Source organism: uncultured Roseobacter sp., assembly GCF_947493125.1.
Classification (GTDB): Bacteria; Pseudomonadota; Alphaproteobacteria; order Rhodobacterales; family Rhodobacteraceae; genus Roseobacter.
Genome location: NZ_CANLQB010000007.1, coordinates 227,148 through 283,903, shown reverse-complemented (window position 1 = coordinate 283,903; position 56,756 = coordinate 227,148). Strand labels below are relative to the sequence as shown.

Here is a 56,756-nt window from a genome sequence, read left to right as displayed (position 1 = left end):
CTGGCCCTTGCCGACGAAGATCGCCTGATCACGGTTACGGGTGTGGGGTCGGTCGAAACGGTGCCTGATATGGCGATGCTGCGGCTTGGTGTGACCCATCAGGCCGAACAGGCCGCCGATGCCATGGCGGCCACGACCGAAGGGGTCGCGGCGGTATTGGCCCGCCTCGAAGAAGCCGGGGTCGCCGCGCGCGATGTGCAGACCGACCAGCTGTCGCTGCAGCCCGTCTGGTCGGATTACACCTCGAACAACCGCCGGATCACGGGGTTCGCGGCGACCAATATGTTGATGGTGCGCGTGCGCGATCTCGACGGGCTTGGCCGGGTGCTGGATCTGGTGATCACCGATGGGGCAAATTCTTTCAACGGGCTATCGTTTGGTCTGCAGGACCCGAAACCGGCGCAGGATGCGGCCCGGGCAGCGGCCGTCGCGGATGCCGTGGATCGTGCTGAGCAGCTGGCCGCGGCGGCGGGAGTCCCGCTGGGCGCCATTCAGACGATCAGTGAGCATGGAGGCGGCGCCCGGCCCGAGATGCTCAATATGCCGATGGCGCGCTCGGCTGCGGATGTGCCGATTGCTCAGGGCGAAGTGTCGGTGATGTCGCAGGTCAACATCGTTTTTGCGATTGCCGAGTGACACTGGCTTGCCGGGCCGAACGAAGGGCGCTCCTCTGAGCGCCCTATTTTGTCGGCAAGAGGTGTCTTAGCTCGTTGCCTTTGAGAGCGCCTGATCGAGATCCGCGATGAGATCCTCGGCGTTTTCTGTCCCGATGGAGATCCGCACCACGCCCGGCCCGGCCCCCGCAGCCTCCTGTTGCTCCGCCGTCAGCTGCCGGTGCGTTGTCGAGGCCGAGTGGATGACGAGGCTGCGCGTGTCGCCGAGGTTCGCCACATGGCTGAAGATTTCCAGTGCATTCACGAACTTGACGCAGGCCTCATAGCCGCCCTTGATCGCGAAGGTGAAGAGCCCGCCGGCGCCGCGCGGGCAGATCTTCTTGACCCGGTCGAAATAGGGCGAGGATTTCAGGCCTGCATAGGTCACATATTCGACCCTGGGGTCCTTTTCGAGCCAGCCTGCCACGGTCTCGGCGTTCTCCACATGTTTGTCCATGCGCAGGCTCAGTGTCTCGGTCCCCATCAGCGTATAATGCGCCGCCTGCGGGTTCATGGTCATACCAAGATCGCGCAGCCCGATGGCGATGGAGTGGAAAGTGAAGGCCAGCGGCCCGAAGGTTTCGTGGAACTTCAGACCGTGATAGGCGGGCTCGGGCTGGCTCAGCGACGGGAACTTGTCATTCGCCGACCAGTCGAACTTCCCTGAATCCACCACGCAACCGCCCGTCACTGTGCCGTTGCCGGTGAGGTACTTCGTCGTCGAATGCACCACCAGTGTCGCGCCGTGCTCGATGGGGCGGCAAAGATAGGGGGTGGCGGAGGTGTTGTCGACGATCAGCGGGATGCCCGCCGCGTCGGAGATCTTCGCAATCGCGTCGAGATCCGTGATATAGCCACCGGGGTTCGCAATGGCCTCGCAGAAGACGGCGCGCGTGTCGTCGTCAATCGCGGCTTTCACCGCATCGAGATCATCGAAATCGACGAAGGTACAGGACCAGCCGAAGCGCTTGATGGTGTGGCTGAACTGCGTGACTGTGCCGCCATAAAGGCGCGTCGAGGCGACGATGTTCTTGCCGGGCCCCATTAGCGGGAAGAGCGCCATGATCTGTGCCGCGTGTCCCGAAGAGCAGCACGCCGCGCCAACACCGCCCTCAAGCGTCGCGATCCGCTCCTGCAGAACCGCGACGGTCGGGTTGGTCAGGCGTGAGTAGATGAAGCCCACTTCCTGCAGATTGAAGAGCGCCGCGGCATGATCTGCATCGCGGAACACGTAAGCCGTGGTCTGGTAGATTGGCGTCTGCCGGGCGCCCGTGGCCGGGTCGGGCCGCGCGCCTGCGTGGATCTGCAGCGTGTCAAAGCCGTAATCGGGGCCGTCTGTCATGGGGTTCCTCCTCGTGGACGTGTTTTGCCGGTATCGTTAGGCCAAGCCCGGCGGGCATACAAGGGCGGCGGCCTCAGCGCATCCAGAAGCCGTTGGATTTGATGCGGTTTCTGATGGCCTGCTCCCGTCTGGGGAGATGGTTCTGGTCAAAGAGCGCGCGCACTTTGGGGCCACGTCCCTGATAGACCATCCGCTTGATTGGCTCATGCGTCTTCAGCACCTTCTTGAGCTTGTTGGGGGCGGCCACCTCTTCCAGCACCTTGATCACGTGATCGCTCTCCCGTGCATAGAGCAGCGGGAACAGGCGGTAGTGGCAACTGATCGACCCGTCGAGCAATCCGGCGGGCAGCGTATCGCGCCCGCCGCCGAAGCTGTGAATGACCAGAGGCAGGGCGATCTGATCGAGCCAGGGGTACAGGTCCTGCGCACAGAGCGCCGTCGGCGGATCGTCTCGGATCGCGACCGCATACTCCTGAAAGCGGGCACCGAACGCCCGGGGACAGCGATAGAAGAAATAGCCGGCGTTGAAATAGAGATAGCGCTTCCAGTACTCATCCGGCTCGGTCAGATCGAGTGAGCTGTCGAACTCCAGCCCGAACCTGTCGTAGAGCGACTTCCAGAGGGCTGTGTACCCCGGCCCGTAGAGCTCCGGCTTCGGCCAGGTGCCCTCGCGCCGCAGCGAGGCCGAGGGCCGGTCGAAATCGAAAGGTACCGTTGTCAGGTCGCCGGTGATCAGCGTGTCGGTGTCGAAAAAGACAAAGGGCTCCTCCTCGGGCAGCGCGTGCAGCATCTCGATCTTGTTGCCATAGGGGTAGTCTGCGCCGAAGTGATGACACGCGAAGGGGATGATCTCTGCGCCGAGGGATTGCAGCAGGTCCAGAGCGGCGCGGTCGGTGATGCGCGGGTCCTTCGGCCACCGCGGACCGGGCTGCGGCTCGGCGATCAGCAGACGGCCTGTGAATGCGGGGCTCATATGCCGTAGCGAGGCGGCGAAGAGCAGCGCTTCATAGGTCAGCCGGCCCTTCTGCGCGACCACGACAACGTTGAACTCGGTTCGGGATGTCTCAGCCGTCTCGGCCATATGTGCCTGTCTGCTCCGGGGTTTTTGCAACTATAGGAACAACAACAGCGGTGCAAAAGTGGTTTGAGAGATCGCGTTGCCGGATTGAACTGACTTATGACAGCCGCCGCGCGGCAGTTTGCAAAGCCGGAGAAAGAGTAAAAAGATCGACAAGTGTGCCTTTTGGCTAAGGGGCGGCTTTTGATTGGTTCCGGCGCCGTCACGGTGGGTAGGGTCGCGGCGTCAAGGAGATTAGAAGGATCCGACCGATGCTCACACGACTGTCCCCATCCACTGTCCGCCCTGTACCGCCCCAGTTCGCGGGGATCTACACGCATGGCACCCGGCTAGAAGCGCCCAGCCGCCTCATCGCTCTGTCGGGACAGATCGGTATCCCGCTCGAGGGTCCGACACCGCCTGATTTCGCTGGGCAGTGTCATCAGGCGATGGACCATGTGGAGGCGCTGCTGAATGCGAGCGACATGGGGCTCGCGGATATCTTGCGGGTGACCTACTATCTGACGCGCCCGGACGATCTGCCGGAGCTCTCGGCGATCCGTCAAAGCCGCTGGCGCACCGACACCCCACCGGCAGTGACGACACTGGTTGTGGCGGGCCTGGCCAGTCCCGAGTTACTGGTCGAGATCGAAGTCCTCGCCGGCGTGTGACGGGCGCCTGCTGGCTCGGCTGATCTGGAATGTCCGCGACCGCAATCCGTTGTCGCGAATATGCTGCAAGCCAAGGGTATGAGGTTGCGGCAACGTTTCCTGACGATGTGTCGGGTGGTGGCGACTTCATGGACAGACCGGGCATGGTCGCATCGCTTGCGTTCCTCCGAGCTCAGCCGGACGAGAATTTTGTGGTCATTTTTGACAATCTCAAGCGATTTTCGCGTGACACTGAATTTCATATCAAGCTGCGACGGACTTTAAGCGATGTGGGCGCGACGCCCGAGTGTCTGAATTTCAGATTTGAGGATACGCCAGAGGGCGAGTTTATCGAGACTATCATGGCTGCGAAGGGGGAGCTTGAGCGCAGACAAAATCGTCGTCAGGTCATTCAGAAAATGAGCGCGCGGGTGAAGCAAGGATACTATCTCTTCGCACCTGTCTAAGGATATCAGTATCAAAAGGTTCCCGGGCACGAGAGGATGCGTGTGCCGGATGAGCCAGCCGCTTCTATGGTCCGCGAAGCTTTCTCAGGGATGACACATGAAAGATTTCGGTCAATCGGTGAAGTGAAGCGGTTTCTCGATGAGAACTCAGATATCAGATGCTGCTCCAACGGCGGTGTGCATCGGTCTGTTGTTTCAGACATTCTCAGACGAAAGCTCTATACCGGACTGATCACTGTCAAGAACTGGGGGATTATTGATCAAAGAGGAGTCCACGAACCGCTTTTTTCGCTTGAGGATTGGCTCCGCGTGCAGGATGTCCTCGATGGAAAGGCCATGGCTCCTCGTTGTAAAGACATAAACGAAGACTTTCCTCTTCGCGGATTTGTCTGTTGCGCTGATTGTGGAGCGCCAATGACGGCTTGCTGGTCGCGTAGTCGAAATGGTGTCAAGCACCCTTACGACCTGTGCGCACAGAAGTCGTGTCCTTCGCATAGAAAGTCTGTCCGCAGAGATGATGTGGAGAGCGCGGTAGCTGATGTTTTAAGGCGACTTGTGCCTAGTCAAGCACTGCTCAAGCTTGCTGCGAAGATGTTCAAGGATGTATGGGACGGTCGGGTTTCAAAGTCGGGTGCGGCAGTCAACAGCTTGAAGGCTGAAGCAGCAAAGCTGCAAAAACAGATCGACAAGTTGCTTGATCGCTTAATCGAAGCCGATAGCTGCAGTGTGGTTAGAGCCTATAAGAAACGTATCGAGATGATGGAGCAGGATAACCGGCTGATAGAGGAGCGTATCGTTTTTGTCGGCTCCAAACCTGACACCTTCAGAAAGTCGTTCGAACACGCCATACGATTCCTCGCAAACCCTTATGAAATATGAGAAAAAGGGAACCTCGACCTTATACGGAATGTGATAGCTTTGGCCTTTTCAGAGCCTTTGGTCTACGGTCGAAATAAGGGTCTTCGAACCGCTGAAATGATCCCGCCTTTCAAGCTGTTAGGGGGGTGTTGTGATGGAAATTTGCAGATGGTGGGCGACCCTGGAATCGAACCAGGCGTGCGTCTCCGCGAGGGAGTTACAGTCCCCTGCCACACCTTGCGGCCTGTCGCCCACGCCGCGAGGTCAGTTGCACCCGCGGTGAAGGCGTGATTACAAGCGGTGCTGAGAAGCGTCAAGGCGAAATCACCGCCTTTTTCGACGGGGCCAACCATGGGGCGGGCGTGATGAAAAAACCCAAGTGGGTTGTGCAGAAAGAGCAGGAGAAGAAGGCGCAGGGACGGGAGACTGTCTGGCTCTTCGGCCTGTATGCGGTGCGCGATGCGCTGCTGAACCCCGCGCGGCGAAAGCTGCGGCTTGTGGTGACGTTGAACGCGCAGGCCAAGCTCGCCGAGGCCATTTTTGAGAGTGGGATCACGCCTGAGGTGGTCGATCCGCGAAAATTCTCCGCACCGCTTGATCCCGGCTCGGTGCATCAGGGCGCGGCTCTGGAGGTCAAGCCGCTGGATTGGGGGTCTCTGGAGCAGGTCTGTATCGGGCCCGCGGCGCCGCGCGTGGTGATGCTGGACCGGGTGACCGATCCACATAACGTGGGCGCAATCCTCCGCTCGGCAGAGGTGCTGGGTGCCTCGGCTGTGATTGGTACCCGGCATCACTCGGCGCCGGAGACCGGCGCGTTGGCGAAAACGGCCAGTGGTGCGCTGGAGCGGCAGCCCTATCTGCGCGTGCGCAACCTCGCTGACGCCATCACCGAATTGCAGCGTATGGGGTATGTGGTTCTGGGCCTCGACGGCGAGGCCGATCAGACCATCGAAGCAGCCCTGGAGGGCAAGCGGGACAGGCCCGTGGCGCTCGTGCTTGGCGCCGAGGGTCCGGGCCTGCGCGCCAAGACCAAGGAGACCGTGGATGCGCTGGTGCGGATCGACGCGAGGAGCGGATTTGGCTCGCTCAACGTCTCGAATGCGGCGGCCATCGCCTTATATGCAAGTAAACCCCCGGCCTGACGCGCGGCGGGTAAGGGGAACGCCATGGGTCATTCGACAAAAATCGCAACATGCTGTTATTGCGGCACCCGTGCGGCGCTGGTACTGGGGCGCAACCGGCATGAGCTGGCCTGTTCCAGTTGCGGTGCGCCCTTGCATGAGTTGAAACGGCTGCCGCAGGAACACCCCGGCAAGACGGAACTGGTGCGCCCATCAGCCGTTCGCAGGCACGGTGACGAGCGGGCGTATCACACCTACAAGAGCCCGAAGAAACGAAAGAAGGTCCATAAGCGTCGCAAGGGACTCATGCGGCATCTGATCGAAGAGGCGTTCGATGTGATCGAAGATATCTTCGATTAGAAGATCGGCAGCATTTGGCTTATAAAATTAACCCTTCGTTCACAGATTTGCGAGACAGTCTGGTTAAGCGCTGCGATGCGCTTATCTAAGTGTCATGTCAAAGGGCTCGGAACGCCTTTTGATTTCATGACTGTCCCTCGTTCCGTACCTTTTCGCGCCCCTTGCTTTTTGCATCGGGCGCTTTTTTTCGGCCTACGGCTTCGCTAGGAGGGACAGGTGGCTTATTCGGACGATCTCCTGCGCGCGATTCTCAATCGCACCCGCCGCATCGCGGTGGTTGGTGTCTCGATGAACCCCGTGCGGCCGAGTTATTACGTGGCGCGCTACCTGGATCTGAAGGGTTATGAGGTGGTGCCGGTGAACCCCGGCCATGCAGGCCAGCGACTGTTCGGGCGCGAGGTGCGCGCGTCGCTCTCGGACATCGATGGTGCGGTGGATATGGTGGATATTTTTCGTCGGTCCGAGGCGGTGCCGCCGATTGTGGACGAGGCTTTGACGTGTTTTCCGGAATTGCAGACGATCTGGATGCAGATCGGCGTCTCTCACCCTGAGGCCGCGGCGACGGCGGAGGCGCGCGGAGTGACAGTTGTGCAGGATCGTTGCCCTAAGATCGAGTATCAGCGGCTCTTTGGCGAGTTGCGCATGGGCGGGTTTGCGACGGGGGTGATTTCAAGCAAGCTTTGAGGGTCTTGGGCGGCTCTGTTTGGCCTTGCGGCCAAAGGCGCCCGCCCGCCGACCCTCAGGGGGTACGCGCGGCTTTTTCCGAAAGACCTGATTGGCCTTGGCGGCGTTGCAGTTCGGCCAGAACGTCCTCGAGGCGGACATCGGAGGCGGCGAGCATCACCAGGAGGTGATAGAGCACGTCGGCGGCCTCGGCGGTGAGCCTGGCCTTATCGCCCCGCGTGGCCTCGATGATGGCCTCGATGGCTTCTTCGCCGAATTTCTCCGCACATTTCTCCGGGCCTTTGGCGAGCAACTGGGCGGTCCAGCTGGTCTCGGGGTCGGCGGTCTTGCGCGCTTCGATGGTGGTGAAGAGATCCTGCAGGGTCATATGAGCCTCATCGGGATGCCGGCGGCGGCCATATGCCGTTTGGCCTCGGCAATGGTATAGTCGCCGAAGTGGAAGATGGATGCGGCAAGCACCGCCGAGGCACCGCCTTGCGTGACCCCTTCGACCAGGTGGTCGAGCGTGCCGACGCCGCCTGATGCGATAACCGGCACGGACACGGCCTCGGAAATGGCGCGCGTGAGCGGGAGGTTGAACCCCGCGCGTGTGCCGTCCCGGTCCATCGAGGTGAGCAGGATTTCCCCGGCACCCTTTGCGGTGACGGTTCGTGCGAAGTCCACCGCTTCGATGCCGGTGGGTTTGCGCCCGCCGTGGGTGAAAATCTCCCATTTTCCTGGGCTTACGGTCTTGGCATCTAAAGCCACCACGATGCACTGACTGCCGAACTGATCCGCGGCGTCCGCCACCACATCGGGGTTGGCCACGGCCGCGGAGTTGAAGGAGACCTTGTCGGCTCCCGCCAGCAGCAGCGCGCGGACATCCGCAGCGGTGCGCACGCCGCCTCCCACGGTCAGCGGGATGTAGCAGTGCTCGGCGGTGCGGGTGACCACGTCGAACATGGTGGCGCGGTTCTCATGGGTGGCGGTGATGTCGAGAAAGCAGAGCTCGTCCGCGCCGGCGGCGTCATAGGCGATGGCCGCATCCACCGGGTCGCCTGCGTCGCGCAGATCCACGAAGTTCACGCCTTTCACGACGCGGCCCTCGGCCACATCGAGGCAGGGGATGATCCGGGTCTTCAGCATGCTCAGGCGACCCCGGCGAGGCCGTCGGCACGTGCTACGCGGGCCAGCGCGTTGCGGGCAATGACGATATGGAAGGGCAGGATGGCCGTGAGATAGGCGCGTCCGCCGATGTTGTGCGGATGCACCCAGGTGGCCAGAGAGACGTGGCCACTTGCGCTGTAGACGCTCACCCGGAAGTCGAGGTGCTTGTCGTTGAAGCCGGCGATGACTTCGCGGTCGCTGGTGTGTTCGACCGGGAAGGGGCCCAGCTTGTCGCTTTCACCCGGCCCGTCGTTCATCAGGCCGAAGGGCGCCACCAGGATGCCACGCAGCGCGACGAGCGCCTTGGCCCAGCCGGGGAAGGCCACGATAACCTCGGCGGCGTCACCTGCGGTCAGGGCGCTTTCCACTTGATAACAATCGAGAAAATCGTCCGGGCGGATATAGCTGTGCAGGCGGCTGTCGCGCGGCAGGTTGGTCTTGGTCACGGACTGGGACATGGATCACTCTTTCAATGCGGCGAGGGCGTCGGCAAGATCGATAGCGCCATCATAGAGCGCCCGGCCCGAGATTGCGCCGTTCAAATCTGCGCCACAATCGCGCAGGGCGATGAGATCGGCGAGCGCGGATACGCCGCCCGATGCGATGACCGGGATCGAGATGGCCTGTGCCAGGGCCGCGGTCGCTGCGATGTTGGGCCCGCCCATCGCGCCGTCGCGCAGGATGTCGGTGTAGATGATCGCCGCCACGCCCGCGTCTTCGAAAGATTTTGCAAGATCAGTCACTTGCACGTCGGTTTCCTCCGCCCAGCCCTTGGTGGCGACAAAGCCGTTGCGGGCGTCGATGCCCACGGCGACCTGGCCGGGGAAGCGCCGCGCCGCCGTGCGCACGAGGTCCGGGTTCTCGACCGCCACAGTGCCCAGGATGACACGGCGCAGGCCCTTTTCCAGCCACATCTCGATGGTGGCCATGTCCCGGATGCCGCCGCCGAGTTGCACCGGCACGCCGCAGTTCCGCAGGATGGCCTCGACCGGGGTCGCGTTGACCGGGGCGCCTTCGAAGGCGCCGTTCAGATCGACCAGATGCAGCCACTCGCAGCCCGCCGCAACGAAGCTGCGCGCCTGGGCGGCGGGGTCGTCGTTGAAGACGGTTGAGCGGTCCATGTCGCCATGCACCAGACGCACGGCCTGCCCGTCCTTGAGGTCGATGGCGGGGTAGAGGATCATCGGCAATTATCCCTGTCGGTGGCCTGTCTGTATCGCGTCGGTATAACGTCGGTATCACGTCGGTGCGCAGCGCGCGCTTCATGCACCTTTTGTCAGCCATTTGCAACGCGACGCGGGGTCATGCTTGCGCGGGGCTGCCGCGCGCGCCAAGCCTGTGGCCACTCAGGGAGGAGACGATGATGAACCGGATGATGATGGCGGCTGTGCTGGTGATCGCGGCTGGGGTGGCGCAGGCCGATCCGATCGAGGGAACCTGGCAGACCGAAGCCGATGACGGGGCCTATGCGCTGGTGAAGATGGCGCCGTGCGGGGCCAATTTCTGCGGCACCATCGACCGCACATTCAATGCGCAGGGCGAATACCCCTCGCAGAACATCGGCAAGGCGCTGGTGATCGACATGGCGCCCGAGGGCGGGGGCAAATACCGCGGCAAGGTCTGGCGCCCGTCGAACGACAAGATCTATCTTGGCAAGATCGACCTGAACGGCGACAGCATGCGCCTTTCGGGCTGCGTGGCCGGTGGGCTGATCTGTTCGAAACAGACCTGGTCGCGGGTCAGGTAGACCGCCGAGTGACGGCCGGACATCCGCCGTTTCCGGTGCCGGGTTCAACGCTTCCTTAACGGATCATGGCGTAGGAACACGCGAGTGCTTCGCGCATCCGGCCGGGTGAGCGGAGGTTGTTGAGGGTGAAGTTTACTGGGCCAGGGCATGCCACATCGTCGTAGACCAGCTTCAGAAGTGACGCCTGAGTATGAGGACTCCGGGCTGTTCAAGAACAAGGTTGGCCAGCTTCAGGTCGAGCTGGTGCCTCAGAGCATGTACAATGGGCGCAACGATCTTGTGGTGCGAGGGTTCGTGAACCGCACCATCGAGATCGAGGTGGCCTTTGCCGGGCGCCGGGTGAAGGAGGTCGGCCCGCTCGAGGCGCGGCTGCGCCAGGTGCGGGCGAAGGCGCTGAAAGAGGCCGCCGAGAAAGGCCTGCCGCCGCCCGATACGGATCACATGCGCCTGCCAGTTCTGATCGAAGGGGCGTGGCGGCCACGGTTCCAGCGGGATCAGGCCGGTTGGGAGACGCGCAGCTATTACCTGTTTGCGGCGCGCTGGTCGCTGCTCGATGACGAGGGCAATACGCTGTCGTTCGGGTCCCGCCCGCTGGTCGTCGCACGACAGAGCCAGGACTAGCGCTGTCCCTGGACCTGCCGGTTTTGCAGTCCAGGAATGCAGGGCCGTGACGCGCAGCCGGCTGGTGGCAGTGGCCGCAGTGCCCCTCGGGTGTCATCACGCGGGGGGCTGATGTCTGTTCTGGAGGTGCCGTGGGGCCGCTTGCGTGGTGGCGTGCGTGCTCCGACCCTGCGCGGATCTGGGGTCGGATCGACTTGAGGCCGGTTGTGCGGGCCCGGCGCGGTGGCGCGGTCTGCTGAGCGTGTCCGCGTTACGTGCAGCGCGCCGGGTATGTGGAGCGTTGCACCGGCGGCGGCCACTGGGACAGCGACCCCTCTTCTGTGGCGAAAACTGTCGGATCAGGACGCGCCCTGCGGTGTGTGGTTGTGTTGCCGACAGATCGGCAAGCGCGTGGCCGCGTTGCCCGCTTGTTGATCCCGCCGGGTGCGACCGGCCTCGGTATGGCGTGTCAGGGTAATGATCTTGATGTCGGGCGGTCAGGAGCGGAGCGAGCCGCAGCGCAACGGGCTGCTCAGGGCGACCAGCGCAGGAAGTTCCCGATCATGCGCAGCCCGGTGGCCTGGCTCTTCTCGGGATGAAACTGCAGCCCGATCATGGTGCCCGTCCCGATCACGGCGGTGACCTCCCCGCCATAATCCACATGGGCGAGCCGTTGGCCGGGGTCGGCGACCTGCATGTGATAGCTGTGCACGAAATAGGCGTGCTCGCCCGTCTGCACGCCGTCGAACACCGGGTGCGCACCGCCCAGGACCAGATCGTTCCAGCCCATATGCGGCACCTTCAGGGCCGGATCGGCGGGCACGATCCTGCGCACCTCGCCGCCCACCCAGTCGAGCCCGGGCGTGTCGGTGTACTCGCGCCCCCAGCTCGCCATGAGCTGCATGCCGACGCAGATGCCCATGAACGGGCGGCCCTTGACCTCGACCGCCTCGACCATCGCGTCATAGAGGCCAGAGTGGCCCTTGAGCGCGGCCATGCAGGCCGGAAAGGCGCCATCGCCCGGCAGCACCAGGCGGTCGGCGCGCGCGACCACATCGGCGTCGCCCGTCACGACGATGTCTCCGCCGCCGGTCTCCGCCGCCATCCGCTCGAACGCCTTCTGGGCGGAGTGCAGATTGCCGCTCTCATAGTCGATGATGGCTGTCAGCACGTCAGAGCGCGCCCTTGGTCGAGGGGATCGCGTCGGATTTGCGCGGGTCCACCTCCACCGCGTCGCGCAGGGCACGCGCCACGGATTTGAACGCGGCTTCGGCGATGTGGTGGCTGTTGAGCCCGTGCAGCATGTCCACATGCAGCGTGATGCCGCCATGGGTGCTGAGCGCCTGGAAGAACTCGCGCAGCAGCTCGCTGTCGAAGCTGCCGATCTTTGGGGTGGGCAGGTCGACGTTCCAGATCAGGAACGGGCGCGCGGAGAGATCCAGCGCGCAGCGCACCAGCGCGTCATCCATCGGCAGCAGGCAGGACCCATAGCGGCGGATGCCGCGCTTGTCGCCAAGGGCTGCGGCCAGCGCCTGGCCGATGGCGATGCCGGTGTCTTCCACGGTGTGGTGGTCGTCGATATGCAGATCGCCCGTGGCGCGCACGGTCAGGTCGATGAGCGCGTGGCGCGCCAGCTGGTCCAGCATATGGTCGAAGAACCCCACGCCGGTCTCGTTGTCGTAAGCGCCCGTGCCGTCGAGATCGAGGGTCACGGTGATCTCGGTTTCCGCGGTGGCGCGGGTGATCGTGTGGCTGCGCATGGGCTCTCCGGGCCAAGGACTGTGCGCGCCCTTATAACAGCCTGTTTCGGCAGGCCAAGATGCGACATTCGGGATTGCGGCGGGCGTGCCGGATATGCCAGCTTGGGCCGAGGGCGATGCGCCCCCGCAAAGGAGCGTTCATGGCCACATGTGTCTTTATCCAGATCCGCTGTACGCCGGGTACGACCTACAGCGTGGCGGAGGAGATCGCGTTGCGCGAGATCCACTCAGAGCTTTATTCGACCAGTGGCGATTATGATCTGCTGATGAAGCTCTACATTCCGAAAGAGGCGGATGTGGGCAAATACATCAATGAAAATCTTCTCGACATCACAGGGATTGAGCGGTCGCTGACGACGATGACGTTCAAGGTCTTTTGAGCTTGCGCGGTGCTCTTTGTGCGCTGGTGCTGGTGCTTTCGGCGGGGCCCGTGCTGGCGGGGCAGAAGACCTATTCCGGCGAGGAGGCGGCGGCCTTGCGCTGTGCCAATACGCTGGCCTTCACCGCAGTGGCGCTGGAATCATCGGGTGGGATTTCGTCCTTGGAGAAGGACGTGATGCTGGACATCACCGTGCGCATCCTGGCCGAGCATGTCAGCGGCACCTGGCGGCAGAAGAAGGATGCCTTGCGGGTGGTGCGCGACCGGCGGGATGTGCTGGAGACGCTGGACGATTTCCGGCGCTTCGCCAACCAGTGCTTGCTGCAGTTTCCGATCAACTGAGCGCCTGGGTCGGCGCCTTTTCGGGGGGACGGGCTTGTCGGTGGGCAGGCCGATGGGAGCGCCTGCGATCATCGCTGCGCTCCTGTCGAGACCGCGCGGCGGTTCCGGGAGCGAGGCCGGAAATGTAAATCCGTTCTGACGGTTAAATGGGCTTTTTGCGGGGTTGCGGTGCGGGCGCCTGGCAAAATGATCATCCGCGCTTGACTCGGATATGCGGACCAATAGATGATTGGTGCAGGACCAATGACAGAATGTTACGTCTTCAGGGTGGGGCTGACTGTGAACTACGCGCCGGAATCGACCGACAACGCTGCCGCGGCGCTCGCCACGATCCGACAGATGATCGAAACCGGAAAGCTGCCCGCGAATGGCCGTCTTCCGACCGAGCGCGAACTGGCGGCCGAACTGGGCTGCGGGCGTCGCACGGTGCGGCGCGCCCTCGACACGCTGGAGACCGAGGGGCTGATCTGGCGCAAGCAGGGCAGCGGGACCTTCGCGGGGCAGCCGCCCGACCCGGCGGGCGCGCTGGCAGCGGAGATTGCACCGGATGCGGATCCGCTCGTGGTGATGGAGGCCCGTCTTTGTATTGAGCCCGCGCTGGCGGATCTCTGCGCCAAGCGGGCCACGGGCGAGGATGTGGAGAAGCTGCGGAAGCTCGCGCGTCGCGCGTCGCAGCCGCTCGATGCCGACACGGCGGAGCTGTGGGACGGCGCGCTGCACCGGGCGATCGCGCGGATCGCCGGGAACCGCGTGATGCTGACCGCCTTTGCGCTGCTGGATGAGGTGAGGATGGGCGCGGAGTGGCAGGAGAAGCGGCACCGCGCCCGCACCGCCGAGACCATGACGCTTTATGATCGTCAGCATCGCGACATCATCGACGCCATAGAGCGCCGGGACGGGCAGGCGGCTGCAGCCGCGATGCGGGCCCATTTGGAGGCGCTGTCGGAAAACCTCAAGGCGTCCATGGAGCGGTCAGAGACATGACACACCCGGCGCCGCCTGTTCTTGTGGTCGAGGATCTCGAACTTCGCATAGGGCGCGCGCCGGAACCGATTGTCGACCGGGTCTCTTTTACGCTGAACGCGGGCGAGACGCTGTGCATCGTGGGCGAGTCCGGTTGCGGCAAGAGCCTGACCGCGCTGGCGCTGATGGGTCTTCTGTCGACGCCGCCCCTGCAGCAGTCCGGCGGGCGCGCCGAATTTCAGGGCGAGGACCTCTTCACCATGTCGCAGGAGGATTTGCGGCAGGTGCGCGGGGGCCGGATGGCGATGATCTTCCAGGAGCCCATGTCCTCGTTGAACCCGGCGCTGAAGATCGGCGAGCAGATCGCGGAATCGGTGCGCGAGCATCAGGGTCTCGGGCTGGAGGCGGCGCGGCAGCGGGCGTTGCAGATGCTGGAGCGCGTGCGCATTCCCGCCGCGGAGAAGCGGCTCAATGAATACCCGCATCAGCTGTCGGGGGGCATGCGGCAGCGCGCGATGATCGCGATGGCGCTGGCCAATGACCCCTCGCTGCTGATCGCGGATGAGCCGACGACCGCGCTGGATGTGACGATCCAGGCGCAGATCCTCGATCTGATGCGCTCGCTGTCGCGGGAGAGCGGTGCGGCGCTGATCATGATCACCCATGATCTGGGCGTTGTGGCGGAAATGGCCGACAAGGTGGCTGTGATGTACGCGGGCCGGATTGCGGAGGCCGGATCGGCCGCGCAGATCTTCGATGATCCGCAGCATCCCTATACGCTGGGGCTGATGAGGTCGATGCCGTCGCTTGGTGGCAGCCGCGACCGTCTGGTCACGATCCCCGGCTCTGTGCCGAGCCCCGTGGACATGCCGCAGGGCTGTCGCTTTGCGGCGCGCTGTCCGTTTGCGGGCGAGGACTGCGCGCAGGCGCCCGCGGCCCGTGACATCGCGCCCGGGCACAGCGTGTCCTGCTGGCGCGCGCCGCTGGAAGGGGCCACCGCCGAGACGGAGGCGCGGATCGCATGAGCGGCACACCGATCCTCGAGGCCCGCGCGCTGAAGCGGCATTTCGTGACCAGGAAACCGCTGTTCGGTGCGCCCACAGTGGTGCGGGCCGTCGATGGCGTGGACCTGGCGATTGCCGAGGGAGAAACCTTTGCCATCGTGGGTGAGTCGGGGTGTGGCAAATCCACCCTGGCGCGGCTGCTGGTGCGGCTGATCGAGCCCAGCGACGGGCGGGTGGCCTATCAGGGCAAGGATATTGGCGATCTGTCGGAGCAGGCGCTGCGCGCTCTGCGAGCCGAATTGCAGTTCATCTTTCAGGATCCGTTTTCATCGCTGAACCCGCGCATGACGGTGGGCGCGCTGATCGAGGAGCCGCTGCGGACCCATGAGATCGGCACCGCCGAGGAACGTCGCAGCGCCGTTGCGCGCATTCTGACGCGGGTCGGTTTGCGGCCCGAACACGCGGACCGTTACCCGCATGAGTTTTCCGGCGGCCAGCGGCAGCGGATCGGGATTGCGCGGGCGCTGGTCTCCGGCCCGAAGGTGGTGATCGGCGATGAGCCGGTCAGCGCGCTTGATGTTTCGATCCAGGCGCAGGTGATCAATATTCTCGAGGATCTGAAGGAGGCGTTTGGCCTGACGCTGATCGTCATTGCCCATGATCTGGCGGTGATCCGGCATATGTCTGACCGTGTGGCCGTGATGTATCTGGGCAGGATTGTCGAGATCGGCACGGCGGACCGGCTGTTTCAGGCCCCTGCGCATCCCTATACCGAGGCGCTGCTCGAAGCCATTCCGATCCCGTCGGTGGGCGCGCGCAAGGCGCATGTGGCCATCGAAGGCGACCCGCCGAACCCGATTGCGCCGCCGTCGGGATGCCGGTTCCACACCCGCTGTCCCTATGCCGCCGATATCTGCCGCACTGAGGCGCCGACGCTGCGCGATGTGGGCGACGGCCATCAGGCGGCCTGCCACTTCTCGGGCGATCTGGCGCTCAAGGGCATCCAGCCGGACGACGTGCAGCGCACCCCCGCGGCCACGCGGCGCTTCGAGATCTACAGCGCCGCACGCGCCCAGGCCGACCCCATCACCCATCAAGACCCATCCAACAGAGAGGAAACACCCCATGCGTATCGGTAGAACACTGACCGCCGCCGCGCTGCTGGCGCTTGGCACGAGCCTTGCGCAGGCGCAGGACTTCAAGATCGGACTTCAGGAAGACCCGGACGTGCTCGACCCGGATCAGTCGCGCACCTTCGTGGGCCGGATTGTCTATGCGTCGCTCTGCGACAAGCTGGTCGATATCACACCGGACCTCGAGATCATCCCGGCGCTGGCCACGGGGTGGGAGTGGAACGCGGATGGCACCGAACTGACCATGACGCTGCGCGAAGATGTCGTCTTCCACGATGGCACGCCCTTCAATGCGGAGGCTGTCGCGGCCAACATCGACCGCTCGAAGAACCTCGAGACCTCGCGCCGCAAGTCGGAAGTGCGCTCCATCGAGAGCTGGGAGGTCGTGGACGAGTTCACAATCAAGATGGCCCTGGCGGCACCGGATGCGACGCTGATTGCGCAGTTCGCGGACCGCTCCGGCATGATGCTGTCGCCGACGGCCTTTGAGGCGGCGGGCGATGATTTCGGTCTGGCCCCCGTCTGTGCGGGGCCGTTCAGGTTCGTGGAGCGCATTCAGCAGGACCGCATCGTTCTGGAGAAATTCGCGGAGTACTACCGCGCGGATGAGATCAACTTCGATACGGTGACCTTCCTGCCGATCCCGGATACGACCGTGCGTCTGGCGAACCTGCGGGCAGGGGATCTGCATATGCTGGAGCGTCTGGCGGCCACGGACGTGTCTTCGGTGGAGGGCGATGACGGGCTGCAGCTCGAGCGCGCCACCTCACTGGGGTATCAGGGGATGACGATCAACGTGGGCAATGGCGAACGCGCTCAAAACCCGCTGGGCCAGTCCAACCTGGTGCGCCAGGCGCTGTCGCTGTCGATTGATCGGGCGGCGTTGAACCAGGTGGTGTTCGAAGGGGCGTTTGCGCCCGGAAACCAGCCGTTCTCGCCTGCGTCTCCCTGGTACAACGCGGAGTTCCCCGTGCCGGAGCGAGATGTGGAGGCCGCCAAGGCGCTGCTGGCCGAGGCCGGACATGCGGATGGGCTGACCATCGAGATCCAGGTCGCCAATAACCCGGTGCAGACCCAGGTGATGCAGGTCATTCAGGCGATGGCCGGAGAAGCCGGGATCACCATCGAGCTGGCGGCCAAGGAGTTCGCGACGCTGCTGGCGGATCAGTCGGCGGGCGACTACACGGCGAGCCAGATCGGCTGGTCCGGGCGCGTCGACCCCGATGGCAACATCCATCAGTTCATGACCACGGGTGGCGGGATCAACGATTCCAAATATTCCAACCCGGAGATGGACACCCTCCTGAACGAGGCGCGCCTGTCGACCGACCCGGCTGTGCGAAAGGAGAGCTACGACGCGGCGGTGGCGATACAGCAGGAAGATATGCCGGTCATCTATCTGTATCATCCGGTTTGGATCTGGGCGCTGGACGACAGTGTCTCGGGCTTCCAGGCCTATCCTGACGGGATGATCCGCCTGCATGGTGTGAGCCAGAACTAGCCCCTGCAACGGCCCGGCCGGACGGCCGGGCCCTCACCCGGAGCCCTGTGAGCCATGCTCGGTTTTCTTGCCCGTCGCGTTCTGATCGCGATCCCCACGATCATTCTGATCTCCATCTTCGTCTTTTCTCTGCAGAAGCTGCTGCCCGGGGATCCGGTGCTGGTGATGGCAGGCGAGGAGCGCGATCCGGAGGTGATCGCGGCGTTGCGCGAGAAGTACCGGCTCAACGATCCGCTGCCGATGCAGTACATTGCCTGGGCGGGCAACGCGCTGCAGGGCGATCTGGGGATTTCGCTGCGCACCAACCAGCCGGTTCTGGAGCTGATTGGAGAGAAGCTGCCCGTGACCATCCAGCTGGCGGTGATGGCCCTGATCATCGCGATGCTGATCGGTATCCCGGCCGGTGTGCTCTCGGCCTACAAGAAGGGCACGTGGATTGACTGGCTGGCGAACCTAATCGCCCTGTCGGGGCTGTCGGTGCCGAACTTCTGGCTGGGGATCATGCTGATCCTGCTGGTCTCTGTGAAACTGGGCTGGCTGCCTGCTTCGGGCTATCAGCCGCTCTCGGAGGATCCGCTGCAATCCATCCGCACCATGCTGATGCCCGCCTTCGTCCTCGGGACGGCCATCGCCGCGACGCTGATGCGGCATACGCGCTCGGCGATGCTGAGCGTGCTGCAGTCCGATTATGTGCGCACGGCGCGGGCCAAGGGGCTGCGGGAGCGCACGGTGCTCGTCAAACATGCCTTGCGGAACGCGCTTGTGCCGGTGGTGACGGTCACCACGCTGCTGTTTGGCGAGCTGCTTGCCGGGGCGGTTCTGACCGAGCAGATCTTCACCATTCCGGGCTTCGGGAAGCTGGTCGTCGATGCGGTTTTCAACCGGGACTATGCGGTGGTGCAAGGCATCGTGCTCTGCACCGGCATTGCCTTTATTTTCATGAATATTCTGGCGGATGCGGCCTACCGCGTTCTGAACCCACGCATGAGGGACACATGAGCGCTGTTGCCGATCCCGTTCTGCCCAAGCGTCAGAGCCGCGCCTGGGTCAAGTTCCGCAAAAGCCCCTCGGCGCTTCTGGGCGGGGCCATCGTTGTCTTCTTCGTCCTGATCGCCCTTCTGGCGCCGCTGCTGCCGGTGCCGGGGCCGGCGGAGACCGACTGGTCCGCCGTGCGCAAGACCCCAAGTGCTGCGCACCCTTTCGGCACCGATGAGATCGGCCGGGATGTGCTGTCGCGGATGATCTGGGGGGCGCAGGCCTCGCTTCTGGCGGGGGTGGTCTCGGTCATGATCGCGGTGGCGCTCGGGGTGCCTCTGGGGGTGCTGGCCGGGTATCGGCGCGGCTGGACCGATGCGGTGATCAGCCGGGTCACCGAAGCGCTGCTGGCGGCACCGTTTCTGATCCTTGCCATTGCGCTTGCGGCGTTTCTCGGGCCATCGCTGACCAACGCGATGATCGCCATCGGTGTCTCGGCGATGCCGATCTTCATCCGGCTGGCGCGCGGACAGACGCTTGCGGTCATGACCGAAGACTACGTGGAAAGTGCCCGGGCCATCGGCGTGGGGCACCTCGCGCTGATCTGGCGCTATATCCTGCCGAATATCTTTCCGCCCATCATCGTTCAGGGCACGCTCACGATTGCCACGGCGATCATTGCCGAGGCATCGCTGAGCTTCCTCGGGCTGGGCCAGCAGCCGCCCGCGCCGTCGTGGGGCTCGATGCTGAACATCGCCAAGAACTTCCTCGAACAGGCGCCGTGGATGGCGCTCTATCCCGGCATTGCGATCTTCCTCGTGGTGCTCGGGTTCAACCTTCTGGGGGACGGGCTGCGCGATGCGCTCGACCCTCGTGACACATAGAGATCAGGACCTGCCATGACTTTCACAACCCGCCCCGAGATCAAGGGAACCTTCGGCGTCTGCACCTCGACACATTGGATCGCCTCGGCGGTGGGCATGAAGCTGCTGGAGCAGGGGGGCTCGGCCTTTGATGCGGCGGCGGCCATGGGGTTCGTGCTGCATGTGGTTGAGCCGCATCTGAACGGGCCGCTGGGGGATATGCCTGCGCTGATCCGGCTTGCGGGGGATGCCGCGCCCACGGTGGTCTGCGGGCAGGGGGTGGCCCCGGCGGGGGCGACGATTGAGCACTACCGCGCCGAGGGGCTGGATCTCATTCCGGGCTCGGGCCTGCTGGCGACCGTGGTGCCGGGGGCCTTCGATGCCTGGATGCTGATGCTGCGCGATCACGGGCGGTTGTCGCTGCGCGAAATTCTTGAGCCTGCGATCTATTATGCGCGCCATGGTCATCCCGTCCTGCCACGGGTGGCGGGGACGATCGCGGGGCTTGCGGAGTTCTTCCGCGACGAATGGTCCACGTCCTATGAGACATGGATGCCGGGCGGGGCGGCCCCTGTTGCCGGCGCGCTCTTTCGAAACCCGGCGCTGGCCGACACCTGGGAGCGGCTGCTGGCCGAGTCCGAGGGCGCCAGCGGGCGGGAGGCGCAGATCGAGGCGGCGCGGCGCACGTTCCGCGAAGGCTTCATCGCCGAGGCCATCGACAGCTGGATGCGCGATGCCTGCGTGATGGATGCCGCCGGGGGCCGCCGGAAAGGCGTGCTGACCGGGCAGGACATGGCCGCCTGGGAAGCGACCTATGAGCCGCCGCTCGATGTCGACTATGAGGGGTGGACGGTCTGGAAAGGCGGGGTCTGGACCCAGGGGCCGACCCTGCTGCAGTCGCTCCGGATTCTGGAGGGCAGTGGCATTGGCGCAATGGATGCAACGAGCGCCGAGTTCGTGCACCGGGTCATCGAGGCGATGAAGCTGTCCTTTGCGGACAGGGAAGCCTATTACGGGGATCCGCTGCACAGCGATATCCCGACAGCGTCGCTGCTGTCGCGTGCCTATGCCGAAGGCCGCCGCGATCTGATCGGTGCGACCAGCTCTCAGGAGCAGCGGCCCGGTCGCGTGGAGGGCTATGACGCCTGGGCCGATGCGGCCGTCGCCCGGGCCGCCGCCCCGCAGGCCGCGGGCCCCGGGGTGGGCGCGGGTGAGCCGACCATGGCGCATCTGACGGAACGGCGCGGCGACACGGTGCATATCGACGTGATCGACCAATGGGGCAACGCGGTCTCTGCCACGCCGTCGGGCGGCTGGTTGCAGTCGTCGCCGGTGGTGCCCGGGCTTGGCATGCCGCTCAACTCCCGAGCGCAGATGTTCTGGCTGGACGAGGGGCTGCCCACGTCCCTCGCACCGGGTCGGCGGCCGCGCACGACGCTCTCGCCGTCGATGGCACAGGAGCCCGACGGCACGCGGCACGCCTTTGGCACACCCGGCGGCGACCAGCAGGACCAGTGGCAGCTGATCCTGCTGCTGCGCCTTGTGCACGGGGGGCTGAACCTGCAGGAAGCGATCGACGGGCCGCTGTTTCACACGGGGCATTTCCAGTCGTCCTTCTATCCGCGCGGCACTAGGCCCGGGCATCTGATGCTGGAGCCGGCCTTTGGCGAGGCGGTGATCAGCGATCTCAGGGCGCGGGGGCATGATGTGGAGGTGGCGGAGCCCTGGACCGTCGGGCGGCTGACCGCGGCAAGCCGCGGGCCGGATGGGATGCTGAAGGCCGCTGCGACGCCCCGCATGATGCAAGCCTACGCCGCCGGACGATAAGAGGAGCAGACCGATGACCTATTCGATTGTTGCGCGCGACCCGTCAACTGGTGATCTGGGGATTGCCGTGGCCTCCCGGTTTTTTGCCGTGGGCGCCCTGGTGCCGCATATTCGCGGCGGCAGATGCGCCGTTGCAACGCAGGCCTTCGTGAACCCGCTCTGGGGCATCGAGGCGGCAGATCGGATGGCCGTGGGCGAAGCGGCTTCCGCTGTTCTGGCCGATCTGGTCGCGCGGGACGGCGGAGAGGCGCAGCGGCAGGCGCATATGATCGATGCGGCAGGTGACATCGCCGCGCACACCGGTGAGGACTGCATAGACTGGTGCGGGCATGTCTCCGGCGAGGACGTGTCGGTCGCCGGGAACATGCTGGCCGGAGAGGCGGTGATCGTCGAGACGCTGGCGGCGTATCAGTCGGCGGCTGACCTTCCCTTTGCGGAGCGTCTGCTGACGGCCATGGAGGCCGGAGAGCTTGCGGGCGGAGACAAGCGCGGCAAGCAGTCCGCGGCGCTGCGCATCCACCGCGGCGAGGATTATCCCTGGCTTGATCTGCGCGCCGATGATCACGCGGATCCCTTGCCGGAGCTGCGCCGTCTTTACGATGTGGCGCAGGAGCGTTTCCTGCATGTGGCGCATGTGATGCCGCGCCGCGATGATTTCTCGGGTCTGACGGACCGGGCGCCGCTCGATGCCGCGATTGCGGAGGAGGACCGGCGGCGTGCGCAAGAGGGACGCGGCTCGAGGTCCTTTGCGACGCCCTTGTAGGGGCTGGTGGAGCCTGCGCCGGGTTTGAAGGCCGCCAAGCAGCCTAGTGCGCGTCGAGCCTGCGCAGCTGTGCCCGTGTGCGATGCAGCAGCATCCAGTCGAGCGGCATGAAGAGCGTGGCGGCCAGCGCCATCGCCTCTTGCAGGGTCTGATCGGTCGTCTCCTTGCTCTGCGCGCGCTGCTCTTTGACATCTGCGGGCGCGGCAAGCTTCAGTTCGGCGGTGACGGACATCGCGTATTCGGCGAGCATCGCCATATACGCCGCTTCCTCAGCGGCGCTGGTCCGGTCGGTGCGTCTGCTGTCGCTGGTCTGCAGCGCCTTTTGCGCGCGCAGGCGGCTGGCCTGGAGCGTGGCCGGGTCGGCGGACCGGCGCTCTTCCAGCTCCCGCTCCGCGCCGAAGGCGTGGGTGCGATAGCGATAGCTCACCGCGCGCGGCAGGCCTTCGACGCCACTGGCCCGGCGGTGCAGGGCTGCGGCTTCCGCCAAGGCGTCGACAGCTGCGGCGGAGGTGGAGACATGGGCCTCGATCCGCAGACCGAAGGCCTGCGCGTCGAGCGCTTCGGCCAGGGCGAGCGGCACATCGCTGCGCCCGGCGAGGCTGGCCGCCGCCAGATCCATGGCAAAGCGGGCGTCGGTGCAGGCCTCGGCCTGGGCTTGGCCGGTCAGCGCGTCATCTGTTGTTTTCAGCAGATGCGCCATGCCGCGCCGCAGGATGGCATAGGCCCGGCCTGGCTCGCCCTCGATCAGCGCGACATCTTCAAGGAGGCCATAGAGGTCTTCGGCGTCGGCGTAGCAATCAAGCGCAGGGTCAAGCTGTGTGAAATCGAGATCGGGGGCGGAGATGAGCGCGCGCAGGTGGGCGTCACCCTCGGCCAGCCGGGCCTGCGCGCGGCTCAGCGCCTCGGTGCGGGCGGCGTCCAGCGTCGGGGATGCGTCCGCGTCTGCGGGGGGCGGATCCGGGGCCTGTTGCAGCGCGTCGAGGTCGGTCAGGCAGCGCTGCGCTTCGATCCAGTCGAGGTAGGACGCGGACCGCATGGCCGTGATGAGCGTGTCGCGGATGTCCTCGCGCGCCTTGGTGCCGAGCGGTTGGCGGGTCATCTGGGCCAGGGTGAGACGATGGGCGCTGTGTTCGATCTGCGCCGCTGCGGCGATGGCTGCGGGGACGGGACCAGTCACCGGCGACCAGATCCGCTCCAGCTCTTTGATGTGAACGCTGAGGATCGCGTGGTCGGCGCTGTTGGTGGTTCCACCCCGGAGGAAGATTTCGCGAAAGACGCCCATCTTGCGGATCTCAGACCGCGCCGATGCCTCATGCTCGGTCATGGCGTCGAAACAGGTTTGCGCGCGGGTGAGGGTGTCTATTGCCGCGACGTCCTCTTGCGTCCGCGATTTGAGGCGCAGCGCCATGCCCTGCGCGTCATGATACCGCGCCAGTCGGTCGGTGTCATCCGAGGCTTCCCGCAACGTTTTGGCGTGGCGCAACTCGTATTCCGCGGTGTCGATGGCATCCTTGACGTGGTCGGCGGAGGCATAGGCACGCAGCAGCAGGGCTTCGGCCAATCTGTAGCGGGCCTCGGCCTCCCCGGCGGTCTCGGAGAGCGACTGATGGGCGTCGACGGCAAGTCTGAACGCCGCAAGCGCGTTGGCGAGAGGCGCTTCGTAGTGTGGCCAATCTGCGAGGACGCGGTCCAAGGCTTTCAGTCCGCGAACCAGGTGGTCATGGGCCACCGCTTTGGGGTTGTCCGCGAGATTCGGGCTGCCAGGCGCGGGCTCAGAGGCCGCCTGCGCGGTTGGCGGGAGGATCGCGGCGGAGATATCCAGCCCACTGAGATCCTGGCCTGACAGATCTGCCTGCCGGAAGTTTGCATCGCGCCAGAAGGTAGTCGGATCGTGCCCGACCATGCGCGCCAGCGCCCGCAGATCGGAGGTCTCGGCGAGCATCACCTGCACGACCTTCTCCTGCCAGCCGGGCACTACCAGTCCTCGGAGACGATGACATCGGCGATGACGACATCCGCATGTTTTTCGTTCAGATCGGCGACCTGCAGGAAGCCCGCCGACAGCAGCTCTTCCTTGATCACCTGCTCGGCGGCGGCGAGGTTGACATCGCGGTTGGAGCGTCGGGCGAACCAGCCCTGTTTTTCCGGGTCCTTGAGTTCGAGGTCGGAGATCTCGATGTCTTCCCGCCGGCAGCGCATCTCGAAGCGCATCGTCGGCTTGTCGCCGTCGGCGTTGCGCTCGGCCTGCCTCTTGACCTTGAGCCGCGGGGCGCCGGCCGCGTCCCAGGGGGAGCCGTCCAGACAGTCGCGACCGATGGCGCGCACCTCCCACGCCGGGTGCCCTTCGAGGGTCGTGAAATGCTGTTCGACGTGCCCGGCGACCTTCTCGGTCAACTCCTGCCGCGTGGTCAGCGAGCGATGCGCTTCGGCCCCGAGGGCGAGGTCGGCCCCGGGGGTCAGAGCGCTGGAGAGGGACAGCCCCGCCTTGCCATGGGCTTGCGCCGTGGTCTGATGGGTGACCAGCCGGGTCTGCTCTTCGCGGGCGGGGGTGCGTTCCACGGATGAACGGATCACGCGCAGGGGTTCGGTGTCGGGCGCGATCACCACGATTTCAGCCCGCCTGAGCGACAGGCGGAAGCGCACCTTGTCGTCCTGCTCGGCGCCGAACCGGCCTTCGCGGAAAACCACATCGGCATGCACGGTTGCGGTGTCGTCTGCGTCAAATGTGGCGATCCAGCCATCGAGCGACACGACCTGCCGCAGGGCTCTGCTTGAATTCGACATGCTCAAGATCCAAAAAGAATGCTGCAAATCTGCCAGATCGCGACACAAAAAGCCATCTCGGTTCTCATCCCGCCAGCAACCGGGCCGGGGTGGGGTGGCGCTCTGCGAGGTGCAGATCGGGCTCTGACCTTGGGTGTGTGCCCGGCCGTCTGGGGATCTGCTCCAGGCATGGGGCTGTGGGCAAAGGCGCGACAGTTTTAAGAAAGATCGTTTGAATACAAGGTTTCATGCCTGTGCCTTTAAACGAATCCTACACCAAGGCAGTGGTAGGACAGTGCCCAGTTTTGAAGGAGATGGACGTTGGCGCAGCACCACCATGCCGCGGATGATCTGAATTCGCCCCCTATCGGATCGCCCCTGATGGGGGATCCGGCGGATATTCTCATGGGGCTGCGCAATGTGGACGTCGGGGTCGTCGCGATTTCGGCGACCTGTGCCGTGTCCTTTGTCAATGACGCGTTCCTGAGCGCGGTGAGTGCGGCGGAGACGGACCCCGACGCCGTTCTGGGGCGCCACTATCCTGAGGTGTTCAAGGCCTGTTCGCTCCCGGCGGAGGCCCGGCCGCCCGCGTGCGATGTCCCTGCCGTGGCTGCGGAGACGTCGCAGATGCGGGCCGACATTGCCTGGTCGCCCAACCCGGCGGGAGGATGGATCGGCATTGCGGGCAATGCGCAAGGCCAGTCTCAGGGGGCCGCGCCGCAGTTCGAAGCGGACGAGCTCACGGGGTTGGGCAACAGGAAATATCTCAAGACCTGCTTTGAGCAGATGGTCCGGGAAGACCAGGGAGAGAGGGACGGCGTCGTTGCGCTGTTTCTCGATCTGGACCACTTCAAGCAGGTCAACGACACCCTGGGGCATACGGTTGGGGATGGTCTGCTGCGCAAAGTGGCAGAGCGGCTGAAGAGGGCGATCCGGCGGGAAGACGTCGTTGCCCGGGTTGGTGGCGACGAGTTTGCCATTCTGCTGGCCGACAACCCGCTGTCCTGCGCCGAAGATATTGCCGCACGCATCATCAAGATGGTCAGCAGGCCCTTCCTGATCGACGGTCACCAGCTGACAATCGGCGTGAGCATCGGCTTGGCGGCGCGGCGGCCGGAGGAGCGTGATCCGGAGAAACTGCTGCAGAGAGCCGATATCGCGCTTTACGAGAGCAAACGGTCCGGCCGCAACCAGTTCAGCTGGTTCAAAGACGAGATGTTTGCCGAGTTGGAGCGGCGGCGCGACATTGAAATGGATCTGCGCAAGGCGCTCCTCCTGCAGCAGTTCGAGATCGTCTTCCAGCCGCAGGTGGATTTTCAGGAGCACCGGGTCACCGGGTTTGAGGCCCTGATCCGCTGGAACCATCCGGACATGGGCCAGATCCTGCCGTCCGACTTCATCCGGATCGCCGAAGACACGGGGCTGATCATCGATATCGGGGCCTGGGTTCTGGCCGAAGCCTGCAAGGCGGCGTCAGCCTGGCCCGAGGACATCGCGGTGGCGGTCAATGTCTCGTCCATGCAGTTCGAGGACAGCGGTTTCGTGAACGCGGTCAGCACGGCGCTCGCGACATCCGGTCTGGCGCCGCACCGGCTTGAACTGGAGATCACCGAGACCACGCTTCTGAAGAAGGAAGAGGTCGTGCTGCAGCGGATGAACGATCTGCGATCCCTCGGGATCAGGATCTCGCTCGACGATTTCGGCATTGGCTATTCGTCGCTGAATTATCTGCGCAAATACCCGTTCGACAAGGTGAAGATCGATCAGTCCTTTGTGCGGGAGCCCTTCGCTGACGACAACGCGCACCAGATCGTCGAGGCGGTTGCGCAGCTCGGCGCGGCATTTGGCATGAACGTGCTTGCCGAAGGTGTCGAAACCGTTGAGCAACTGGCGCGTATCCGGGCCAACGGCTGTGCGTCAATTCAGGGCTTCCTGATCGGCCGACCGATCAAGCCGACCGAAATCGGGTCCTTCCTGACGGCGCCGCTGCCGACCATGGATCAGGACCAGCCGCCATGCGCGAAAGAAGGAGACCAAGGATGATCACCGCCGATACGGACCTGCTGCGCGTCATCTATTTCAGCTATCAAAGCGCCATCACCAATCGTGAAATGATGGCCGGTGAAATTGACGAGATCCTGAAAACGTCTCAGCGAAACAACGAGGCTGCCGGGGTGACCGGCGCGCTGATCTTCAATGCGGGTGTCTTTGGGCAGGTGCTTGAAGGTCCAATCGATGCCGTGGAAGAGACGTTCGAGCGCATCCAGATGGACGAGCGTCACGATCATATCACGGTCCTCGAGACCAGCCGCATCACGACGAGAGCCTTTCCCAGTTGGTCGATGGGCTTTGTCGGCAGTGATCGCGTCTATGCAGAGCTCTTCGGAGGGATCGGGTCGCAAACCAATTTCGATATTTCCCGGCTGACTGGCCAACAGATCTTTGAGACGCTTCACGCTCTGACGCTTAAGAACGAGATCTCCGACCGGGCCGCCTGACCCGAAGGCGGAACTCTCGCGGTGAGCGCGCCGGGCGGAGGATGTGAAGGCTTGACATCCAGGGGTGCGCTGCGGCTCTCGCGACAGGCGCTGGGCGCGGCCGCTCCAGAGCCCTGCGCGGCAGACATCGGCATGCTCTTCGGAGCATAGTGGAGGGTCAAACGAGTATCGCGGGTCGGGCCGGGGCACCCGGGTACTGGCAAGCTCACGATAGCAAGCGGTGATGCGTCTGGCGCCGTGCAGCGTACGATCACCACGGCTCTGAGGTTGTGGCTGTGTTACATGACTGCGGACAGTCTTTCCTGCGGCTGCAGGATCAGATGTCCGCGCCGGGGGCGCAGGGATGTTGCCCGGTGCGCGGGGACGGCTGGCGCTACAGAAGCCCGCCAGACAGATCAAGCCTATCGGTCGCCTTCTTTGCCCGGTGGGGTCTTGATCTGGTGTAGGCCGATGAGACGCGCGGGATCGAGCGCCGTGAACAGCAGGTGGATTGGCGCGCGTGCGGGAGACCGCGCCGCCGCATTGTCTTCGGACACTCAGGCATGATCCATGGTTCCACCGACCATGTGAGCGACAGATGAGGGGCGCACGCAGGTGGTGATGGCATCCGCTCAACGCCCTGCGCATAAGCATCCGCGGCCTTGCTTCGCGCGTAAATGGCGGACCATCGCTCAGGGAGACGACTGGGCAACGGACTGTTCCACGTCCGGGCGTGGCCTGGTGGAGGGGGGCGGCAAACCCGGTCAGCGTCTGGTTAAGGATCTGGGGAGGTCTGCGGCGGGGCTGCATCGTTCAGCACCGCTGATGTATGGGACGTCAGGCGCGGGTCATGAGATGCGGTGACCGGCGGCGGCGCGCGGTGGTTCGGCTCCGGCACCTCCGGCGGCGTGATCCTATTGTGCTCGACTGTTTGATGCGGCCAGAACGCGTGGCTCTGAACGGCCGTGGCGATGTTCTGATCTGCGGCACGCGCAGCAGTGATATGATGCCCGCGACCTGTCGGACGCTCCTGCGCGTTCGAGTGTGCGCAGCCGTATGGATTTGCCGTGGACAAAGGGGCTCGGGCGGCGAGGCAAGAGCGCGGTCTTCCAAGGGGAGCGACAGATTTTTGGATACTGGATACCGTCAAAGGACCTGGTGAGCGTGGGCGCGGGTGCACCCGCCATATTTTCCGACGGTTTTGGGTCTGTGACAATATGGCAGCGAGCCGGGTGCGGGTGGCAGAGACCCAAGAATGAGCGGGCCGTCGATCACCAGGTTTGGCCCGCGGTATGTGGGAGGATCTCCGGCGGGCGCGGGTCCGGATCCGGGCCGAAACCGGGTCATGCGGTCGACCCGCCGTCCGGTCGGCGTTTCAGCCTGAACTGGTAGGGAGCGACGACCGCTTTTTGGACCTATAAAAGGTGCTATTTGGATGGGCTGGCATGTGTCTCGACGCAGGTTTGATCGACGACGGGCAGTTGGCCGAGGCTGCCGTGTCTCGGTGGGGCGCGCACGTGATCCGCAGGTGACGAAAAGCTTCTCGGATGTGCCCGGCCGGGAATGACACAAGACAGAGGTGCCGGCCCGGTATCAGGCGCCTTGGCCAGGACCCGCGCCGTGCGCAGGACTGACTATTTCGCCAGTAGCAGATCGCAGGGCGGCTTGCGGATCAGGCCGGAGGAAAAGCCGCCCAGCATGTAGCGCCCGGCGTTCGACCGGGTGTAGGCGCCGATGACCAGCAGGTCGCAATCCGTCTCTGCCATGACCTCTTCCAGCGCCTCGCGGGCCTTGCCTTCGACGAAAACCGGCGGCGGCAGGTTGTCGGGCAGCGCGGAGACGGCGGTCCAGGTGGCATAGTCGCGCTCGGCCTCGTTGCGGAAGGACACCTCGTGGGCGTGAAACAGCGTCAGCTCAGCCGATGGGGCAATCATGCGGATCTTGTGAAGACCCGCGGCGCAGACGGGCGACAGGTCGACACCACCGAGCACCCGGGCATAGGGGCGGTCCGCGTCCCCTGCGACCAGAAGGACGGGTAGGCTGCTGGCGCGGATCAGATGCTCCATCGTGGTTTCCTTGATGTGGTCGAGGAACACGCGCCGGCGGTGCAGGCCGACAATCAGCAGATCGGCGCCCAACCCTTCGACCGCGTTGTGGATCTCTTCGACCGTATCGCCGACGACGACTTCGATCAGGTGATCGAGGGTGCGGCCATCCGCGTCCTCGGCAACCTCTTCGGCCAGAAGTGCCGCGGCCTCGGTCTGCACCCGGTTTGACAGCCGGTCCGGCATGGCCGCGTCGACCACATGTAGAACGGTGAGCCGGGCGCCCATGTCCGCCGCCAGATGCACGCCGCGCCGAACCGCCTGTCGCGACCTGTCCGACAAATCGCTTGCCACAACAATGTTTTTCACCGGCAGACGCCCTCCCTCGCTGCAATCGCCTCTAACGTGTCTTTGATGTGGGGAAGTCTTGCGGGGAAACAAGGGATTGGCCGCGTGGATCGGTCGGTTTTCGCAGTTGCGGTGTGGCTGGGCCGGCGATGCGGATCGTGCGCGGTGAACTGGACAGCCGCGCGGCAAATTTGCAAAGCTGGCGGTGCGGGCACGGTCAGAGCCGGTGGGCCGTCAGGCGAGGTCACCTGTTGAAGGAGAAGTGCCCATGGCCGCTCTGCCCGAAAGCGTTCAGACTGCCCCGAAATACCGCGAGGTGCAGGCCCGCCGCGCGCATGCCGCCGCGAAGGCGCGCGAGGCCCAGGCGGCCTATCGGCGCTGCATGAGCGCGTTCATCGCCGCGACCGCGGTGTCGGCCCTGTTGGGCGGGTTGCTGTTGCTTGGGTTCGAGGCGGGGGGCGCAGGTGCGGACACCAGCACCGGGCGGGGCGGGCTTGTCGGACAGTTCCAGGATCTGGCGACCGCCTATCGGACCCCGTTGGGGGTGTTGCAGGCGCTGGCGCTCGGTGCAGCGGCGATCTTCGCCTATCTGTTGAGCGAGGCGCGTTTTGCCACCAGGTGGATCGCCAACCGCACGTAGGCGGAAGCGGATCGCGGGGTGCTGTACCGCACAGCGCTGGAGGTGGCGCATGCTCAGGGCCGTGCGGTTTTCTAACAGACCGGACAGCATGTTCTGGAGGCCTTCGTGCAGGGGCAGGTGGCGTATCTGCGCGAGGCGGCTTCGGCGCATGACACGCGCTCGTCCCGGCTGGCGCCGGTGGGGGCGCTTGTGCTGGGTCTTGGGGTGGTGGCGTCCTCGCTGGGGTCCCTGGGCAGCCCGGCGCTGGTCGTGTTCGCGGCCTTTCTGGGGGTGATGTCAGCCGCCTTGCTGGCCGGGGTGAAGAGCTGGCGCGAGATGAGCTTTGACCGCGAGCGCGCCGCCCTGCATGACACGACGCTGCAACAGCTCAGCCCGCTGGCCGCGGAGGGGGGCGCGGCTGACCGATGCAGCCGCGGCCCATGATCTGGAGGCCGCGCTGGGTTATGTCGATGAGGTGATCGCTATCCTGGAGGTTGACACGGGCGCGTTTTCGGCACTTGCGGCCACTGCCACCAAAGCTCCGGCGATACCGGTGGCAGGCGGCGGGCCGGGGTGAGCGGCAGAGATCCCAGGCCCGACCGGTGATGGAGCAGCGCCTGTCGATCTTCCTGTCGTATGCGCGCCGGGATCGGGCCCAGGTGGCGAGGCTGCAGGGTCAACTGGAGACGGGTGCCTTCGATGTTCTGATCGACGTCGAGGACATCCGGCCCGGTGAGCCATGGCGGGCCCGCCTGCTGGGCATGATCGACGCGGCACATGTGGTGGTTTTTGCGCTGACGGCGGCAAGCGTGGCGTCCCGCGTGTGCCTGTGGGAGATCGAACAGGCCCGGCTCCAGAAGAAGCGCATCATCATCGTGGTCATGAGGGATCATGACCGCGCCGCCGTGCCGACGTGGATGCGGGCGCTGAACTATGTCTCTATGCGGACGGAGGCCGAGGTCGCCGCCAATCTGGCGCGGCTGACCGACGGCATCCGCGTCGCGCCACGTTGGTTGCGGTATCACACGCGGCTGCAGCAGCGTGCCCGCGCCTGGGAGGCCGCGCCTGAGCGGGAGGAGGAGTTGCTGACCGGCGCCGTTCTGAGCGAGGCGGAGCAGTTCGTGCTGCAGCCGCCCGAGGATGCCCCGGAGGTGGGCGAACTGGTGCGGACCTTCGTGATGGCATCGGGGGAGCGGGCGCGCGCCGGGCAGGAGGCCGCCTTACGGGCCGCCGAGGACCGCGCGGCGCACGAGCGCGCGCTGCGCCAGCGGGCGGAGTCCCGGGCGCTGGCCGCGCGCAGCCAGATCCTCGCGGATCAACGGCACGATCTGGCCGGGCTGGTGGGGGTGGAGGCCTGGACGCGGGCGCCGACCCGGCAGGCGCGGATTGCGCTGTGCCAGCGGGCGATGAGCCACCCGAGACTGATGCAGATGCTGGCGCCGGTGGGGACCTACACGCCGCCCGGCGCGAAATATGACTTGCGCGATGGCGCGGCGTTCTCGGCAGATGGGCGCCGTCTGGCGCATGTGCATGGGGTGGCGCGTGACCGGCGGCGGGTCTGCAGGCTGGGTGCCACGCCGGAACTGATCGGTGAGACACCGGTCATGGATCCGGACGTGAGCATCGTGAACATCAGCTTGGTCGGTCCGGCGCAGGAGTTGATCATCGAAGCCGACAACGGGTCTTTCCTGCGGGCCGACGCGGAGCGTCCGGATCAGCTGCTGGTCGAAATCCACCGCGTGTCGCAGCCCTTTTTCCCAAGTGCCTTCGCGGCCAGCGAGGCGCATGACGAGATGTTTGTGTCGAGCCGGGGAACCCTGCTGGTCATAAATCTCAGGAGCGGCGCGCAGACCTATAGCGCCCGGTCGCATTTCTCCTATGTCGAGCGCGCCTGGTGGATGGCGGATGGGGGTCTGCTGCTCAGTGGTCTGGGCATTGCGGACAGCGGACCACCCGCAGACGGCCCGCCGATCAGTGCTTTGCTGGATCTGCGGAGCAACCGGTTCCGGCGCACTGATCCCGGCCGCGCGGCCCCGTTTGCGACGCGGACGGGATATTGCCGCATCAGCCCCCGTACGCGGCAGGTGATGCGGCATGACCGGTTCGACGACTATGCGCCACGGCCGTGGTTTCGGGTGAGCATCGATCCGGACATACTTGCGGTGCACAGCGATGCCGAGGAGATTGCCTTCTCCGACGAGATGCATGTGCGCTTTGCCGCGGCCGAGAAGGCCGCGGGGCCGCGTTACCGTCTTGTCCATGCACAGGCCGAGCCCCGATCTCACGGCTGGTATGTGAATTGCGTCCAGCCCGGCCCGCCCGAGAGCCCGTTGGGATATGTGTCGCTGGCGCCCGATGGGTCTGTGGCGCTGTTGTCCAAGAACAGACAGCATGCCTTGTCGCAGCACCTCGCAGTACCCGATGCCATCAGCCGACGGGCCGACATCCCTCCGATCCGCCAGTTGGCCTATCAGTCAAACCTGTCGCGGGTGGCGCGCCTCAACGAGGACGGCCAACTGCTGATCTGGGAGCGGCGGCAGCGGCGCGGACGGCTGGTCAAGGCGCCCCCGATCACCGCCATCCAGTTCGCGGGAAAGACGCTTCTCGGTGTGTTGGAGGATGGGCGGGTGGCCAGGATCACAGCCGCGACGCGTCCCTTGCAGGATGTCCGTTTCGATCCGCGTGTGACGCCGCGCGGGTCCGAAGGCGGGCTGCTCGGGCGCGTGGCCACGGGGGAGCTTGCGCTCTTCGATGCGGAGCGGGGCGCGCTTGTTCCGCTGGGGCAGTGGGCCACGCTCGGCCTGGAGGACGACGCCGATCTGGCCGGTCTGGACTATTGCGCCGCAACCAAGCGGGTGGCGGTGCCGCGCGAGCGTGGGGGCGTGGATCTCTTTCGGTCTGAGCAGGGTCACTTCGTCCATGAGCACCGCGCCGAGACCGCGCTGGAGATTGCCCAGGTGCGTTTCACCCAGGCCGGGACGCGTCTGCTGGTGTTTGGGTCCGAAGGCTTCGAGATCTGGGACGCCGAGGCGATTGAGAGGCTCTCGGCCTATGGCAGTGGCCTCGGCGCCATCTGGCGCGTTGCGATTGATCCGGACGCCTATTTCATCGCGGCAAAGGGAGACTATGGCGGAAGCTTCGTGCTCTATGATGCCAGCGACGGCACGCAAATCGCCACGATCCCGCCGCTGGGGACGAGAGATGCCGGGATCGGCCTGTGTTTTGCGCCCGATGGCTCGGAGCTGGCGATGGATGATGCGGCGGGCGGCCTGCTTGTGCTGGATTTCCGGCCCGAAAGCTGGGTGGCGCGGGTGCGCCGGATGGTCGGGCGCGACTTCACCCCGGTTGAGCGGCGGACGGTGCGCGAGCTCTAGCGGCGTCCCCGAAAAAGACCGCGCGGTCTTTTCATGACAGCGCCGGCACCTTCGTGCTTTGGTTGAAGTCATTTAGGTTTGGGTTTTATGTGCCCGTTCGATACCGGTGGAATCGTAGTTTGCAGCCTTTATCAGCTATGCCTCCCGTGAGAAAAGCGAAACGCTCTTTGCAGCCGATGGGGTCGAGAGGCGGCTGTGTGCTGGGCACCAGGTCTCAGTCGCGTTTGAGCGCGCGATTTGTCGAAGATGGCCGGGCGCGGCCTTCGGCCTTCCGCTTTCTTGGTACGCTGGTGGATCGCAGCTATCTTCTGGTCGGCGCGGGCGTCGCCATCCGGATTGGCCGCAGAGCCGGGCTGCGGGGGAGACGCTTCTCACGCATGACTTCGTCACCGAGGCCCGGATCTCGCTGCGGATGTCCGCGCAGTTCTAGGGGCTGAGCAGGGTCGGCAGGCTCATCGACACGGCGGGGATGAAGGTGATCATCATCAGCGCCGCGAAGATCGCGAGGTAAAACGGCCAGATGGTGCGCACGGCGGTTTCCATCGGCAGCTTGCCCACGGCGCAGCCGACAAAGAGGCAGGAGCCGACGGGCGGCGTGCAAAGCCCGAGGCCCAGGTTGACCATCAGGATCATGCCGAATTGCAGCGGGTCGATCCCGAGGCTGGTCGCCACCGGCAAGAAGATCGGCGTGCAGATCAGGATCAGTGCGGCCATATCCATGATCATGCCGAGGATCAGCAGCACCGCGTTGATCATCAGCAGGATCAGGATCGGGTTGTCGGTGAGCCCGGTGAGCAGGGCTGCGGTCTTGTCGGGCACGCGGTAGAAGGTGAGCATATAGGCAAAGGCCCCGGCGCAGGCGATCAGGATCATCACCATCGCGGTCGTGCGCACCGATTGCGCCACCGCGGTGCGGAAGCTGGCCCATGTGATGCTGCGGTAGACGAACAGGGTCACGACGAAGGCATAGATCGCGCCGAACGCGCCGGATTCGGTGACGGTGAAGATGCCGGAGAGCACGCCGCCGACGATGATCACGGCGGTGAAGAGGCCCGGGATGGCGGCAATAAAGCTGAGCGCGAGGCTGCTCCAGCCCGGGAACACTTCGGCGCGGTAGCCGCGTTTCACCGCGACCAGATAGGCAGCGACCGCGAGGCAGAGGCACATCAGCAGGCCCGGCAGAACGCCCGCGAGGAAAAGTTTCGAGATCGAAATGCCACCGCCCGCCGCGATGGCGAAGATGATCATGTTGTGGCTGGGCGGGATGATGATGCCCGCGATGGAGGATGTGACGGTTACGTTCACCGCGTAATCGGCGTCATACCCTTTTTCCTTCATCACCGGGATCAGGATCGACCCCAGCGCCGAGATATCGGCGACAGCGGAGCCGGAGATGCCGCCGAAGAGCATGGAGGAGAAGACATTCACGATGCCGAGGCCCCCGCGCACGGCTCCGACCGCGGCAGAGGCAAAGCGGACGAGGCGCGCGGCGATGCCGCCGTGAAACATCAGCTCGCCCGCGAAGATGAAGAAGGGGATCGCCATCAGCGAGAAGACGTTGATGCCCGAGATGATCCGCTGCACCCCGATCATCAGCGGCAGCCCTTCGAACCAGAAGGCGGCCAGAGCCGAGATGCCAAGCGCAAAGGCCACCGGCACACCGATGATCACGCAGAGGGCGAAGATGCCCAGAAGAACAAAAAGGCCCACCGAAAAATCCTACCCTATGGTGTCGCTGCGATTGTCATGGCCTGTGGCGAGGCGCAGGAGATGGCCCACCGTGAAGAGCAGGATCAGCCCGCCGCCCACCGTGAGCGGCAGCGAGCGCAGCCCTTCCGGCAACTGGATGAGGGGGATCATGGAGCCCCATTTGAACAGCGTCAGCTTGGTGCCCTGCCAGAGCAAAAGGAGCCCGAAGCCAGCAAGCAGCAGATCCGTCGTGACGACAAACACCGTCCGCATCCAGCGCGGCACGATGCTGCGAAAGGCGGTGACGGAGAGATGCGTGCTTTCGTGAATGCCGACGGCGGCGCCGAGAAAGGCGATGGTCATGACCAGCAGCAGCGCGGCCTGCTCGACCCAGGTGGGCGTCGCGTTCAGGACGTAGCGGCCGAAAACCAGCCAGCCGAAGATGACGGTCAGCGTGACCAGAGACAGCCCCGTGATCAGCCGGCAGAGTGCAGCGATCGCGTCGAGGACCCGATCCATCGAAGAGAGCATGGCCGGCGGCTTCGGGCGGGCAGGCTGGTCCGTCATCACGTCTCTCCTGATGTGAAAGAAGCGCCCGCAGCCAGGCTGCGGACGCGAGAGGCAGGCCGGGTGCCTAGTCGGTCGTCTGGATCATCTCGACCAGCGGGCGCAAGTCCGGATTGCTGGCGAGATAGGTCTCGTAGACCGGCGTCATCGCCTCCTGGAAGGGGCCCTTGTCGGCGATCTCGTTCACGACGACGCCACCGTCTTCGACCATCTTGCGGCTGGTCGCTTCGCGCGCTGCCCAGAGATCGCGCTGCAGAGCTGCTGACTCCACCGCCGCTTCCGTCACCGCCGCCTTCATCTCATCAGAGAGGCCGTTGTAGACGTCGGCGTTGATGCAGATGCACTCCGGGATGATGAGGTGCTGGCTGAGCGAGTAGTAGCCCGCGACCTCGAAATGCCCGGTGGATTCGTAGGACGGCCAGTTGTTTTCGGCCCCGTCCACGACGCCGGTTTTCAGCGCCTGATAGACCTCGGCGAAGGCCATGGGCGAGGGGTTCCCGCCCAGTTCCGAGATCATGCCGGAGTAGAGGTCGTTGTTCATGACCCGTACCTTCATGCCGGAGACGTCTTCGGGGGCATTGATCGGCTTGGCGCCATTGTAGAAGGAGCGCGCGCCGGCGTCATACCAGGCCAGCGGCACAAGCCCCTTGGCGGCCATACCGTCGGCGATGGCTTGCCCGCCTTCGCCCTCCAGCACGCGGAACATGTGCGGCACGTCCTTGAAGATGAAGGGCAGCGAGACGACGTTGGCCTCCGGCGCGATCGGGCCGATGGGCCCAAGATTGAAGTTGCCGATCTCCAGCCCGCCCAGCCGGACCTGTTCGATGGCGTCGGGCTGGCTGCCCAATGTGCCGCCGTGGAACATCTGCAGTGAGATCTCGCCGCCGGTCTTCTCCTCCAGAAGCTCGGCAAACTTGTCCATGGCGACCGTATTGGGATAGCCGTCCGCGTGGATGTTCCAGCCGCGCCAATCGGCGGCGCTGGCGACACTGCAGAGCAGAGAGACCGCCGCCGCGGCCCCGAGCAAGGTTGTTGATAGTTTCTGATACATGTTGGTTCCTCCCTTTGGATCCTGGGCCAATGGCCTCAGAGTGTTGGCCGAAGCCGATTATGAAAAGACGAGCCCTCCATTAATGTCGATATTGGCCCCGGTGATGAAGGCGGCCTCCTCCGAGGCGAGATAGGCGACCAGATTGGCCACATCCTCCGAGGTGCCTTCGCGTTTCAGCGGGGTGATGTTGGCCACGTGGCTGCGCACCTCGTCCTTGGTGAAGACATTGTGAAAATCGGTGTCGATCATCCCGGGGCAGACGGAGTTGACGCGGATCTTGGGCCCCAGCTCCTTTGCCAGTCCTCGGGTCATCGTCATGACCGCGCCTTTTGACGCGCCATAGGCCACGGCGCCGGGCCCACCGCCGTCGCGACCGGCCTGGCTGGCCAAGCTGACAATGGCCCCGCCGTCCGACATATATGGCAAGGCCGCCTTGATCACGCGCATGAAAGAGGTGGTGTTGAGATCCATCACGCGGTTCCAATGCGCCACGTCCATCTCGGCGATGGTCTTGCGGGCGACAAGCCCGCCGGTGACATGCACCAGAATGTCGATGACTCCGCCGAAGGCTTGTGCCGTATCCTCTACTAGCGCGGCCACATCCGTGTCCGAGGTCATATCGCCCTGCCGCGCCAGCGCTTGCCCGCCCCGGCCACGGATCTCTTCGACGGCGCTGTCGGCGCCCTCGGCAGAGCTGTGATAGTTGATGGCAACGGCGGCGCCGGCGGCGGCCAGGCGCATGGCGCAGGCCCGCCCGATGTCGCGCCCTCCGCCGGTGACGAGCGCCACTTTCCCCGCAAGCGTGCGGGCGGTGGTCTCCGGGGCGGGTGCTGCTTGGCTCATGGCCGGTCCTTTCCATCCATCCGGTGCCGCAGTGATGCGGCCCGTTCCTCTCCGCAGGCGCGGAGGTTGCCTGGCTCCCCCCTTGGGACCCACCTTGGTTTGGCCACTCGCGATCAATGTGAAAATGGCCTTGGTTAATTTAGACGACTAGTATACTAGTATTGTCAAGACGTATTGTTGGCCAGGATCACCGATGCGGTCATCGAAGGGCCACAGGCGCAAGGTACTGCAGGCGCGGGCTCTGCAAGATCGGGCCTCCTGCTTGGAACGCCGCAAACGACGAGGATCGGAATGCCGGACATCTCTGACGTACTGGAGCGACGGACCACCACGGATCTGGTGTTTGATCAATTGCGGGACGAAATCGTTTCGTTGGCGCTTTTGCCGGGGGCCAAGTTGTCCGAGGCCGAGATCGCCCGCCGGTTCGGTGTGTCGCGCCAACCCGTGCGCGATGCGTTCACCCGTCTGGAAAGTCTGGATCTGCTGGTCATCCGACCGCAGAAAGCCACCAAGGTCCGGGGGTTTTCACGGGAGCGGATTGATCATGCGCGGTTCGTGCGGCTCGCCGTCGAACTCGAGGTGATCCGGAGCGCCTGCGCGGTCTGGGACAGCCCCCGGCAGGCGGCTCTGCAGGGCAATCTCGATCAGCAGCAGCGGGTGATCGAGACCGGCAATCCCGAGGCGTTCCATGTGCTGGACTATGAGTTTCACAAGCTGATCTGCGAATTGGGGGGGCATCCTCTGGCCTTTGATACCATCGAGGAATGCAAGCAGAGGATCGACCGGCTCTGTGTCCTCAGTCTGGGGCGTGCAAGCGAGGCCGCGACCCTCTTTGCGGATCATCAGGAGATCGCCAGCGGGCTGATGGAGCGGGATGCGGCGCGGGCGACGGCAGCGGCACGGCGGCATCTGGCCCGTCTCGACGACACCATTGCCGAGATCCACCGCAAGCATGCGGATCTCTTCGACTAGAGGGCCAGGGTTCCTCGCAGAAGGACAGGAGGTGTTCCCATGTCATCAGAATTTTGCGATTGTCGCCACCGATCCCGGCGTGACCCGTCAGGTGCTGGCCGATCACCCGGACCTGATGGTGGTGTCCTTCCGGTTTGAAGAGGGGGCCGAAGGGCAGCTGCATGCGCACCCGCACGTGCAGTCCACCTATGTGAAATCCGGCCGCTTTCGCTTCACCATCGGTGGTGAGCACCGTGTGGTCGGGCCGGGAGACAGTTTCGTGATCCCCTCGGGCGCGCGCCATGGGTGCCTGTGTGAAGCGCCGGGCGAGTTGATCGATTGCTTTACGCCGCGCCGCGCGGATTTTCTGCCGGCCTGAGCGGTTGTCCTTGTGCGGTTTCGGCCAGGTCTGGCCAGACGTCGCGCAAAAAAACCGTCAGATCGTTGGGTGCGAAGGCGATCCGCTGCGGAAACAGCAATGTGCTGACGAAGCCGCGGTGATAGGTGGCGTGGTTGACCAGGTGCAGCAGGATGTCTTCGCGCGACATCGCCCCGGTGCCACCGCCGACAAACTCGAAGTGAATGATCTGGGACAGCTCTGCCTCGGTCCATCGGCGGGCCAGATCGACATAATGAGCGTTCATCTCCCGCAGGCGCCGGGCCACCTCCCGGAAGGGCAGCGCGTCGCTGCGGCGCCTCGCGACATGAGGATGGGTGCCGCCGTCCAGGTGCGCACGGAACATCTCGGCAACCACCAACGTGTGGTCGAAGGTGCCCGAGATGCTGCCGAAGAGCGTGTCATGGGGGGCCATGAGGGCGCTTTCGTCGAGCTGTTCGGCGTTCTTGAGCATCACATCGTCTGCCCATGCCATATAGGCGGTCATGCGGTGTACCAGAGACAGATCGGGCATGGTGTGGCCTCCTTAGGTGGGCCCGGTTTGACAAATCATATTGCACCGATCAACAGTTACATTGTTCTCGGAGCAATTTGATGCCCAAACCCTATGCGCGTCTTGCCGATCGGATCGCCGCCCGGATTGCGACCGGTGAGTTGCCCATCGGGGCGCGCCTGCCGCCGCAGCGCCGGTTCGCCTATGAGCAGGGGATTGCGGTGTCCACCGCCAGCCGGGTCTACGAAGAGTTGCGCAACCGCGGGCTCGTCTCGGGGGAGGTGGGGCGCGGGACCTATGTGGCGAACCGGTTTGCGCCGCTGGATCCGGCGGTTCAGGAACCCTCGCGGGCCGGAATAGACCTTGAAATCATGTTCCGACTGAGTGCGCAGGCGCGGTGCGACATCGCGGCCTCGACAGCGCAGTTCTTCAGATCGGAGCTGCCGGACTGGGCCGCGGCTCCCTCGTCGGTGACTGGACCGATGGGCGCCATGAGGGCCTTGGCCGGGCTGATGGGCACGCGCGGGCATTCGGTTTCACCCGAGTGTCTGCTCTGCGCCGGAAACGGAAAACAGGCTATCTCCGCCTGTTTTTCCGCCCTTGCACCCCGCGGCGGGCGGATAGCCGTCGAGGCGCTCACCTATCCCTATGCGATTGCCACGGCCCGGTTGATGGGGATCGAGCTGGTTCCTTTGCAGCTCGATGAGGAGGGGGTGATGCCCGACGCGCTGGCGCAGACCGCGCGGCGTGGTGTGGATGCGGTCTATCTGCAGCCGACCCTGCAGAGCCCGCTGGTCCTGACCATGTCACAGGCGCGGCGGGCCGCTGTTGCCGATGTGCTCCGGCGGGAGAATCTCACCGCGATTGAGGACCGGGTCTATGGGTTTCTGCGACCAACCGCGCCGCTGGCCGCCTTGGCGCCGGACCATGTGATCCAGATCGACAGCCTCTCCAAACGCCTCATGCCCGGCCTGTCGGTCGGTTTGATCGCCGCACCGGACCGCCACCATGCGGCGGTGGCGCGGGCGTTGCGGGCAGGCGGGTGGATGGCGCCGGCGCTCTCGGTTGCTCTTGCGCAGCATTGGATCGACGAGGGCCTCGTTGCCCGCATCGAGGCGGCGAAGCGGCGCGAGGCGGAGCAGATGTTTGCCATTGCCGAGACGGCGTTGTCGCGCCTGGCGTTCACCGGCGGGCCGGACGCCCTGCACGGGTGGATCGCGCTGCCGCCTCGGTGGCGCGGGGAGAGCTTTGCCGCTGCCTGTGCCGAGGTCGGCATTGCGGTCGCGCCGGGGCGCGCCTTTGCAGTGACGCCGGGGGCTGCGCCCTCGGGGGTGCGGATTGCGTTCTCGGCTGTGGATCTGGCGACCTGGCGCTTTGCGCTGCAGGAGGTCGCGCGCCTCGCGACGGAGGGTGGCGACTGACCTGCGCTGCCGGGCGAGGCGGTCGTAGTGTGCTAGCCGCTGTCTTGCCGCGTCTCGCGATGGGCCGCGACGGAGGGGGCCCGCTCTCTCAGATCGGCGCAGGCGTCGAGGGCAAAGGTGCGAAACTGATCGAAATCCATCGGTTTTGCGAAGTAAAAGCCCTGCAGCGTGTCGCAGCCCAGATCCGCCATGATCGCGGCGTGCTCCGCCGTCTCGACCCCTTCGGCTGTCACCGAGATTCCGAGCGCCTTGCCCATTTCGATCATCTTCCTGACCAGGGCGCGCGCGGTCGGGTCCCTGTCGACGGGTTGCACGAGCATACGGTCGAGCTTCATCACATGCGGACGGAGGTGCTTGAGCCCGATGACCGAGGCGTGTCCGGACCCGAAATCATCCACCTCGATCTGGAATCCTTGCTTGCGGAGGCTGTCGATGCGCTCGAGAAAGTTGTGATCCTGCTCCTCGACCAGAACACTTTCCAGCACTTCGAGCGCGATGCGGGAGCCGCCGAGATCATATCCGGTCACGATGTCCTCGATCCGGGTGTTGACCAGTTGATGCACGTCCATGTTGAAGGCGATCTTGGGGATGAAGAGCTCTTCCGCGTTCAGACGGCAGAGCGCGTCGAGCCCGGCCCGGAAGATCTGCCGGTCGATGTCCGGGGTGAGCCGCAGCTGGTTGGCCACCCGCAAGAACTGGGCAGGTGTCAGCAGACCGCGGGTGGGGTGATGCCAGCGTGCAAGGGCTTCGACCCCGACAAACTCCTGGCTCTGCGCGTCGAATTGGGGCTGAAAGAAGGGCTGGAACTCTCCGGTTTTGAGTCCCCCTTCGATTTCCGCCGAGAGCATCCGCTTTTCGTTCACGATGCTGTGCAGCTGGGGTGTGTAGACGGTTGTGGTGTTACGCCCGAGTTCCTTGGCCGTATAGAGCGCGGAGTCCGCACTTTTGAGCAGATCGCCGTTTCCGATCAGGCCACCGATGGCGGAGGCGACGCCGAAGCTCGCCCCGACCCTGCAGATCCTGCCCTCGAAATTCATCTCCTCGCGGATCTGCTCCAGCAGCCGCTCCGTCATCTGCGTGGCCTCCGAGGTGCTAGCGCCCGCCGCAAGCAGGATGACGAACTCGTCGCCACCGATCCGCACGGCGATGTCTCCGGGCCGTATCCCGTTTCGCAGGATGGCGCCGACCTGCTGTAGAACAAAATCCCCGGCGCCATGGCCGAGGGTGTCGTTCACGTTTTTGAAATGATCGAGGTCGACGCGGATCAACGTGCGTGGCGGGTCGGCATCTGTGACCTCGGTCTCCAGTATACCGTCGAGAAAGCGGCGGTTGGGCAGGCCGGTCAGCGCGTCATGCAGAGATTGCTTCTCTATGGCCGCCTTTGCTTCGGCCAGTTTGTTCTGGGCCTCCTTGGCGCTGGTGATGTCGGTGGCAATGGAGGCAAAGCGGCGCCCGGTTTTTGCGGAGACGTCGAGCGGTGAAATGCCGAGATTGATCCAATAGGGCGTGCCGTCTTTGTGATAGTTGAGTATTTCGGATTGAACCGCATGTCCCGCATGGATGGCCTTGCGCAGGGCGTGCCGTGTGTCCGCATCTGTTTTCGGACCTTGCAGAAGCTCTCCCGGGCGTTTGCCGACGGCTTCGTCCTGAGTATATCCGGTGAGTTCCGTAAACGCATTGTTGACCCACAGAATGCGCTCCTCCTCGTTGGTCACGATGATGCTTTCGCGTGCCAGCTGTGCGATCTGGGCCAGTTCGGCCAGCTCACCTTGTTGAATGGCGAGCACCTTGCGCGACCTCTCCAATTCCTGGTGCGGGCGCACGATGGCGCGCATGCCCGAGGCGGCCATCAATCCAAAGGGCAGGATCAGGGCCAGCAGAGCCACGAGAATCCCCGTCAGGACGAGGTTGCGGCCGACGGTCTGGATGGCCGCCGCATCGGTGTCGACGATCAGGTGAAAATCAGCCCCCGGCATCTGTGTCGATACCGTTGAGCCGGTGCCGCGATGCCACTCTTCCCAGTATGTCTTCTGAAAGGTGGTGGCGATGATCGTCTTGGGCGCATCTTCGCCCGCGCTCAGAACATGGGTCAGATCCAGCCGACGCTCGAACGCCAGCAGACCTTCGAAGATCCCGGTGGAAACAACCGGAATTGTGATGAGAAAATGCGCGACATAGGGGCTGCCCGCAGGCCGGTAGGAGATCCGCGGCGCGATGGGCGCGCGCCCCTCCTTGATTGCGGCCATACCCTCGAGCGCTTCGACGGGGAGAAACGGCGACGGGGCCTCATCTTCGCCAACGGACAACATCACCCTGCCAGCTGAATTGATCAGGCGGACGTTGGTGGCGTTCTGCAGCCGCAGCAGAGCGCTTGTGGCGCGGGCAGGCCGGCTTTCAAACCCCATCAGATAGTCGATGAGATCAGGCGAGCGGGCGACAAACTCACCGTCGTCGAGGAGACTGTCAAGAATGCTGCCGATGACGTTTGCTTTTGTCTCCAGATGCGCCCGCTTGGCGTCCTGCTGCATCTGGTGCAGGGCCGGCGCCGAGGCGAACCAGATGGCCGCCGCGACGCACATGACCGAAAAGACATACCCGATGAACGTCAGTTTCAGAAACCGGGTGGTGAAGCTGATTTGCCGCATGCGCCGTCAGTTCGCGCCCGACCGGGCAGGCCGAGGCCTGAGGGTGAGAGTGCGCCAGAGATCGAAGATGAGAACAGCCCAACCGTCGCGCGGCGTGGCGCGCCGGGAGGCGGTGGTTCGGGGCAGGGCACCGCGCAGCGATGTGCTGCGGCGATACCCGGAGGGCAGCCCGATGTGCTGCTGCACCTGTCGCGCTGAGCTGTGCATGCGTTCCCTCAAAACCCCGAACCAACGACGTATAACGACTGACCAGATGGCTACCAGCGCGCGGTTAAGGCGTTGTGAAGTGAGCTGGCCCTGATCCGCGGCATCCGGGTGCGGTCGGTCGGGCGGCCGTGCTCTGCAGAGAGGCACAGCCGTCGGCCATGTCAGGGCTTTGGGACGGATGGCGCGTCGGTGCGTGCGTCGTTGGAATGCCGTTTTTCCATTTGATACCAGAGTGCTACGACCCGCAGTGGCTATGGCTGTCGGGGCTTTTCCTGAGATCCTGACCGGGCAGGGCTGTGCCGGCCTTGGTGGTGGAGCGGTGGCTCAAGCCTGTCAGGATTGACTCAATTTGGGGCTATTATGTCGAAGAGCGCCCACGTCAGGAGGGGTGCGGCGCGCCGGAGGGTGCCCGCATCTCGGTGGCGAGGGCCAGCCCATCGACAACGGCGGTGAAGGCCTCCGCATGCTCAATCTCGGCGTCCGGGCAGAGGTCGCGCACAGCCTCCAAGACCAGCGACATCAGACTGGAGCCGCCCACAAGCACCACGTGATCGACCTCCGCAGCCCGGAGGCCAGCACGTTCCACCGTGGTGTGCAGGGCAGCGGCGATTGTCGTTTTGTGGGGCCGAAGCGTGGCCGAGAGAGCGGTGCGGGTCAGTGGCAGCGCAAGATCTCTCTCGATGAAGGACACGTCGATGGCGGCCCCCTTCTCACCCGCGTTTGCGGCGATTTTCCCGGCCTCGACTGCGAAGGCGATGTCATGACCGAGCTCGAGATCAAGCACCTGTGCCAGGCGGCCGAGCCGGTCCGGCGCGACGGAGAGCCGCAGCAGCTCTGCCACCATCCGGCGCGTTTCCGGTGTGTAGAGAAACGGAATTTTCGCCCATGTCGCAAGATCGGCAAAAGGTGCGACCGGAACAGGCAAGAGGCCCGGGCCCATCTCGCGCCGCACCTCTGTCCCCAGACCCAGAGACGGCATGACATGCGACAGCGAGAGGGCGTGGTCAAAATCCGTGCCGCCGAGACGAACGCCATGGCTGGCCAGAACCCGAGGGTGCGTGCCGTCCTGGCGCACAATCGTGAAATCCGAGGTGCCGCCCCCGATATCGACGATCAGGCCGATCTGACCCTGCCGCCATCCGCGTGCGGCGGCGAGTGCGGCGGCTTCGGGTTCTGCAAGAAAGGATACCTCCTCGAACCCGGCGGCGTGATAGCAGGCGCGGAGGTCACGTTCCGCAGCGGCATCCTTAGCGGCATCTGCCGAATGGAAATGGACCGGGCGCCCGGAGAGCGCGCGGGTGATCCTGTGCCCGGTCTGGGCTTCGGCGCGCAGCCGGATCTGTTCGAGAAAAGCCGCAATGATCTCCTGCACGCTGCGGCGACGGCCCGAGATCAGGCGCCTTTCCTGGATCAAGGGCAGCCCGAGCACCGATTTCAGCGCCCGCATGAAGCGGCCTTCCTCCCCCGCAATCAGGGCCTCGACCGCGGCGGAGCCGATCCGCATCGGCCCCTCGTCAGCCGGGAAAAAGACGGCGGTGGGCAGAGTGGGCTGGCCGCGCTCGATCAGGATGCGGTGGACGGCGCCTTGCCGCAGAAGGGCGGCGGCGGAGTTGGAGGTGCCGAAATCAATGGCCAGGGGCGTGGAGGACGACATGGGAGAGACCAGGGTGGAGTGGGGCGCTCCACATACAGCGGACGGTCGCGGAAGAGAAGGGGCAGTGTGCCGTGATCCGCGAGGTCTCAAGCCAGACTGCGGCGCGCTTGCCGGTGATATGCGGGAGAGCAGTGGAAAACCCGGATCGAATCGAGTAGAACATAACAGGAACATTTGGTAAGGTTGTTATGTGAATCATGTCTGCACATCTCTCCATAAAACGGCTGAAGGGGCAGGCGCGCCCTCGCGTGCAGCAGGTCAGCCTGTCGGAGGTCTTCCCTCAAACCGTGAGCGATGCGGGTGCAATCGGGTTCGTGCTGTCGCGCTTGCCGAAAACCTCCGCGCCTGTCTTGTGGGTGCAGGATCACGTGTCGTGCAAGGAGGCCGGGCGGCCCTACCTTCCCGGGATTCGGGAGCAGTCGCAGCTGATCTGGGTGACCGTGAGCCGCCCTGCCGATGTGCTCTGGGCGATGGAAGAGGGGCTGAGGTGCCATGCGCTGTCGGCTGTGATCGGCGAGGTCTGGGGCGCACCGCCTGCGCTCAGCTTCACGGCAACAAAGCGGCTGGCCTTGCGGGCCGAGGCGGCGGGTGTGGCCTGTTGGCTGATCCGGCGCGCGGCAGAGCCTGGGCTCAGCGCGGCACGGGAGCGATGGCGCGTGGGCTCGCTGCCGTCCGCCGCACATGCGCACGACCCGCAGGCGCCGGGCGCGCCGCGCTGGCAGGCGGAGCTTTTCAAATCCCGTATGCGCAAACCCGGTACCTGGGCTCTGACCCATGACCGCGCGGCGGATCGTGTCCATATCCTTGCCCCAGTTCGCGATGGAGCGGTGGCAGAAAGCGATGGCGCGCGCCGGAAACGCGCCCTCTGAAGACGTGCCGGTGGCGCTCGTGGCGGAAGGGGCGCACGGGCAGGTGATCCACGCCACCAACCGGGCGGCACGTCTGGCCGGCATCGCCATCGGTGCGCGCGTGGTCGACATGCGCGCGGTGTGCCCTGCGTTGCGGGTGGAGTATGCCGATCTCTCCGGAGATGCGCAGGCTCTGAAACGCCTGTCGCTCTGGGCGCAGCGCTGGTGCCCCTGGACGGTGGTGGATGGGGCGGATGGCCTGATCCTCGAGACCACCGGCAGTGATCACCTGATGGGCGGAGAAGCCGAGATGCTCATCGAGATGGAAACGCGCCTGTCGCTGCTGGGGCTGACGTCCCGATTGGCAGTCGCCCCCACCTGGGGCGCGGCCTGGGCGCTCGCACGCTATGGGCCCGTGCGCGCGATGTCCACGGAACAGACCTGTGCCGCCGATCTGGCGCCCTTGCCTGTCGCCGCGCTGCGCCTGCAGGCAGATACGGTGCTGTTGTTGGCGCGATTGGGGTTGAAGACCATCGGGCAACTTTCTGAAGTTCCGAGACTTTCTCTGACACGCCGGTTTGCCCGCAGCGCTCTGGACGCGAACCCGCTGATGCGGCTTGATCAGGCCATGGGGCATCTGGCCGAACCGGTCGCCAGCGTGGAGGCGCGCCCGCGGATCGTCGCGCAGGCAAAGCTGCCGGAGCCCATCGAGGACCCCACCGCCTACCTGCCGCAGCTCTGCGAAGACGTCTGTGCGCAGCTGGAGCAGGACGGATCAGGCTGCCGCCGGCTCACGCTCGTGATCTACCGCACGGATGGCGAGGTCAGCCGGCTGCAGGTCGCCACGGCTGCTCCGAGCCGGGAGCCTGCGCATCTTGCGCGGCTCTTCGAGGATCGGCTGGAGCGTCTCGACCCGGGCTTTGGCTTTGATCTGATCACCCTGGAGGCGGGGATGATCGAGCCCATCCAGACGGTGCAGCGGCATCTGAATGGTGGCTCAGACGCCGGTGTGCCGCTGACCCATCTGATCGACCGGCTGACGGCGCGGCTTGGCCCGAAGGCGGTCAAGACGCCGGTGCTGACACAAAGCCATGTGCCGGAACGGGCGGCAGACTGGGCGCCCGCGATGGCGGGGGCAGGGGCCGATGCCGTCACGGCCGCGCAGGAGCGCCCCCTCCGTCTTTTGCAGCCGACCGAGGAAATCCGCGTGCTCTATGCGGTGCCCGAAGGTCCGCCTGCGCAGTTCGTCTGGCGGCGCCAGACCCACCGGGTGGTGCGCTATGCGGGCCCTGAACGGATCGCGCCGGAGTGGTGGTGCGACCGGCCCGGCACGCGGCTGCGCGATTACTTCCGGATCGAGGATCAGGCGGGCTGCCGCTATTGGCTCTACCGTGAAGGGTTGCATGAGGATGGGCGCGGGGGCGATCCGCGCTGGTTCGTGCACGGGTGTTTTGCGTGAGTGGGTGGGTCAACGTGCTGAGGGCATCACCCGACCCGGAGGGCGTTTGCAACACCAAAGCTGCTTTTGCCATCTCCAAAAAAGCCAGCGACTGGCTCCTTGCTCACGTTAAAATCGCCCTCGTTTTGCCGAAGGCAAACCTCCGGTTTGACGGGGAGGTCGGGCGCTGCCCGGCCTATTGGCCGGGCGGGGCGTGTAAGCATGGACTTTGCTCCACCAGCCAATGGGGGATATCTTGCAATGCTATAGGGCGCGCTCAGCGCATTCTACGGCTTCAACCGCTCCGCTGGTTCGCGTCGGGCGCGGCCCCGGTGTGTTACTATGCCTGAGATGGACAACCAGCGCCCCCGGCGCACGCTGGAAGAGGCGTTCACCGCCAATCCGCACAGCGACTTCGTGGAGCTTGGCGTCACCACCTGTTTTTCGTTTCTACGCGGGGCGTCCGATGCGGTGGATCTGGCCAGGACCGCAAATGACCTGGGCTATGACGCGCTGGGGGTGGCCGACCTCAACACCATGGCAGGCGTTGTCCGCATCCATGCGGAGGCGCGCAAAGCCAAGCTGCGTCCGGTCATCGGCTGCCGGCTGCAGCTGGTTACGGGCGAGGAATTCCTCGCCTACCCGCGCAACCGTGCCGCCTATGGCAACCTCTGCGAACTGCTCTCGAAAGGCAAGATGACGGATCCGCAGGGCGAGTGGCAGGCCAAGGGGCGCTGCGACATCACGCGCGCCGATCTGGCGGCCCATTCCGAGGATGTACACCTCATTGCTCTGCCGGGCCCAAATCTGGACCATTTTGCCGCAGAGCTGCGGCTGCTGACCCGTATGCTGCCCAGCCTGCGCCATATTGCGGCGAGCTATCTTTACCGCGGGGACGACCGCGCGCGGATCAATCGTCTCGATGATCTGGCTAGATCGCATGGCCTCTCGATTCTGGCGACCAACGACGTGCACTACCACGCGCCCGACCGGCGCCCGCTGCAGGATGTGATGACCTGCATCCTGCACAAGACAACGATCACCCGGGCCGGGTTCCTGCTTCATGCCAATGCCGAGCGGCACCTGAAGTCGCCTTCGCAGATGAAACGGCTCTTTGCGGATTGGCCCCATGCGATTGCCGCGACGCGGGAGGTCGCGGATGCCTGCACCTTCGATCTGCGCGACCTGAGCTATGAATACCCACGTGAAACCGTACCCGAAGGCCGCAGCCCGCAGGACTATCTGGAAGAGCTGACATGGCAGGGCGCCGCACAGCGCTATCCGGAGGGCGTTCCACGGAAGACGCAGGATGTGCTGCGCAAAGAGTTGGCCCTGATCGGCAAGCTGGAGATCGCCAAATATTTTCTGACGATTCAGCAGGTTGTGAACTACGCCCGATACGAGTGTGACCCGCCGATCCTGTGTCAGGGCAGGGGGTCTGCGGCCAATTCCGCCGTCTGCTACGTGCTGGGGATCACGGCCGTGGACCCGGCCACCAATGACCTGCTGTTCGAGCGCTTTATCAGTGAGGAGCGCAAGGAACCGCCTGACATCGACGTCGATTTCGAACATGAACGGCGCGAAGAGGTGATCCAGCATATCTATGAGAAATACGGGCGCGACCGCGCCGGGCTTTGCGCGACCGTGATCCACTACCGCCCGCGGATGGCGGTGCGGGAGGTGGGCAAGGTGATGGGGCTCAGCGAAGATATAACCTCGGCGCTGGCCAAGACGATCTGGGGCAGCTGGGGGCGCGAGGTGGGGGCTGCGGAGGCGAAAGAGGCGGGGCTGGACCTTAAGGACCCGCTGATGGCGCGCACGATCAAGCTGGCCGATCAGATGATCGGGATGCCGCGGCATCTCTCCCAGCATGTAGGCGGTTTCATTCTGACCGAGACGCCGCTGACGCGCACCGTGCCCATCGGCAATGGTGCGATGACCGATCGCAGTTTCATCGAATGGGACAAGGACGACATCGACGAGTTGGGTATTCTGAAAGTGGATGTGCTGGCGCTAGGGATGCTGACCTGCATCCGCAAGGCCTTTGATATGATCGCGGCGCATTACGGAGAAACCCATAGCCTCGCCAGCATCGAACAGGAGGACCAAGCGGTCTACGACATGCTCTGCAAGGGCGACAGTATTGGCGTCTTTCAAGTTGAAAGCCGGGCGCAGATGAACATGCTACCGCGTCTGAAGCCGCGCAAATTCTATGATCTCGTGATTCAGGTGGCAATTGTACGGCCTGGGCCCATTCAGGGTGATATGGTCCATCCCTATCTGCGGCGCCGCAGTGGCAAGGAAGACGAAGAATACCCCTCACCGGGGCCGGAGCACGATCCGGATGAGTTGAAGAACATCCTCAAGCGCACCAAGGGCGTGCCCATTTTCCAGGAGCAGGCGATGAAGATCGCCATGGTGGCCGCCGAGTTCTCACCCGACGAGGCCAACCAGTTGCGCAAGGCGATGGCCACCTTCCGCTCGCGCGGCACCATCGGAGAGCTGGAAGAGAAGATGGTGGGCCGCATGATCAACCGTGGCTATGACGCGGAGTTTGCCGCGCGATGCTTCAACCAGATCAAGGGTTTCGGCGATTACGGCTTTCCCGAAAGCCACGCGGCGAGCTTTGCGCATCTGGTCTATGTCTCGAGCTGGATCAAGCATTACTACCCGGATGTGTTCTGCGCTGCGCTCTTGAATTCCCAGCCCATGGGCTTCTATGCGCCGGCGCAGATCGTCCGCGATGCGCGCGAACACGGCGTGGAGGTGCGCGCGCCGGATGTGAACTACAGCGACTGGGACAGCACGCTGGAGCCCATCGCTCCGAAGCGCTTTGCCGTGCGGCTGGGCCTGCGGCAGGTCGACGGCATGGGCCAGGAGGTGGCTGAGCGCATGATGGCGCGGCGCCAGACCCCCTTTGATGACATCGAAGACCTGAAAAAACGCGCCCGGGTCGATGCGGGTACCCTGCGCAAGCTGGCGGCGGCGGATGCCTTCCGCTCCATGGGGCTCGACCGGCGGCAAGCGCTTTGGGATACGCGCGCGCTGCGCGATGCGCCCGATTTGCCGCTGTTCTCCGAGACGCGCGATGAAGGGCCCGAGACCCGCTTTGTCCTGCCGCAGATGCCCACCTGCGAACATGTGGTGGCGGATTATCAGACCCTGCGGTTGTCCCTGAAGGCACATCCCATGTCCTTCCTGCGCAAAAGCATGACACGGCAAGGCTATACGCCCACGGCTGATCTGGCACGCATGGACAATGGCCAACCGGTATCGCTGGCCGGGATCGTGCTGATCCGCCAGCGCCCGGGCAGCGCCAAGGGCGTTTGTTTCATCACGCTGGAGGATGAAACGGGTGTCGCCAACCTAGTGGTCTGGCCCAAGGTCATGGTCGCCTTCCGCAAGGTGATCATGCAGGCGCGGCTGATGGAGGTGCGCGGGATGGTGCAGCGCGACGAGAATGTGATCCACGTGGTCGCGCATCATATGTCAGACCGGACCGATGCGCTTGTCCGGCTCTCGAAGGACCCCTTCGAAGTGCCGCTTGCCCGGGCGGATGAGGTGGTCAAGCCCGTGTCCGCCCATGCGCAACGCCACCCCCGTGATGTGCGCATCATTCCCAAGTCACGCGACTTCCACTAGCGCGTTTCCGACGGCCTCGGGCCACAATGTCTGACGATCATCGCCCGCCCGGTCGCGTTTGCACCACTCGCATCAGCCGACCGGCTTATTTCCTCCGCTTTTCAATAAATTGCTTTCATTTGCCTTCGTCCAGATTAATCTGGCGACGCGTGACACAATTTGGCGGATTCTTTTTATGAAACGTTTTACCGCATCGCTTCTGGCCCTCGGCATGATCGTGATTTCCATACCCGCGACAGCGCAGCAGGAGCCGCCTCCGGTCACCGTCGCAAACCCCGTGGTCAAGACCATCGTCGAGGATGACGAGTTTGTCGGGCGTTTCGAGGCGCGTGCCGAGGTTGTCGTGCGCTCCCGCGTGTCGGGCTATCTCGAAACGGTGCAATTCGACGACGGCAGCCTGGTGGACGAGGGGCAGATCCTCTTCACAATCGACCCCAGGCAGTTCAACACCGCCCTGCGTCAGGCGCAGGCACAGATCGACGTGGCTGAGGCGACCTATGATTTTGCCTCCGAGCAGCTCGAGCGTGCGCAATCGCTGATCCAGAACGGCAATATTCCGCAGAGCACGGTGGACGAACGGCGCGAGGCCTATCTGGCGGCGCAAGGCGGGCTCGAACAGGCGCGCGCCGCGGTGGAGCTGGCCGAGCTTGACCTGGAATACTCTCAGATCCGCGCGCCAATGGCCGGACGCATCGACCGCAGCCAGATCGACCCCGGCAATCTGGTGACGGCCAATGAGAGCGTGATGACCAGCATCGTGTCCTCCGACCCGATCCACTTCTACTTCGACATCGACGAGCGCTATTTCCTTGCCTACGCGCGCGATGCCCGGGCGCGCGGCGTCTCGCTGCAGGAAGGCGGCGGTGGTCTGGAGGTCAAGGTCACCCTCTCCGACAACAGCATTCCGCCGCAGACGGGCGTTCTGGACTTCTCCGAGAACCGGATAGACCAGAACACCGGAACCATGCGCATCCGCGCCGTCCTCGACAACCCCGATGAGGTGCTGACCCCGGGCCTCTTCGGGCGCGTGAACGTGCCCGGCTCCTTGCCCTACGAAGGCATCCTGGTCCCCGACGAGGCCATCGTGGCCGATCAGAACCGGCGCCTGGTGATGAGCGTCGACGGCGAGGGCAACGTCGTTCCGCTGGAGGTGCGCCCGGGGCCGCGCATCGACGGCTACCGCGTGATCCGCGACGGGCTCGATGGCTCGGAAGTCATTGTGGTTGAAGGGGTTGTGCGTGCCCGGCCCGGCAGCGTCGTGACGCCGGAGAAGATTGATCTGCCCCTGATCGCGGGCAACTGAGATGGGCCGCTTCTTCGTCACGCGCCCGATCTTCGCTGCCGTCATCTCGATCCTGCTGACCATTGTCGGCATCGTGTCCTACTTTCAACTGCCGGTGGAGCAGTACCCCGAGATCGCGCCGCCCTCCATCGTCGTGCGCGCCAGTTACCCGGGCGCCGATGCCGCCACGGTGGCCGCAACGGTCGCCACACCGCTGGAGCAGGAGATCAACGGGGTGGAGAATATGCTCTACCTGTCGTCCTACGCGACGGCAGATGGAGCGATGAGCCTGACCATCACCTTCGAGCTTGGCACCGACCTTGATGCAGCACAGGTTCTGGTGCAGAACCGCGTGGCCATTGCCGAGCCGCGGCTGCCCGAAGAGGTGCGCGCGCTGGGCGTGACCACCACGAAATCCTCGCCCGACCTGATGATGGTCGTGCACATGCTCTCGCCGGATGAGAGTTTCGACCAGCTCTACGTGTCCAACTATGCCCGCGCGCGGGTGCGCGACAGGCTGGTGCGGCTCGACGGGGTTGGGGATCTGCAGATCTTCGGCGAACGCGAGTTTTCTGCTCGCGTGTGGCTTGACCCTGACAGGCTGGCCTCGCTCGGCCTCACTGCAGGTGATGTGGTCGGTGCCCTGCGCGAGCAGAACGTGCAGGTGTCGGGCGGATCGCTGGGCGCACCGCCGAACAACAGCGAAAGCGCCTTCCAGGTCACGATCACGACCCAAGGCCGTCTGCAAACACCGCGCGAGTTTGGGCGCGTCATCGTGCGGGCGTCGGATGACGGACGCGTTGTGCGCGTGCGTGATGTGGCGCGGGTCGAGATCGGTGCGCGCTCCTACATCACCAACTCCTACCTGAACAACAAGCCGGCCGTGGCGTTGGGCATCTTCCAGAGGCCGGGATCAAACGCGCTCGCCTCGGCGGATGAGATCATCGCCGTCATGGATGAACTGGCCGAGGACTTCCCCGCAGGCCTCGAATACCAGGTGGTCTATAACCCGACGGAGTTCATCGCATCCTCGGTGAGTGCGGTCTACGAGACGATTTTCGAGGCGGTTCTGCTGGTGGTCATCGTGATCGTCGTCTTCCTGCAGAACTGGCGCACCGCCCTCATTCCCTTGTTGGCGATCCCCGTCTCGCTGATCGGCACCTTTGCCGTGATGCTGGCGCTGGGCTACACGCTGAACCTGCTCACGCTCTTTGGTCTGATCCTCGCCATCGGGATTGTCGTGGATGACGCCATCGTCGTGGTCGAAAACGTCGAACGCAACATCGCCGACGGCATGACCCCCCGACAGGCCTCGGCGCGGACCATGGATGAGGTGCAGGGCGCGATCATCGGCACAACTCTGGTGCTGATTGCAGTTTTTGTGCCCTCGGCCTTCGTGCCGGGCATCACCGGGCAATTCTATACCCAGTTTGCCGTGACCATCTCGGTTGCGACCGTCATCTCGTCGATCAATTCGCTCAGCCTGTCTCCGGCGCTGGCTGCGATCCTGCTGCAATCGAAAGAGGCCCGCGACCGTCCGAGCATCGGGACGCGGGTGTTCGGGCCGCTCGCCTCCGGTTTCAACCGCGGGTTCGATGCGCTCACACGCGGGTACATGGCCGTGGTGAAACGGCTTGTCTGCTCCAAGGCCATGCTCGGCCTGTCGCTCTCGGTGTTCGTAGGGTTGCTGGGCGCGACCTACTGGATCAGTCAGAAGGTGCCTACGGGCTTCATTCCCGAAGCCGATCAGGGCTATGCCATCGTCGTTGTGCAGCTGCCCGATGGTGCCTCGCTGGAGCGGACCGATGCGGTGATCCGTCAGGCAACCGAAGTGGCGCTCGAGACGCCAGGGGTGACGAATGCCGTGGCCTTCGCCGGGTTTTCGGGCGCGACCTTCACCAATGCGACCAATCAGGGGGTGATTTTCACCACCTTTGAAAGCTTCGACGACCGGATCGAGAGCGGCCTGACCTCGGGCGACATCATCGGCCAGCTCTTCGGCCGGATGCAAAGCCTGCGCGAGGCCTTCATCATCGCGATAGCGCCGCCCGCCGTTCGGGGCGTGGGTACTGGCGGCGGTTTCAAGCTGCAGCTGCGCGAGAACGAAAGCGCCGACATGACCCGGGTGCTGCAGTCGGCCTATGCGATCATGGGCGCCTCGCAGCAGTCCGAGCAGGTGCAGGGGGTCTTCACGACCTTCTCCGCAGGTTCGCCGCAGGTGTTCCTCGAAATCGACCGGGTCCGCGCGCAGATGCTCAACGTCCCCATCGGCGCGATCTTCGAGACGTTGGCGATCAATCTCGGCTCATCCTACGTGAACGACTACAATGCCTATGGACGCCTCTTCCAGGTGCGGGCGCAGGCGGATGAGCAGTTCCGCCTCGAGGAGGACGACATCTCCGCGCTGCGCGTGCGCTCGGCCACGGGCGCGCTGGTGCCGCTCGGCACGCTGGTCTCCATGCGGGACACGGCGGGGCCGGCACTGGTGCAGCGCTACAACCAGCAGGTCTCGGTGCCGGTGCAGGGCAACGCCGCGCCGGGCGTCTCCACCGGTGAAGCGCTCATCGCGATGGAGCAGCTGGCCGAGTCCCTGCTGCCGCCGGGGGTGGACTACCAATGGACCGAATTGGCCTTCCAGGAGCGCAACCAGGGTGACACGGCGAGCTACATCTTCGCCTTTTCCGTGCTCTTTGCGTTTCTCTTCCTCGCCGCACTCTATGAAAGCTGGGTCTTGCCTGTGGCGATCATCCTGATCGTGCCGCTGTCGGTCCTTGCGGCCCTTCTGGGGGTGATGTTTCGCGGCATGGACAACAACGTGCTGACCCAGGTGGGGCTGATCGTGCTGGTGGGGCTCGCGGCCAAGAATGCCATCATGATTGTGGAGTTCGCCAAACAGGCGCAGGAGGAGCGAGGGCTCGGCCCGGTCGATGCCGCGCTTGACGCCGCGCGCCTGCGGTTCCGCCCGATCCTGATGACGGCCTTTGCTTTCATCCTCGGGGTCATCCCGCTGATGATCGCGACGGGTCCGGGCTCCGAAATGCGGCAGGCGCTGGGCACGGCGGTCTTCTTCGGGATGTCCGGCGTGACCTTCCTGGGGTTGTTCCTGACACCGGTCTTCTACGTCACGCTGCGCCGGATCTTCAAGGCCGAGACGGTGCCGCAGGACGCCTGAGAACCGGTGCCGCGCGCGTGCACTGCAGGCGGAATGCCCATTCCGCTGAGCGCCGCGATGTGATTTGAAACAGGGGCTTCATCTAGGGAAGGTGTCCGGGTGGACCTGACCGCGCATATCGAAAAACAACTGCTGGGTGGCTCGCAACGCATCTGCCCCGCAGAACAGACGCTGGCGCGCATCCTGCCGCACAAGGACGCCTTCGGGATCACCCGGCTGGCGAATGTGACCGGGCTCGACCGGGTGGGCCTGCCGGTGGTGATCGCCATCCGGCCCAACGCCCGCTCCATCGCGGTGTCTCAGGGCAAGGGCATGTCGCTGGCGCACGCCAAGGCCTCGGCGCTGATGGAATCCATCGAGATCTGGCATGCCGAGCATATCGACCGCCCCCTCTACTATGCCAGCGTCGCCGATCTGGCGCCGCGGCACCGCTTTGTCGATCTCGCGCGCCTGCCGCGCACCCCGCGCCCGCAGCCACCCCGCACAGAACGGCAGCACTGGATCACCGCGCGCGACATTCTGAGCGATGAGGACCGGCTTGTCCCCTTCGAGATGGTGCATGCGGATTATACCTATCCTGCGATCGGGGAGGCGGGCTGCTATCCGGCCAGCACAAATGGTCTGGCCTCCGGCAA

The 56,756-nt window shown here is 64.6% G+C and carries 51 protein-coding genes and 1 tRNA gene (2 of these 52 cut by a window edge); 33 read left to right on the top strand and 19 right to left on the bottom strand.

The features are described from left to right. Positions 1-636: the 3' portion of an SIMPL domain-containing protein gene (locus tag Q1A71_RS16810; protein ID WP_299678896.1), read on the top strand. 48 nt of this gene lie to the left of the window's left edge; 636 of the gene's 684 nt are visible here — the last part of the coding sequence; its start codon lies off the left edge, out of view; its stop codon occupies positions 634-636. A 66-nt stretch (positions 637-702) separates the two neighbouring features. Here Q1A71_RS16810 and Q1A71_RS16805 read toward each other — a convergent pair whose 3' ends face one another. Both Q1A71_RS16805 and Q1A71_RS16800 read right to left on the bottom strand, forming a co-directional pair. Next, a complete protein-coding gene (locus tag Q1A71_RS16805; protein ID WP_299678893.1) occupies positions 703-1,995 on the bottom strand; it encodes an O-acetylhomoserine aminocarboxypropyltransferase/cysteine synthase family protein in 1,293 nt (430 codons plus the stop codon). A 73-nt stretch (positions 1,996-2,068) separates the two neighbouring features. Beyond that, complete coding sequence (locus tag Q1A71_RS16800; RefSeq protein WP_299678890.1) at positions 2,069-3,076, bottom strand: hypothetical protein; 1,008 nt, start codon at positions 3,074-3,076, stop codon at positions 2,069-2,071. 248 nt (positions 3,077-3,324) lie between these two features. Between Q1A71_RS16800 and Q1A71_RS16795 the strand changes: the two genes are divergently transcribed. The 3 genes from Q1A71_RS16795 to Q1A71_RS16785 are packed head-to-tail and all read left to right on the top strand — an operon-like array spanning position 3,325 to position 5,048. After that, positions 3,325-3,723, top strand: a complete 399-nt coding sequence (locus Q1A71_RS16795; protein WP_299678887.1) for a RidA family protein — start codon at positions 3,325-3,327, stop codon at positions 3,721-3,723. 29 nt (positions 3,724-3,752) lie between these two features. Next, positions 3,753-4,169 (top strand): recombinase family protein, encoded by a 417-nt coding sequence (locus Q1A71_RS16790; protein ID WP_299678884.1) that lies wholly within the window; start codon positions 3,753-3,755, stop codon positions 4,167-4,169. 36 nt (positions 4,170-4,205) lie between these two features. Beyond that, a complete protein-coding gene (locus Q1A71_RS16785) occupies positions 4,206-5,048 on the top strand; it encodes a recombinase zinc beta ribbon domain-containing protein (protein ID WP_299678881.1) in 843 nt (280 codons plus the stop codon). Between the two features lie 148 nt (positions 5,049-5,196). Here Q1A71_RS16785 and Q1A71_RS16780 read toward each other — a convergent pair. Beyond that, positions 5,197-5,280, bottom strand: a tRNA-Tyr gene (locus Q1A71_RS16780). Positions 5,281-5,392: 112 nt separating this feature from the next. On the opposite strand from Q1A71_RS16780, the gene rlmB reads away from it, so the two are divergent. From rlmB to Q1A71_RS16765, 3 genes are all read left to right on the top strand, one after another. After that, on the top strand, positions 5,393-6,169 hold the full coding sequence (gene rlmB, locus Q1A71_RS16775) for a 23S rRNA (guanosine(2251)-2'-O)-methyltransferase RlmB (protein WP_299678878.1): 777 nt from the start codon (positions 5,393-5,395) through the stop codon (positions 6,167-6,169). A gap of 24 nt (positions 6,170-6,193) precedes the next feature. Continuing rightward, positions 6,194-6,508, top strand: coding sequence for a hypothetical protein (locus tag Q1A71_RS16770; protein WP_299678875.1), 315 nt, complete (start codon positions 6,194-6,196; stop codon positions 6,506-6,508). A gap of 216 nt (positions 6,509-6,724) precedes the next feature. Continuing rightward, positions 6,725-7,192 (top strand): CoA-binding protein, encoded by a 468-nt coding sequence (locus Q1A71_RS16765; RefSeq protein WP_299678872.1) that lies wholly within the window; start codon positions 6,725-6,727, stop codon positions 7,190-7,192. Between the two features lie 55 nt (positions 7,193-7,247). On the opposite strand, the gene Q1A71_RS16760 is transcribed toward Q1A71_RS16765, so the two are convergent. From Q1A71_RS16760 to hisA, 4 genes are read right to left on the bottom strand one after another with little or no spacing between them, the layout of a single operon-like run. After that, positions 7,248-7,559, bottom strand: a complete 312-nt coding sequence (locus tag Q1A71_RS16760; protein WP_299678869.1) for a phosphoribosyl-ATP diphosphatase — start codon at positions 7,557-7,559, stop codon at positions 7,248-7,250. Then, positions 7,556-8,317 (bottom strand): imidazole glycerol phosphate synthase subunit HisF, encoded by a 762-nt coding sequence (hisF, locus tag Q1A71_RS16755; RefSeq protein WP_299678866.1) that lies wholly within the window; start codon positions 8,315-8,317, stop codon positions 7,556-7,558. Before hisF ends, Q1A71_RS16760 begins: the two co-directional genes overlap by 4 nt. Before the next feature lie 2 nt (positions 8,318-8,319). Then, the gene (locus Q1A71_RS16750; RefSeq protein ID WP_299678863.1) at positions 8,320-8,796 is read right to left on the bottom strand and encodes a DUF2867 domain-containing protein; all 477 of its coding nucleotides are present in this window, start codon (positions 8,794-8,796) and stop codon (positions 8,320-8,322) included. Positions 8,797-8,799: 3 nt separating this feature from the next. Continuing rightward, positions 8,800-9,522 (bottom strand): 1-(5-phosphoribosyl)-5-[(5-phosphoribosylamino)methylideneamino]imidazole-4-carboxamide isomerase, encoded by a 723-nt coding sequence (hisA, locus tag Q1A71_RS16745; RefSeq protein WP_299678860.1) that lies wholly within the window; start codon positions 9,520-9,522, stop codon positions 8,800-8,802. A gap of 176 nt (positions 9,523-9,698) precedes the next feature. On the opposite strand from hisA, the gene Q1A71_RS16740 reads away from it, so the two are divergent. Continuing rightward, on the top strand, positions 9,699-10,085 hold the full coding sequence (locus Q1A71_RS16740) for a DUF2147 domain-containing protein (protein ID WP_299678857.1): 387 nt from the start codon (positions 9,699-9,701) through the stop codon (positions 10,083-10,085). Between the two features lie 147 nt (positions 10,086-10,232). Further along, positions 10,233-10,706, top strand: coding sequence for a hypothetical protein (locus Q1A71_RS16735; RefSeq protein WP_299678854.1), 474 nt, complete (start codon positions 10,233-10,235; stop codon positions 10,704-10,706). A gap of 511 nt (positions 10,707-11,217) precedes the next feature. Here the strand turns inward: Q1A71_RS16735 and hisH are convergent. Both hisH and hisB read right to left on the bottom strand, forming a co-directional pair. Continuing rightward, the gene (gene hisH, locus Q1A71_RS16730) at positions 11,218-11,856 is read right to left on the bottom strand and encodes an imidazole glycerol phosphate synthase subunit HisH (protein ID WP_299678851.1); all 639 of its coding nucleotides are present in this window, start codon (positions 11,854-11,856) and stop codon (positions 11,218-11,220) included. A gap of 1 nt (position 11,857) precedes the next feature. Next, positions 11,858-12,445, bottom strand: a complete 588-nt coding sequence (gene hisB, locus Q1A71_RS16725) for an imidazoleglycerol-phosphate dehydratase HisB (RefSeq protein ID WP_299678848.1) — start codon at positions 12,443-12,445, stop codon at positions 11,858-11,860. A gap of 140 nt (positions 12,446-12,585) precedes the next feature. Between hisB and Q1A71_RS16720 the strand changes: the two genes are divergently transcribed. From Q1A71_RS16720 to Q1A71_RS16675, 10 genes are all read left to right on the top strand, one after another. Next, positions 12,586-12,825: an Lrp/AsnC family transcriptional regulator gene (locus Q1A71_RS16720; RefSeq protein WP_299678845.1), complete on the top strand. Its 240-nt coding sequence runs from the start codon at positions 12,586-12,588 to the stop codon at positions 12,823-12,825. A 2-nt stretch (positions 12,826-12,827) separates the two neighbouring features. Next, the gene (locus Q1A71_RS16715; protein WP_299678842.1) at positions 12,828-13,166 is read left to right on the top strand and encodes a hypothetical protein; all 339 of its coding nucleotides are present in this window, start codon (positions 12,828-12,830) and stop codon (positions 13,164-13,166) included. Positions 13,167-13,409: 243 nt separating this feature from the next. Beyond that, on the top strand, positions 13,410-14,150 hold the full coding sequence (locus Q1A71_RS16710) for a FadR/GntR family transcriptional regulator (protein ID WP_299678839.1): 741 nt from the start codon (positions 13,410-13,412) through the stop codon (positions 14,148-14,150). Beyond that, positions 14,147-15,154 (top strand): ABC transporter ATP-binding protein, encoded by a 1,008-nt coding sequence (locus tag Q1A71_RS16705; RefSeq protein ID WP_299678836.1) that lies wholly within the window; start codon positions 14,147-14,149, stop codon positions 15,152-15,154. Before Q1A71_RS16710 ends, Q1A71_RS16705 begins: the two co-directional genes overlap by 4 nt. Then, positions 15,151-16,272: a dipeptide ABC transporter ATP-binding protein gene (locus tag Q1A71_RS16700; protein ID WP_299678833.1), complete on the top strand. Its 1,122-nt coding sequence runs from the start codon at positions 15,151-15,153 to the stop codon at positions 16,270-16,272. Before Q1A71_RS16705 ends, Q1A71_RS16700 begins: the two co-directional genes overlap by 4 nt. Next, complete coding sequence (locus tag Q1A71_RS16695; protein ID WP_299678830.1) at positions 16,259-17,767, top strand: ABC transporter substrate-binding protein; 1,509 nt, start codon at positions 16,259-16,261, stop codon at positions 17,765-17,767. Before Q1A71_RS16700 ends, Q1A71_RS16695 begins: the two co-directional genes overlap by 14 nt. A 54-nt stretch (positions 17,768-17,821) precedes the next feature. After that, on the top strand, positions 17,822-18,766 hold the full coding sequence (locus Q1A71_RS16690; protein ID WP_299678827.1) for an ABC transporter permease: 945 nt from the start codon (positions 17,822-17,824) through the stop codon (positions 18,764-18,766). Next, positions 18,763-19,626 carry an ABC transporter permease gene (locus Q1A71_RS16685; protein ID WP_299678824.1) on the top strand — a complete coding sequence of 288 codons (864 nt, stop codon included), beginning with the start codon at positions 18,763-18,765 and terminating at the stop codon, positions 19,624-19,626. The genes Q1A71_RS16690 and Q1A71_RS16685 overlap by 4 nt, the downstream gene beginning before the upstream one ends. 15 nt (positions 19,627-19,641) lie before the next feature. Further along, complete coding sequence (locus Q1A71_RS16680) at positions 19,642-21,432, top strand: gamma-glutamyltransferase family protein (protein WP_299678821.1); 1,791 nt, start codon at positions 19,642-19,644, stop codon at positions 21,430-21,432. A 13-nt stretch (positions 21,433-21,445) separates the two neighbouring features. Next, entirely contained in the window at positions 21,446-22,195 is a 750-nt protein-coding gene (locus tag Q1A71_RS16675; protein WP_299678817.1) for a DUF1028 domain-containing protein, read from the top strand. A 43-nt stretch (positions 22,196-22,238) separates the two neighbouring features. On the opposite strand, the gene Q1A71_RS16670 is transcribed toward Q1A71_RS16675, so the two are convergent. Together Q1A71_RS16670 and Q1A71_RS16665 are read right to left on the bottom strand one after the other, a co-directional pair. Continuing rightward, positions 22,239-24,170: a hypothetical protein gene (locus Q1A71_RS16670; RefSeq protein ID WP_299678814.1), complete on the bottom strand. Its 1,932-nt coding sequence runs from the start codon at positions 24,168-24,170 to the stop codon at positions 22,239-22,241. After that, entirely contained in the window at positions 24,170-24,979 is an 810-nt protein-coding gene (locus Q1A71_RS16665; protein WP_299678811.1) for a hypothetical protein, read from the bottom strand. Before Q1A71_RS16665 ends, Q1A71_RS16670 begins: the two co-directional genes overlap by 1 nt. Positions 24,980-25,279: 300 nt before the next feature. Between Q1A71_RS16665 and Q1A71_RS16660 the strand changes: the two genes are divergently transcribed. Both Q1A71_RS16660 and Q1A71_RS16655 read left to right on the top strand, forming a co-directional pair. Next, positions 25,280-27,001 carry an EAL domain-containing protein gene (locus Q1A71_RS16660; RefSeq protein ID WP_299678808.1) on the top strand — a complete coding sequence of 574 codons (1,722 nt, stop codon included), beginning with the start codon at positions 25,280-25,282 and terminating at the stop codon, positions 26,999-27,001. Then, positions 26,998-27,456 (top strand): BLUF domain-containing protein, encoded by a 459-nt coding sequence (locus Q1A71_RS16655; protein ID WP_299678805.1) that lies wholly within the window; start codon positions 26,998-27,000, stop codon positions 27,454-27,456. The genes Q1A71_RS16660 and Q1A71_RS16655 overlap by 4 nt, the downstream gene beginning before the upstream one ends. Positions 27,457-29,069: 1,613 nt before the next feature. Here the strand turns inward: Q1A71_RS16655 and Q1A71_RS16650 are convergent. After that, positions 29,070-29,849: a universal stress protein gene (locus Q1A71_RS16650; RefSeq protein ID WP_299678802.1), complete on the bottom strand. Its 780-nt coding sequence runs from the start codon at positions 29,847-29,849 to the stop codon at positions 29,070-29,072. 247 nt (positions 29,850-30,096) lie between these two features. Here Q1A71_RS16650 and Q1A71_RS16645 point away from each other — a divergent pair, with 247 nt between their 5' ends. The 3 genes from Q1A71_RS16645 to Q1A71_RS16635 all read left to right on the top strand — a co-directional run bounded on the left by Q1A71_RS16645 (position 30,097) and on the right by Q1A71_RS16635 (position 33,821). After that, on the top strand, positions 30,097-30,468 hold the full coding sequence (locus tag Q1A71_RS16645) for a hypothetical protein (protein ID WP_299678799.1): 372 nt from the start codon (positions 30,097-30,099) through the stop codon (positions 30,466-30,468). A gap of 105 nt (positions 30,469-30,573) precedes the next feature. Beyond that, the gene (locus Q1A71_RS16640; protein ID WP_299678796.1) at positions 30,574-30,891 is read left to right on the top strand and encodes a hypothetical protein; all 318 of its coding nucleotides are present in this window, start codon (positions 30,574-30,576) and stop codon (positions 30,889-30,891) included. 161 nt (positions 30,892-31,052) lie between these two features. After that, complete coding sequence (locus Q1A71_RS16635) at positions 31,053-33,821, top strand: toll/interleukin-1 receptor domain-containing protein (protein WP_299679139.1); 2,769 nt, start codon at positions 31,053-31,055, stop codon at positions 33,819-33,821. Between the two features lie 426 nt (positions 33,822-34,247). On the opposite strand, the gene Q1A71_RS16630 is transcribed toward Q1A71_RS16635, so the two are convergent. The 4 genes from Q1A71_RS16630 to Q1A71_RS16615 all read right to left on the bottom strand — a co-directional run bounded on the left by Q1A71_RS16630 (position 34,248) and on the right by Q1A71_RS16615 (position 37,971). After that, positions 34,248-35,531: a TRAP transporter large permease gene (locus Q1A71_RS16630; RefSeq protein WP_299678793.1), complete on the bottom strand. Its 1,284-nt coding sequence runs from the start codon at positions 35,529-35,531 to the stop codon at positions 34,248-34,250. 9 nt (positions 35,532-35,540) lie between these two features. Then, positions 35,541-36,077, bottom strand: coding sequence for a TRAP transporter small permease (locus tag Q1A71_RS16625; RefSeq protein ID WP_299678790.1), 537 nt, complete (start codon positions 36,075-36,077; stop codon positions 35,541-35,543). Positions 36,078-36,144: 67 nt separating this feature from the next. Beyond that, positions 36,145-37,128, bottom strand: coding sequence for a TRAP transporter substrate-binding protein (locus Q1A71_RS16620; RefSeq protein ID WP_299678787.1), 984 nt, complete (start codon positions 37,126-37,128; stop codon positions 36,145-36,147). 57 nt (positions 37,129-37,185) lie between these two features. Further along, the gene (locus Q1A71_RS16615; RefSeq protein WP_299678784.1) at positions 37,186-37,971 is read right to left on the bottom strand and encodes an SDR family NAD(P)-dependent oxidoreductase; all 786 of its coding nucleotides are present in this window, start codon (positions 37,969-37,971) and stop codon (positions 37,186-37,188) included. Between the two features lie 291 nt (positions 37,972-38,262). Between Q1A71_RS16615 and Q1A71_RS16610 the strand changes: the two genes are divergently transcribed. Further along, on the top strand, positions 38,263-38,943 hold the full coding sequence (locus Q1A71_RS16610) for a GntR family transcriptional regulator (RefSeq protein ID WP_299678781.1): 681 nt from the start codon (positions 38,263-38,265) through the stop codon (positions 38,941-38,943). Between the two features lie 31 nt (positions 38,944-38,974). Then, complete coding sequence (locus Q1A71_RS16605) at positions 38,975-39,301, top strand: cupin domain-containing protein (RefSeq protein WP_299678778.1); 327 nt, start codon at positions 38,975-38,977, stop codon at positions 39,299-39,301. Here Q1A71_RS16605 and Q1A71_RS16600 read toward each other — a convergent pair. Further along, positions 39,267-39,833, bottom strand: coding sequence for a DinB family protein (locus Q1A71_RS16600; protein WP_299678775.1), 567 nt, complete (start codon positions 39,831-39,833; stop codon positions 39,267-39,269). The genes Q1A71_RS16605 and Q1A71_RS16600 overlap by 35 nt on opposite strands. A gap of 80 nt (positions 39,834-39,913) precedes the next feature. On the opposite strand from Q1A71_RS16600, the gene Q1A71_RS16595 reads away from it, so the two are divergent. Further along, positions 39,914-41,233, top strand: a complete 1,320-nt coding sequence (locus Q1A71_RS16595) for a PLP-dependent aminotransferase family protein (protein WP_299678772.1) — start codon at positions 39,914-39,916, stop codon at positions 41,231-41,233. Between the two features lie 32 nt (positions 41,234-41,265). Here Q1A71_RS16595 and Q1A71_RS16590 read toward each other — a convergent pair whose 3' ends face one another. Next, complete coding sequence (locus Q1A71_RS16590) at positions 41,266-43,878, bottom strand: GGDEF domain-containing phosphodiesterase (protein ID WP_299678770.1); 2,613 nt, start codon at positions 43,876-43,878, stop codon at positions 41,266-41,268. 586 nt (positions 43,879-44,464) lie between these two features. After that, positions 44,465-45,739, bottom strand: a complete 1,275-nt coding sequence (locus tag Q1A71_RS16585) for an Hsp70 family protein (protein ID WP_299678768.1) — start codon at positions 45,737-45,739, stop codon at positions 44,465-44,467. 197 nt (positions 45,740-45,936) lie between these two features. Between Q1A71_RS16585 and Q1A71_RS16580 the strand changes: the two genes are divergently transcribed. The 6 genes from Q1A71_RS16580 to Q1A71_RS16555 all read left to right on the top strand — a co-directional run. Next, positions 45,937-46,608: a hypothetical protein gene (locus tag Q1A71_RS16580; protein ID WP_299678766.1), complete on the top strand. Its 672-nt coding sequence runs from the start codon at positions 45,937-45,939 to the stop codon at positions 46,606-46,608. Next, entirely contained in the window at positions 46,580-48,046 is a 1,467-nt protein-coding gene (locus tag Q1A71_RS16575) for a DNA polymerase Y family protein (RefSeq protein WP_299678764.1), read from the top strand. The genes Q1A71_RS16580 and Q1A71_RS16575 overlap by 29 nt, the downstream gene beginning before the upstream one ends. 321 nt (positions 48,047-48,367) lie before the next feature. Continuing rightward, positions 48,368-51,667, top strand: a complete 3,300-nt coding sequence (locus Q1A71_RS16570; protein WP_299678762.1) for an error-prone DNA polymerase — start codon at positions 48,368-48,370, stop codon at positions 51,665-51,667. Between the two features lie 175 nt (positions 51,668-51,842). Continuing rightward, the gene (locus tag Q1A71_RS16565) at positions 51,843-52,970 is read left to right on the top strand and encodes an efflux RND transporter periplasmic adaptor subunit (protein ID WP_299678759.1); all 1,128 of its coding nucleotides are present in this window, start codon (positions 51,843-51,845) and stop codon (positions 52,968-52,970) included. Position 52,971: 1 nt separating this feature from the next. Beyond that, positions 52,972-56,121 (top strand): multidrug efflux RND transporter permease subunit, encoded by a 3,150-nt coding sequence (locus tag Q1A71_RS16560; protein ID WP_299678756.1) that lies wholly within the window; start codon positions 52,972-52,974, stop codon positions 56,119-56,121. A 99-nt stretch (positions 56,122-56,220) separates the two neighbouring features. Then, positions 56,221-56,756, top strand: partial view of a YcaO-like family protein gene (locus tag Q1A71_RS16555; protein WP_299678753.1) — the 5' portion only. 697 nt of this gene lie beyond the right edge of the window; the window shows 536 of its 1,233 coding nt (coding positions 1-536); it begins with the start codon at positions 56,221-56,223; the stop codon falls past the right edge of the window.

Coding starts and splice junctions, on each gene's coding strand:
- Q1A71_RS16805 (WP_299678893.1), bottom strand. CDS start 1,995: ATGACAGACGGCCCCGATTACGGCTTTGACACGCTGCAGATCCACGCA.
- Q1A71_RS16800 (WP_299678890.1), bottom strand. CDS start 3,076: ATGGCCGAGACGGCTGAGACATCCCGAACCGAGTTCAACGTTGTCGTG.
- Q1A71_RS16795 (WP_299678887.1), top strand. CDS start 3,325: ATGCTCACACGACTGTCCCCATCCACTGTCCGCCCTGTACCGCCCCAG.
- Q1A71_RS16790 (WP_299678884.1), top strand. CDS start 3,753: ATGTCCGCGACCGCAATCCGTTGTCGCGAATATGCTGCAAGCCAAGGG.
- Q1A71_RS16785 (WP_299678881.1), top strand. CDS start 4,206: ATGCGTGTGCCGGATGAGCCAGCCGCTTCTATGGTCCGCGAAGCTTTC.
- rlmB (WP_299678878.1), top strand. CDS start 5,393: ATGAAAAAACCCAAGTGGGTTGTGCAGAAAGAGCAGGAGAAGAAGGCG.
- Q1A71_RS16770 (WP_299678875.1), top strand. CDS start 6,194: ATGGGTCATTCGACAAAAATCGCAACATGCTGTTATTGCGGCACCCGT.
- Q1A71_RS16760 (WP_299678869.1), bottom strand. CDS start 7,559: ATGACCCTGCAGGATCTCTTCACCACCATCGAAGCGCGCAAGACCGCC.
- hisF (WP_299678866.1), bottom strand. CDS start 8,317: ATGCTGAAGACCCGGATCATCCCCTGCCTCGATGTGGCCGAGGGCCGC.
- Q1A71_RS16750 (WP_299678863.1), bottom strand. CDS start 8,796: ATGTCCCAGTCCGTGACCAAGACCAACCTGCCGCGCGACAGCCGCCTG.
- hisA (WP_299678860.1), bottom strand. CDS start 9,522: ATGATCCTCTACCCCGCCATCGACCTCAAGGACGGGCAGGCCGTGCGT.
- Q1A71_RS16740 (WP_299678857.1), top strand. CDS start 9,699: ATGATGAACCGGATGATGATGGCGGCTGTGCTGGTGATCGCGGCTGGG.
- Q1A71_RS16735 (WP_299678854.1), top strand. CDS start 10,233: ATGCCACATCGTCGTAGACCAGCTTCAGAAGTGACGCCTGAGTATGAG.
- hisB (WP_299678848.1), bottom strand. CDS start 12,445: ATGCGCAGCCACACGATCACCCGCGCCACCGCGGAAACCGAGATCACC.
- Q1A71_RS16720 (WP_299678845.1), top strand. CDS start 12,586: ATGGCCACATGTGTCTTTATCCAGATCCGCTGTACGCCGGGTACGACC.
- Q1A71_RS16710 (WP_299678839.1), top strand. CDS start 13,410: ATGACAGAATGTTACGTCTTCAGGGTGGGGCTGACTGTGAACTACGCG.
- Q1A71_RS16705 (WP_299678836.1), top strand. CDS start 14,147: ATGACACACCCGGCGCCGCCTGTTCTTGTGGTCGAGGATCTCGAACTT.
- Q1A71_RS16700 (WP_299678833.1), top strand. CDS start 15,151: ATGAGCGGCACACCGATCCTCGAGGCCCGCGCGCTGAAGCGGCATTTC.
- Q1A71_RS16695 (WP_299678830.1), top strand. CDS start 16,259: ATGCGTATCGGTAGAACACTGACCGCCGCCGCGCTGCTGGCGCTTGGC.
- Q1A71_RS16690 (WP_299678827.1), top strand. CDS start 17,822: ATGCTCGGTTTTCTTGCCCGTCGCGTTCTGATCGCGATCCCCACGATC.
- Q1A71_RS16685 (WP_299678824.1), top strand. CDS start 18,763: ATGAGCGCTGTTGCCGATCCCGTTCTGCCCAAGCGTCAGAGCCGCGCC.
- Q1A71_RS16680 (WP_299678821.1), top strand. CDS start 19,642: ATGACTTTCACAACCCGCCCCGAGATCAAGGGAACCTTCGGCGTCTGC.
- Q1A71_RS16675 (WP_299678817.1), top strand. CDS start 21,446: ATGACCTATTCGATTGTTGCGCGCGACCCGTCAACTGGTGATCTGGGG.
- Q1A71_RS16665 (WP_299678811.1), bottom strand. CDS start 24,979: ATGTCGAATTCAAGCAGAGCCCTGCGGCAGGTCGTGTCGCTCGATGGC.
- Q1A71_RS16655 (WP_299678805.1), top strand. CDS start 26,998: ATGATCACCGCCGATACGGACCTGCTGCGCGTCATCTATTTCAGCTAT.
- Q1A71_RS16645 (WP_299678799.1), top strand. CDS start 30,097: ATGGCCGCTCTGCCCGAAAGCGTTCAGACTGCCCCGAAATACCGCGAG.
- Q1A71_RS16635 (WP_299679139.1), top strand. CDS start 31,053: ATGGAGCAGCGCCTGTCGATCTTCCTGTCGTATGCGCGCCGGGATCGG.
- Q1A71_RS16625 (WP_299678790.1), bottom strand. CDS start 36,077: ATGACGGACCAGCCTGCCCGCCCGAAGCCGCCGGCCATGCTCTCTTCG.
- Q1A71_RS16620 (WP_299678787.1), bottom strand. CDS start 37,128: ATGTATCAGAAACTATCAACAACCTTGCTCGGGGCCGCGGCGGCGGTC.
- Q1A71_RS16615 (WP_299678784.1), bottom strand. CDS start 37,971: ATGAGCCAAGCAGCACCCGCCCCGGAGACCACCGCCCGCACGCTTGCG.
- Q1A71_RS16610 (WP_299678781.1), top strand. CDS start 38,263: ATGCCGGACATCTCTGACGTACTGGAGCGACGGACCACCACGGATCTG.
- Q1A71_RS16600 (WP_299678775.1), bottom strand. CDS start 39,833: ATGCCCGATCTGTCTCTGGTACACCGCATGACCGCCTATATGGCATGG.
- Q1A71_RS16595 (WP_299678772.1), top strand. CDS start 39,914: ATGCCCAAACCCTATGCGCGTCTTGCCGATCGGATCGCCGCCCGGATT.
- Q1A71_RS16590 (WP_299678770.1), bottom strand. CDS start 43,878: ATGCGGCAAATCAGCTTCACCACCCGGTTTCTGAAACTGACGTTCATC.
- Q1A71_RS16585 (WP_299678768.1), bottom strand. CDS start 45,739: ATGTCGTCCTCCACGCCCCTGGCCATTGATTTCGGCACCTCCAACTCC.
- Q1A71_RS16580 (WP_299678766.1), top strand. CDS start 45,937: ATGTCTGCACATCTCTCCATAAAACGGCTGAAGGGGCAGGCGCGCCCT.
- Q1A71_RS16575 (WP_299678764.1), top strand. CDS start 46,580: ATGGCGCGCGCCGGAAACGCGCCCTCTGAAGACGTGCCGGTGGCGCTC.
- Q1A71_RS16570 (WP_299678762.1), top strand. CDS start 48,368: ATGCCTGAGATGGACAACCAGCGCCCCCGGCGCACGCTGGAAGAGGCG.
- Q1A71_RS16565 (WP_299678759.1), top strand. CDS start 51,843: ATGAAACGTTTTACCGCATCGCTTCTGGCCCTCGGCATGATCGTGATT.
- Q1A71_RS16560 (WP_299678756.1), top strand. CDS start 52,972: ATGGGCCGCTTCTTCGTCACGCGCCCGATCTTCGCTGCCGTCATCTCG.